Origin of the sequence: Streptomyces sp. NPDC007346, assembly GCF_040703535.1 — a bacterium.
In the GTDB taxonomy this organism is placed as follows: Bacteria; Actinomycetota; Actinomycetes; order Streptomycetales; family Streptomycetaceae; genus Streptomyces.
The window spans coordinates 1-57,003 of record NZ_JBEYKR010000024.1; the positions used below are offsets into that span (position 1 = coordinate 1).

A 57,003-nucleotide genomic window follows, 5' to 3' on the forward strand; every position below is an offset into this window, starting at 1 on the left:
GGGGTGCTTTGGGGGCGGGTGGGGTTGTGTAGGTTGTGGGGCGGCTTTGGTTGGTGGGGGGGGCGGGGGGGGCGGGGGGGAAACCTCCCGGCCGCACCGGCGTACGTTGGGGGCCTCGGGCCGCACCGATGCCGGCGTACGTTCGGGACCTCGGGCCGCACCGGCACCGGTTCCCGCCCCGGGGCGGGCGGTTCACACCTCGAGGGACGGGCGGTTCACGCCCCGGGGGCGGCGGGCGGTTCACACCTCGGGGCCGGCCACCACCCGTACCGGAAGCGGCGTCATCGCCCCCCGCAGGGCGGCGGCGAACTCCTCGAACTCGCCGCCCCGCGCCGACCCGGTCCGCATCGCCAGCGCCACCCGCCGGGTGGGGGCCGGGTGGGCGAAGTCCCCGGTGGCCAGGGCGTCGTTGCGCGCGGTCTCCACCGTCACGGCGGTGCGCGGCAGCAGGGTCACCCCGAGCCCGCCCGCCACCAGCTGGACGAGGGTGGAGAGCCCGGCGGCGGTCGTGGTGACCGGCGCCCCCTGCGTACGGCCCGCCTCCCGGCAGATGTCCAGGGCCTGGTCGCGCAGGCAGTGGCCCTCGTCCAGGAGGAGCAGCGGCAGCTCCCGCAGCGCCTCGCGCGGGATGTCGGCGCGGCCGCCGAGCCGGTGGTCCTGCTCCATGACCAGCACGAAGTCCTCGTCGAAGAGCGGGATCTCGCTCACCCCGGGGACCCCGAGCGGCACGGCGAGGAGCAGCAGGTCCAGGCGTCCGGCGGCGAGCCCCTCCAGCAGGGAGGAGGTCTGCTCCTCATGGACCTGGAGGTCGAGATCGGGGTAGCGCTCGTGGACCAGCCGGAGCACGGTGGGCAGCAGATACGGGGCCACGGTCGGGATCACGCCGAGCCGGAGCACCCCCGTGAACGGCGCCCGCGCGGCCTCCGCCTCCTCCATCAGCGCCGCGACCGCCTCCAGTACGACGGCGGTCCGCGCCGCGAGCCGCTCCCCCGCGGGCGAGAGCAGCACCTTGCGGGTCGTCCGCTCGATGAGCTGGACACCCAGTGCCTCCTCCAGGGTGGAGACGGCTCCGGAGAGTGCCGGCTGACTCATCCCGATTGCTGCCGCCGCGTCCCGGAAGTGCAGGTGTTCGGCCACGGCCGCGAAGGCGCGCAGCTGCGACAGACTGGGCTGTCTGGCGGACTGCTTGACGGGCTGTCTGGCCGACTTATCGGGACGTATGCCCTGTTTCCTCTGGCCCACTGATAGGCACCTCCGATCATCACGACCGAGTGTAGCTATTTCCCTGATCAATGCACTCTGTGCCATGGTGGATCTCGTCCAACCCTCAGGAAATCTCCCGAAAGGGAAATTTCCTACGCTGCAAGGAGAGCGCGTGCTCACTGTCGGTGACAAGTTCCCCGAGTTCGACCTGACTGCTTGTGTCTCGCTGGAGAGCGGCAAGGAGTTCGAGCAGATCAACCACAAGACCTACGAGGGCAAGTGGAAGATCGTCTTCGCGTGGCCCAAGGACTTCACCTTCGTGTGCCCCACCGAGATCGCCGCCTTCGGCAAGCTGAACGAGGAGTTCGCCGACCGGGACGCCCAGGTCCTCGGCTTCTCCGGTGACTCCGAGTTCGTGCACCACGCCTGGCGCAAGGACCACCCGGACCTGACCGACCTGCCCTTCCCGATGCTGGCCGACTCGAAGCACGAGCTCATGCGTGACCTCGGCATCGAGGGCGAGGACGGCTTCGCCCAGCGCGCCGTCTTCATCGTCGACCAGAACAACGAGATCCAGTTCACGATGGTGACCGCCGGTTCCGTGGGCCGTAACCCCAAGGAGGTCCTGCGGGTCCTCGACGCCCTGCAGACCGACGAGCTGTGCCCGTGCAACTGGACCAAGGGCGAGAACACCCTCGACCCGGTCGCCCTCCTCTCGGGCGAGTGAGCTGATACCCATGGCACTCGACGAACTCAAGTCCGCCGTACCGGACTTCGCCAAGGACCTGAAGCTGAACCTCGGCTCGGTCATCGGCAACAGCGACCTCCCCCAGCAGCAGCTGTGGGGCACCGTGCTGGCCTGCGCCATCGCCTCGCGTTCGCCGCGGGTGCTGCGCGAGCTGGAGCCCGAGGCGAAGGCCAACCTGTCGCCGGAGGCGTACACCGCGGCGAAGTCGGCGGCCGCCGTCATGGCGATGAACAACGTCTTCTACCGGACCCGTCACCTGCTGTCGGACCCGGAGTACGGCACGCTCCGCGCGGGCCTGCGGATGAACGTCATCGGCAACCCGGGTGTGGAGAAGGTCGACTTCGAGCTGTGGTCGCTCGCCGTCTCCGCGATCAACGGCTGCGGCCAGTGCCTGGACTCCCACGAGCAGGTGCTGCGCAAGGCCGGCGTGGACCGGGAGACCGTCCAGGAAGCCGTCAAGATCGCTTCGGTGATCCAGGCGGTCGGTGTGACCCTCGACGCCGAGGCCGTACTCGCCGAGTAGTCACCCCGCACCACCCCTGATACCGGGAAGAGCCCCGAGGACGACCGACCGTCCTCGGGGCTCTTCCTTTTCCCTGCGCTCCCGCGCCCTACGGCTGCTTCTCCGGCGGTTCGTCCTGCGGAGAACGTACGGCCGGTGCCGCGGGCTCGGTGCCCGGTTCGTCCGGGACCGCCTGCGGCGCGCCCGGCGGTGGTGTCGGGGCGACCGGCAGCGCGGTGGCCCCGTGCTGCCCGCCGGCCGGGCCGGGGGCCGCGTACGAACGCAGGTAGCCGATCACCGTGTTGACCACGGCGACCAGCGGTACGGCGACCACCGCGCCGCCGATGCCCGCGACCAGGCCGCCCGTCGCCACCGCGAGGACCACGGCCAGCGGATGGACCCGCACCGCGCGGCCGAGGATGAACGGCTGGAGGATGTGGCCCTCGATCTGCTGCACGGCCAGGACCACCAGCAGCGCCACCAGCGCGGTCCACACCCCCTCGGTGACCAGCGCGACGACCACCGCGAGCGCGCCGGAGACCACGGCGCCGATGAGCGGGATGAAGGCGAACAGGAAGATGAAGACGGCCAGGGGCACGGCGAGGGGCACATTGAGGAAGTAGAGGCCCAGGCCGATGAAGATGGCGTCGATCAGGGCGACGAGCACCGTGCCGCGCACATAGGCGGTCAGGGTGCGCCAGGCACGCGGCCCGGCGCCGGCCACCCCGGGCCGGGCCTGGGCGGGCACCAGCCTGAGCGTCCACTCCCAGATGCGCTTGCCGTCGTAGAGCAGGAAGAGCGTGGAGAACATCGCCAGCAGCAGCCCGGTGAGGAACTCCACCAGGAACGTGACGCCTTGGAGCCCGGCGGAGGTGATCTCCTCCGTGTTGGTGCCGATGGTGTCGTTGAGGTTCTTGGCGATGTCGTTGATCTGCGACTCGGTGACGTGGAAGGGGCTGTCCAGCAGCCAGCGCTTCAACTCGTCGATGCCGTCGCGGACCCGGTCGGAGAGCGTGTCGAGGTTCTCCATCACCTGCCACACCACGAACCAGCCGACCAGGCCGATGATGACGAACCCGAGCACCGCGGTCACGGCGGTGGCGAGCCCGTGCGGCAGCCCGAACCGTTTGAGCCGTACGACGGTCGGCTGGAGCATCGCCGTGATGAGCAGGGCGGCGGAGAAGGCCAGGACGACCAGCTGCACGGCGGTGATCACCTGCATCAGCACCCAGAGGGTGCCCGCCAGCACGAGCAGCCGCCAGCCCGCCTCGGCCGCGACGCGCATCCCCCACGGGATCGCCGCGACCGGATCGGGCTTGGCGGCGACGGAGGGGGCGTACGAGGGTGGCGCGGGCACCTGCCCGGGGTCCTGGGCCTCCTCGGACGCGGACGCCCCGCCGTCCCCGAGGGGGTCGTCGTCGGCGCGCGCCCGGCGCTCTTCCAGGCGTGCGCCCAGCTCTGTCAGTTCGGACCCGAAGCGGCCCAGCCAGCCCGGTAGTTTCGACATGACTCTTTCCCTTCCCCCTGTTTCACTCCCCAGCGCTGCCCTGGATCGCCGGATGCGACCGTACACGCGCGAAGCCCCCCACCGCGTGGGCGGTGGGGGGCTTCACGAGGCCGGGGGCCGAGTCCTGCCGGACTCTCTCCCGCGCCTCTAATACCAGTTGTTGGCCTGCCAGAAGGACCAGGCGCCGCACGGGGAGCCGTAGCGGCTGTCCATGTAGCTGAGGCCCCACTTGATCTGGGTGGCCGGGTTGGTCTGCCAGTCGGCGCCGGCGGAGGACATCTTGTGGCCCGGCAGGGCCTGCATGAGTCCGTACGCACCGGAGGACGGGTTGACCGCGCGGTAGTTCCAGGTCGACTCGTGGTTCACGATGTTGCTGAAGCACTGGAACTGGTCCGCGGGGACCATCTGGCGGGCCATCGCCTGCACCTGGGACACGGTGTACGAGCCCTGGGCGGAGAACGAGGAGGCGTCGCGGACGGAGGACCGGCTGGCGCGCTCGGCGGCTTCCTTCTTCTCCTTCTCCGCCTGCTCCGCGGCCTTGCGCTCGGCCTCGGCCCGCTCCTCGGCCGCCGCCTTCTTGGACTTGGCGTCCTTGGCTGCCTGGAGGCGGGCGGACTCCTCGGCCGACTTCTTCGCGGCGGCGTCGGCGGCGGATGCCTGGGCATCGGCCTGCTGCGTCAGCGAAGCGGTCTGAACCTGGGCCTGCTGGCCCGCGGGGATGTCTGCGAGCAGCGTGGTGTCGGCTGCGGCCGCCTCGAAGTTGTTGTCGTCGGCGGCAGGTGCGCCGCCCGCAGCAACGCCTACGACGGCGCCTACGGTGGTGACCGCGGTGGCAGATGCCACGGCGAACCCCCGGACCGAGATCCGGCTCACATGGTGTCCTTCCAGCATCGCCCGCTTAGGTGACCTCGCGGGCGCAATCGTGCCCCTGGCACTGGCCTCCCTACTGCGTGGGTCACGGGAGGCACGGGCCCGTTGGGCAACCCCCGTCGAGGGGCTGCCGCGTGGTGCTCGCGGGCGGCATACGGGCGTCTCGTGTTGAGTTGTGTGGTGCCTGGCACCTCTGGAGGTGCCCAAGTGCCGTATGCGGGGCCTGACGGAAGCAAGACTCTGCCGGACAGGGACGCCACAGGCAATTCTGTGTTGCGTGGGAAAGGTCACACCTCGTTCGGGCCACCGGTTTCCCGTAAATGACGGCGCAACACGGTGCCGCCCGGCTAAGCTCCTTGGCTCGCCGGGCGGCACCAACGGGACATGCGGGTCAGATGTGCCCTTCCTCCAGCATTTCGGTCACCAGTGCGGCGATCTGTGAACGCTCCGAACGCGTGAGCGTCACATGGGCGAAGAGCGGATGACCCTTCAGCTTCTCGACCACGGCGACCACTCCGTCGTACCGGCCGACCCGGAGGTTGTCCCGCTGGGCCACGTCATGGGTGAGCACCACACGTGAATTCGCCCCGATCCGGGACAACACGGTCAGCAGGACGTTGCGTTCGAGCGACTGCGCCTCGTCCACGATCACGAACGCGTCGTGCAGCGAGCGGCCGCGGATGTGGGTGAGCGGCAGGACCTCCAGCATCCCGCGTCCCAGCACCTCCTCGATGACCTCGCGTCCGGCGACCGCCGAGAGCGTGTCGAAGACCGCCTGCGCCCAGGGGCTCATCTTCTCGGCCTCGCTGCCGGGGAGATAGCCGAGCTCCTGGCCGCCCACCGCGTACAGCGGGCGGAAGACCATCACCTTCTTGTGCTGCTGGCGCTCCAGCACCGCCTCCAGGCCGGCGCAGAGGGCGAGGGCCGACTTGCCGGTGCCGGCCCGGCCGCCCAGCGAGACGATACCGACGTCCGCGTCGAGCAGCAGGTCGAGGGCGATCCGCTGCTCGGCGCTGCGGCCATGGATGCCGAAGGCCTCCCGGTCTCCCCGCACGAGCCGCACGTTGCCCTCGGCCGTCACCCGGCCGAGCGCCTTGCCGCGCTCGGACTGGAGGACCAGGCCGGTGTGGACGGGCAGCTCGGCGGCCTCGGGGACGTACAGCGTCTCCTCGGTGAAGAGCAGGTCGACCTGCTCCCCCGAGAGGGACAGCTCCGACATTCCGGTCCAGCCGGAGTCGGTGATGGCCAGCTCGGCGCGGTACTCCTCGGCGAGGAGGCCGACCGAGGAGGCCTTGATCCGCAGGGGCAGGTCCTTGGAGACGACCGTGACGTCGTACCCCTCCGCCTGGAGGTTGCGCGCGACCGCGAGAATCCGTGAGTCGTTGTCCCCCAGCCGGTAGCCGGCGGGCAGGACGCCGGGGTCGGAGTGGTTGAGTTCGACACGGAGCGTCCCGCCCAGATCCCCGAGCGGGATCGGGGCGTCCAGCCGGCCGTACCGGATCCGAAAGTCGTCCAGCAGGCGCAGGGCCTGCCGGGCGAAGTACCCGAGCTCCGGATGGTGCCGTTTGGCCTCCAGCTCCGTGACCACCACGATCGGCAGCACGACTTCGTGCTCGTCGAAGCGGGCCATGGCGCCGGGATCGGCCAGCAGGACGCTGGTGTCGAGAACATATGTGCGCCTGTCGGGCATGCGGCGCTTGCTGCTGGTCACCACGGAAGGACGTACCCCCTCGGACGAGGTCGGGGAGTGCGACGAACGGTCGCGGAGCTTCCCGAAGGGAGAGGACGGACCGGGATCGGGCCCCTGTGCGCGGGCCGGACCACGGCCTCCGCGTCGGCCGCAGGCTGTCTGCGTCTACGGTCCTTCGTGTGCAAAGGGCCTCCCGGGCGAGCGGACTGGGCGCCACTCACTTGGATGCGACATCCGCCTGGTTGGTGACCGGATGCCGACCTGTCAGGGGTATTCCCTGTTCGGCCCGAAGCCATGCCGCCGCATATGACACGGTGTGGAGAAGTCCCGGTGGACGCGCGGTGACTCCCCTATATACGCGTACGCCCGATGGCTCCCCCGGGAGAGGGGAGCCATCGGGCGACACGAGTAAGGGGAGGCCGGTGGGGGCGGCTCCGGTCAGGCGCCGTAGCGCCGGTGGCGGGCCGCGTAGTCGCGTAGCGCCCGCAGGAAGTCGACCTTGCGGAAGGCCGGCCAGAAGACCTCGCAGAAGTAGTACTCGGAGTGGGCGCTCTGCCAGAGCATGAAGCCCGACAGACGCTGCTCGCCGCTCGTCCGGATCACCAGGTCGGGGTCGGGCTGACCGCGGGTGTAGAGGTGCTCGGAGATCAGGTCGGTGGAGACGATCTCCGCCAGCTCCTCGAAGCTCGTGCCCCGCTCGGAGTGGTCCAGGAGCAGCGAGCGCACGGCGTCGGCGATCTCCTGGCGGCCGCCGTAGCCGACGGCGACATTGACGATTATCCCGTCGACATGGGACGTCTCCTGCTCGGCCTCCTTGAGCACCAGCTGCGTCTCGGCGGGCAGCAGGTCGAGCGTGCCGACGTGGTGGACGCGCCACCGCCCGTCGGCGGCGAGGTTGCGTACGGTGTTCTCGATGATGCCCAGGAGCGGCTTCAGCTCGTGCTCGGGCCGGTCGAAGTTGTCCGTGGAGAGCATCCAGAGGGTGACGACCTCGACATCGGTCTCGCTGCACCAGCCGAGCAGCTCGGAGATCTTGTCCGCGCCCGCCTGGTGGCCCTGCACCGCCGAGCCGCCGGACGCCTTCGCCCACCGGCGGTTGCCGTCGAGGATGACCCCGATGTGCTTCGGCACCTGGTCGTGGTCCAGGCGGCCTCCCACCCGGCGCGCGTAGAGCCTGTACACCAGGTCGCGGAAGTTCACTGAGTTCACCCTCTCGGTTCCGTACGGGCCCGGGGCCCGCCCTCCCCGTCGCCGGGGGTCCGGGGTCCACCCCCGCGGAGGAACGCCGCGCGGTCCGCACGGACCCGCGCGGGCATGAGCCGCGCCGCACATCGGCATTTCCTCGAAGCCGCCACATTACTGCGATCGGGTCACGGGGGCCCAACCCGGTCTGTCACAACTCCGTGATAAGGAGGGAAAATGACTGATTACCTCTCCCCCGACCTCTTCTACCGCGCTGCCGACTCGCGCTACGACTCCATGGAGTACCGCCGCACCGGGCGCAGCGGCCTCAAGCTGCCCGCCCTCTCGCTGGGCCTGTGGCACAACTTCGGCGACGACCGGACGCTGGAGTCCCAGCGGGCGATCCTGCGCCGCGCCTTCGACCTCGGAGTGACGCACTTCGACCTGGCCAACAACTACGGGCCCCCGCCCGGCTCGGCCGAGCTGAACTTCGGCAAGCTGTTCGCCCAGGATTTCACCGCACACCGGGATGAGCTGGTCATTTCCACCAAGGCCGGTTACCGGATGCACCCCGGCCCGTACGGGGAGTGGGGCTCCCGCAAGTACCTGCTGTCCTCGCTCGACGCCTCGCTGAAGCGGATGGGCCTCGACCACGTCGACATCTTCTACTCGCACCGCTTCGACCCGCACACTCCGCTGGAGGAGACGATGGGCGCCCTGGCGTCCGCGGTGCGGCAGGGCAAGGCGCTGTACGCGGGGGTCTCCTCGTACACCGCGGAGCAGACCGCCGAGGCGGCCGGGCTGCTGAGGGAGATGGGCGTCCCGGCCCTCATCCACCAGCCGTCCTACTCCATGATCAACCGGTGGATCGAGGACGACGGCCTGCTCGACACCCTGGAGGCGGCCGGAATGGGCTGCATCTCCTTCGTACCGCTCGCGCAGGGCCTGCTCACGAACAAGTACCTGAAGGGCATCCCGGAGGGCTCGCGCGCCACCCAGGGCAAGTCCCTCGACCCGGGCCTGCTCTCGGACGAGGTGCTGCGCCGGCTGGGCGGCCTGAACGACATCGCACAGGGGCGCGGCCAGTCGCTCGCCCAGCTGGCCATCGCGTGGGTTCTGCGCGACAGCCGTATGACGTCGGCGCTGATCGGCGCGTCGAGTGTGCGGCAGTTGGAGGAGAACGTGGCCGCGCTGGCCGGACCGGCTCTGACGGCCGAGGAGTTGAAGGAGATCGACGCCTTCGCCGTCGACACCGAGGGCACCAACATCTGGGCCGGGCGCGGCTGACGCCGACTCAACAGGGTTTGGGTACGGGGGCGCTGCGCCGCCCCGAAAAAAACGGGCCGGTCCGTGGGGGGGGATACGGACCGGCCCGAGGGGGGGTTTCCACCATAACCCTTCGTAAGTGCTGATGGGTGCCACGCCACTCCACAACTACTCTCCGGGTTCGCCGGACTCCGTAACGGGCAGGGAGAACGGCCCTCCGGACCGCGCTCACGGGCCCGGATTCGCCCCCGGCATCGAAGGGGCGCGGAGCGGCGCGGGCTTGACGGTGCGTGGGGCGGTGGGGAGGGGCGGTGCGGAGGGGCGCGGTTCGGAGTGGTTGTAGGGGGGCGTGGCTGTGGGGGTGTGGTGCGGTCGTCGCCGTGCCGTTGTTGCGGACAGAAGGTGACCTGATGGGGCTCTAGGTTCGTCGCATGACGTCCCGAGCCCGAGCGACCCGAGCCCGTACGACCGTGACCGTGAGCTGGCCCGAGGCGAACGCCCGGAGGGTGGCCCGTCAGCACCTGGACAGCCCGGCGCGTGGCGCCTCCCCCGCCGACGTGGTCGGCGCGATGCTCGGTGCGCACGCCCAGGTGCTGTCGGCGGCCGAGCTGTCGGTGGGGCTGCGCGGTCGGGGCCTGACCCGTACGGACGTGCGTACGGCGCTGTGGACCGGGCGGAGCCTGGTCAAGACGTTCGGGCCGCGCGGTACGGTCCACCTCCTGCCCGCGGTGGACCTGCCGTTGTGGACCGGCGCGCTCTCCGCCGTACCGACGGGCCCGAACCCCTTTCCCAAGGACGCCCGGATGAGCCCCGAGCAGGTGGAGGCGGTCGTGGCGGCGATCGGGGAGGCGCTGACCGGGGCGGAGCTCACGGTCGACGAGCTCTCCGACGAGGTCGTCGCCCGGACCGGTCCGTGGGCCGGGGACCTGGTGATGCCCGGCTTCCAGACGATGTGGCCGCGCTGGCGGCAGGTCCTGCACCTGGCGGGCCACCGGGGCGCCCTGGCCTACGCCCCGAACCGGGGCCGCCGGGCGACGTACACCAACCCCGGCTGCACCCCTCTGCCCGGCGCGGAGGCACAGGCGGCCCTGGTGGAGCGGTACCTGTACGCGTACGGCCCCGCCACCCCGGCCCACTTCGCCCGGTGGCTGGCGGCCCCGAAGCGATGGGCGGACAGGCTGTTCGCCTCGCTGGCCGCCTCCGGGGCGATCGAGGAAGTCGCGTTCGAGGAGGCCGGGGCCGCCTGGGTGGTGGCGGGCGACACCGACTTCCCGGCCGACCCGGTACGGGGAGTGCGCCTGCTCCCCTATTTCGACGCGTTCGCCATCGCCTCACAGCCCCGCGAGCGGCTCTTCCCCGGCCGGGCCTTCGAGCGGGCGCTCGGCGGCGGGCAGGCGGGGAACTACCCGGTGCTGCTGGTGGACGGCACGGTCGCGGGCGTCTGGCACCAGCGCCGCTCGGGGAAGCGGATCGCGGTGACGGTGGAGCCACTGGAGCCGCTGCCTGCGCCACGGCTGCGGGCGCTGGAGGACGAGGTGGAGCGGGTGGGCGCGGTCCTGGAGGGGAAGGCGGAGCTGACGGTGGGGGCGGTGTCGGTGGGGCCGCACGCGTAGGGGTTTTGGTGGCGCGGGGCGTGGGGCTCGGCGGGGGCCCGATGGAAGGGCGGTGGGGCCCAGTGGGAGAGCGGTGGAACTCGGCCCGGGGCCCGTGGGAGGGCCCGGCAGGGGCCCGGTGGCGGGGGCGGTCGCCTCTCAGTGCGGGTGGAAGTGGACCGCCACCGTCTCCCCCGCCACCACCACGAAGTCCCCTTCCTCGCACCGGATGACCGCTTCGTGGACCTCGCCGTTGCCGTCCCTGCGCTCCAGCGTGCCGACGACCGTCCACGCTCCCCCGTACGGCACCGGCGGCAGCTGGGTCAGCGGCGCGTGCTGCCACTGGTTCGCCGGCACGCACCACTCGGGCAGCAGCGGCCAGGTGCCGGGGGTGATCCGCAGCGTCCAGTCGGAGGCACAGGTCAGCAGGACGGACTGGCCCTCCGCGATCACGAACTCCACGGCCTCCGGCTCACCCGCACGCCCCTCGGGGCGGTAGAAGACCCCGTGCACGGCGGTGATCCGGGAACCCATGAGCCAGTCGGAGTTACCGCTCCGGGACCGTCCGGACGGCCGGCCGTACTCTCCCCTCTCCACCGTCATCGCCGCTCCCCCTCCGTCTCGCCGGGCCTGCTCCCGCCGAGTAGGACGGCGCCGCGCCCGATCGAGTTGCCTGCGGGGCAAGGCTGAACTGACTTCCGAGGCAGGCAGGTTGGCGCTTCCTGATACGTCACAGGGGCTTGCGGGCCTCGATCAGGAAGCGCGTGGTGTGGGCGAGGAACGGCCCCTCCTCCTCGATCTTCCGGTGCAGTGCGGCCAGTTGGGGCCGGTACTGCTCGACGGTGAACCCCGGCACCATCCAGATCACCTTGCGGAGAAAGTAGACCACCGCCCCGATGTCGAAGAACTCGGTACGCAGCCGCTCCCGTCGCAGGTCGAGCACATCCAGCCCCGCCGCCTCGGCGGCGGCGCGCGCGTCCTCGGGGTCGCGGCCACGGCGCACCTCGGGCGGCTGCGGACCGAGGAAGTATTCGACGAGCTCGAAGACGCTGGCCGGTCCGACCTGCTGCGAGAAGTACGTACCGCCGGGGGCGAGCACCCGCGCGATCTCCTCCCACCAGGTGGTCACCGGATGCCGGCTGACCACCAGGTCGAAGGCCGCGTCCCCGAAGGGCAGCGGCGGCTCGTCCGCGTCCGCGACGACGACAGCGCCGAGGGGGTGCAGGAGCGCGGTCGCGCGGGCGATGTTCGGCGGCCAGGACTCGGTGGCCACGGTGACCGGCGGCAGCTTCGGCGCGGCGGCGAGCACCTCGCCGCCGCCGGTCTGGATGTCGAGCGCGGCGCGGGCCCCGCCGAGCCGGTCGGCCATCGCGCGCGCGTAGCCCCAGGAGGGCCGCTGCTCGGTGGCCCGCCCCTCCAGCCAGGAGAAGTCCCACCCGTCGACGGAGACGGCGTCGGCCTCGGCGACGAGCGCCTCGAACCGGTCGCGGGAGGCCGCGGAGGCGAAGGCCGGGGAGCCAGTGGAGGCGGGCGGGGGCGGGGCGGGCTCGGACGGTGAAGGAGCGAACGGAGGGGGCTGTTCGGGCATACGGGAATCGTGTCAGGGCGGGGGCGGGTGGCGCGACCGGATTCCGGGGGACCGACCCCGTAGAACCTCGTACGGGGTCGGTACGAGGTCGGTACGAGGTCCGTACGGGGCGCGTCCGGGGCGCGTCCGGGGCGCGTCCGGGGCGCGTCCGGGGCGCGTCCGGGCTGCGTACCGCCCGCCCCGGCGGCTCAGGCCGCCAACGCCCCCAGGAGCACCCCGACCAGCGCCCCGGTGATCATGAACGGGCCGAACGGGATGCCGGTCTTGCGCCCCGCCCGGCGCAGGAGGACGAGCCCGAGCCCGTACACCGCGCCGAACAGGAACCCGGCGAACCCGCCCAGGAACAGCACCTCCCAGCCGTACCAGCCGAGGGCGACGCCCAGGGCGAGGGCCAGCTTCACATCGCCGAAGCCCATGCCGTTCGGGTTGATGAGGAAGAGCAGGAGGTAGAAGCCGCCGAGCACCAGCCCGCCGAGCAGCCCGGAGGTCCAGGAACCGGCGTGTCCGGGGAGCAGGGCGGCCCCGCCCAGCAGGAGGACGGCCGCAGCGGCGAGGGGCAGGGTGAGTGGGTCGGGCAGCCGGTGCACCCGGCGGTCGACGGTGGCGAGCAGGACGGCGACGGGCGCCAGCAGCAGCCACCCGCCGAGCTCGGGCCGGGCCCCCGTGGCGGCGGCGAGCGCGACGCAGGCGAGGACGGTGACCAGGGGCGCGAGGGCCCCGGGCCCGTACGGGACGGGGCGGCCCGTGCGGGAGGGGCGGGAGGGGTGGGTGGTTGGGGTGGTTGGGGTGGCCGGGGCTGCGGGGGCGGGTGGGGTAGCCGGGGAGGCCGGGGTGGCCGGGGTGGCCGGGGTGGCCGGGGTGGCCGGGGATTCGGCGGGGCTCGGAACGGGGGCGTCGGTGTCGTCTCCGTACGGTGCGGGGGCGTCGGCCTCGTCTCCGTACCGTACGAGGGGGTCGGCCTGGTCTCCCCGCCGTACGGTGGCCTGCTCGCGGGACCCGCAGGAGGTGCAGCGGGCCGGGCCGAACCAGCCGCCGAACGGGCCGGTGAACGCATGCCCGGCGGGGCAGGCGGCGCGCCACGGCTCCTCGGGTTCGACGGAGAACCGGTACGCGGCACGCGGGATCAGCAGTCCGGTGGCTCCACCCCAGACAGCGGCGACGACGAGCAGCGCGAGGTCCACACCACGACCCTAATCGGCCGCGCGAACAGGGTGCTTGGGCCCTGGGGCCCACTCCGGACCGTTCGGGGCCCATGCGCGGGCGCCGGGGGCTACGGTCGGTGCCCATGAGGACTTGGCGGGATGGCGACGGCACGCTGACGGTCGGCGGGGACGCGGGGGCCCGGGAGGTGCCGCTGCGGATAGCGGCCTCGTACCGGGCCCGCACCCGGGGGCTGCTGGGGCGGGACGGGATCGACGGAGCGTTGATGCTCACTCCGGCCGGGAGTGTGCACACCTTCCGGATGCGGTTCGCCATCGATGTGGCCTACCTGGACCGGAAGTTCACCGTGCTGGCGGTCCGCACGATGAAGCCCGGCCGCCTCGGCCTGCCCCGGCTGCGGTCCCGCCATGTGGTGGAGGCGGAGGCGGGGGCGATGGAACGGTGGGGGGTGCGGCCGGGCGTCCGGGTGGAGCCACGGGCGGCGGGCGCGCCGGGGGCGGCGGGCGCACCGGGGGCGGCGGGCGCACCGGGGGCGTGAGGGGCGGACTCCGGGGGTGAGGGGTGGTGGACCCGGGGCGTGAGAGGCGGATCCGGGGGGCACGAGAGGCGGATCCGGGGGCACGAGGGGCGGACCTGGGCCTCGGCCCGCTCCGGCGCACCCCCATCGGCGAACCCGATCCGCTTCGGCGCACCCCTACGGCGAACCCCATCCGCCCCGGCGCACCCCCAACGGCGACCCCAGCCCGCCCCGGCGCACCCCCTACGGCGGGCCCGCGCCGAGCAGGGTCCAGGCCCCGTAGGCCGCCGACGCGCAGGCGAGGACGGCGAGGACGGCAGCCGTGCGGCCCGTACTCCGCATCCGCACCAGTGCGGCGGCGGGCGGGAGGAGCAGCGGGAACGCGGGCATCATCAGGCGGGGCCGGGAGCCGAAGTACCCGGCGCCGATCAGCGAGACGACCACGATCGCGATGCCGTAGACGAGGACGGGCAGCGGCTGCCGCTGTCGTACGCAGAGCGCCACCAGCCCGCCGAGCAGCCCGAGGGCCGCGCAGAGCCCGAGGGCGGCGGGCAGCGGCAGCCCGGCGATGAAGGCGGCGAGTGCGCGACCGCCGTCGATGCTGTTGCCCCACTGGGCCTGGACGTCGAAGTACGCGAACGGGCCGCCTTCGCGCACGGCGACGAACACCACGTACGCAAGCCAGCCCAGCGGCGCGAGCGCCACCCCGGCGAGCATCCGGGCGTTGCGGCGGAGCACCGCTCCGGGGCCGCCCCCGGCACGGCACTCGCCGAACCCGCCCCCACATCGGTGCTCCGAACACTCCAGGGGCTCCTGGGGCTCCTGGGGCTCCTGGGGCTCCTGGGGCTCCCGACCCTCGCCGCACCTGCGGCCCTCCCGGTACTCCCGTACGAGGGTGACGGCGGCGGTGATCGCCAGGGCCGCGATGAGGGCGGCCGCCGAGGGCCGGGTGAGCCCCGCCAGTGCGCAGAGGGCACCCGCCACGAGCCAGCGGCCCCTGAGGACGGCGTACAGCGACCAGGCCGCCAGTGCGGTGAAGAGCGTCTCCGTGTACGCCATCGACTGGACGAACGCCGTCGGGTACACGCCCCACAGTGCGGCCAGCACCACCCCCGTACGCCGTCCGTACAGCCGGTCCCCGACGGCGAAGATGCCCCAGGCGGCGAGCAGCCCGGCCGACCAGGCGACCAGGAGCCCGGCGCCGCCGAGGGTGAGCGGGGTCGTCTCGGAGACGCCGCGTTCCAGGGCGGGGAGGAGGGGGAAGAAGGCCAGGTCGGAGTGGAGGGAGCCGTCGGGGAGGGTGGCGGTGTAGCCGTACCCGTCCTGGGCTATGCGCTGGTACCAGACAGAGTCCCAGCGCCCGCTGAGCCGGGTCAGGGGATCCTTGCCGGAGGCCCCGGCGGCCACCCACAGGACCACGAGCCCCAGAGCCCGGACGGCGGCGTAGACCGCGAGCGCGGGCGCGGCGGCGCGGAGCGCGGCGGCCGCCCGGGGGCCGAGGCCGCGAGGGTGCGGCGCCGGGGCGTCGGGGCGCCAGGCGCGGAGCTGTGAGTCGGACATACGGCCGATTATGTCCTCCGGCCCGGACAATCCCGACGCCGGCCGCGTCGCCCCCGAGAGGCCGGCCCCGTCAGCCGATCGCCGGCCGGAGGGGCGGGCGGGCGCCGAGGCCACGGCCGACGAGCGGGGCCACGGTGCGGATCAGCTTCAGCTGGGTGGAACGTAAGACACGCACGGTCGTCTCGTCGGACCAGCCGGTCGTGGTGGACCACTCGTAACCGGATCCGACCACATCACTGGCGAAGGCCACCTCGGTGGCGAGGAGCGCCCGCGCCCAGTCCATCGGCTCCAGCGCCTCCCGGGCGATCAGGGCGGCGCGGATCCGGAGCGAGCGGTAGTGGAGGTCCTCCGTACCGTCGAAGCCCATGGCCACGGCGAACTCCTCCGTGGAGCGCGCCGGGCCGCACCACTCGATCAGTCCCAGTTGCAGGAGCCGGGACTCCTCATCGGTCAGCGTCAGTTGCTCCGCGGTCTGCACGTCTGTCATCACCTTCTGGTCGCCTGCCCGCCCACGGAATGCCCTGGGAGGGCGCCGGAACGAACCTTGATCGGTTACGACGCCAGACGCTAACTCCCCTTATCCGTACGCGTCTTGGGCCCGGGGGCCCAAGCCCGGGGCACATGCCCGGCCCCCGGCGCCCCGCTTCCTCACAGACTGGGCACGGCGCTCCCGAACACCTTCCACGGCGACATGGTGACGGGCTCCAGCACCGCCAACTGCGGGTGGGCCGCGGCTATTTCCTCCCGTACGGCGACGGCGTCCGGCCAGGAATCGAGGGGCGCGGACCCCTCGATGACGAAGCCGTCCCAGTCGGCATCGGCCGTCTCACCACTCCGGTCGACGACGAAGCCGATGCAGAGTACGGACGCCCGGCCGACGGTCCGCCGGATGGCGCTCACCGCCCGCTCCCGCTCCACCGGGGGCAGCTCCCCCACGGAGAACTCGACGGCGACGACACCGCCGCGCGCTCGCCGTATGCGCACCAGGAGATCGGGGCCGCCATCCACCCACAACCGGAAGCCGACCTCCTGGAGTCTTTGCAGACCGGAAAGGGAGAGAAGCTGCTCCCGCGTCACAGGCGAACGAGCCCCGCACGAGGGGAGGTCCAGGCTGACGAGCACGGTACGCCCGGTCATGGGATGTGCCGAACGAACCCCCTCCGCCTCCAGATCGCCCAGGAGCGTCGCGGCGTCCACCCGGGTCCAGCCCAGGTGGTACGAGCGGAAGAATCCGGCACTCATCGACGCCTCACCCCATCACGAAACGAACTCGACACTTCGCGTACGCAAACACAAGAGTAGGCGACCATCGGCACGTCCGAGCGTACCGAGCGACAGTGGGTGCGGCGTGGGCCCACGGACCCACGGACGACCCAAAGAACGAAGCGGATGGGCCCGCCCCGTCAAAGCGGCGCGCCGGTGATACCCGGCCAAATCCGCATCGCGGCACAAGCCGGCCGGAACCCGGGGCGCGCACGGCGGGACAACCAGGCTTTCGACGGGCGCACTTGGGCCCGAGTTTGGGGCCCGGGGGCCCGCGCGATGGACGTACTCGCGCCGTACACTCACGGCCGACGGGCAGCACACGCGCCGTTCGGGCGCCGGGATACGGGTTCGGTGCCGGGTTCGGTATCGGTCCGGGGTCGGGTCGGGGTCGGTTCGAGTTCGGGTCCGGTCCGGGTCCGGCATCGGTCCGGGTTCGGGGTCGGGTTCGGTATCGGTCCGAGTTCGGGTTCGGGTTCGGTCCGCGGGTTGGGTATCAGGTTCGGAGAGAAGGTGCGCCGTGAACGGTGACGGGGGCGGAGGCAGGAGCGAGGGCGGGGGCCGGGGCCGGGGAGACCGGAGCCCGGACCACATACCGTCAGGACGCCGGGGTACGGGGGGCTCCGGCGTCCTGACAGGCAGCGAACCGGGCGGCCGGTTCCTGGCGCTGACCCGCAGTTGGGCGACCGGGGCACTGGTCTACATCGCCGCCGGATTCCTGACGAACCGGGTCCTGCTCGAACTGCTGGGCAGCCAGGAGCGGTTGGAGTCGTTCGGCTGGCGGCTGTCCCTGCTGCACATCCCCGCGCTCACCGTCACCCTCCTCACCGTCCTCGCCGCCGCCCGGATGCTCCCCGACGAGCACCGCGGTTCGCGCGCTCTCTACCTGCTCGCCGCACTGGCCGTCCCATGGGCCGGTCTGGCGTACGGCTTCGCGGTCTCGCGGGAGGCGGTGGGGATCGAGGGCGTCCTCATGCCGGTGGTGGCGCTGGCCGCGGGCGCGGCGTCGGGAGTCGCCGTCGACCGGTTGCTGGAGGAGCGCGCCACCCGGCCGGCTCCCCCGCCGACGTACTCGTACGACTGGCGTGACGGCGGCGCCACCGCGACGGAGTACCTGGGGGTCGTGGTCCTCGTCGTGACCCTGGTCGGCGCCATGGCGATGGCGGGGGTCGGGGGGCAGATCGGGGAGCGCGTCCGCTGCGCGATCAGCGCCCTGGCCGGTGGGGGCGGGTCGTGCGCCACGGGCGGTGGGGAGCCGCAGGCGCAGCCGAGGACGGACGCCGACTACGAGCCGAAGATGTGCCAGGTCTCATCCGTCTCCGACACGGCCGGCGGCAAGGTGAAGATCGGCTGGTTCGAGTGGGGAGAGGAGTACGGCTTCCGGCAGAAGGTCTCCCAGGCCAACTCCGACGTCAACGGGGACGGCGTGGTCGACGGCAACGACAAGGTCGTCTCCATGACGTTCACCGACGCGGCCTCCGCCGGTGTCACCGCGGGCACGCCCGGCGTGAAGCTCGGGAGCCTCGGCAAGGCGGACGTCGACATCGGCGGCGGCATCAGGATCACCAACGGTGACACCTGGATCTTCGCGAGCGAGGAGGAGGCTCAGAGGATGCGGGACGACATCGAGGAGATGAAGATGTGGGAGACCGCCACCAAGCACGGCGGCGGGTACGGCGGCAACTGGTACTCGGGCATGAAGTGGGCGGAGAAGAAGGAAGACGTCGAGCGGAAGATCGGCGACAAGAAGATGTCGTACTCGACGGTCGGCCTCAGCGCCTACGCGGACGGCGGCCTGTCGGTCAAGGGCGGCGACGAGGGCGAACTCGGCGCCAAGCTGGGCGGCAGGGCCAAGTTCTCGCCCGAGGCGACGATCACCAGGGACGACGTGAACGGCAACGAGTCGTACACGTACACCGCCAAGCTGGAACTCGAGGGCAAGCTCAGCGGAAACACGGGCCCGCTCAAGGGCACGCTGAGCGGCAAGCAGAGCCGCACCGGCGCCATCACCGTCACCCGCGACCAGAAGACCGGGAAGATCGTCCGCATCGACATGACGCAGACGGTGGAGAGCGGCTCGACGTCCGGCAGGGTCGAAGTGGGCGGCGACAACGGGGAGTCGGGCGCGGACAAGCGGGGCGGCAAGGGCAGCGTGTCGGACTCGTCGGGCGAGACCGGCATCGAGGTGGTGACGACCTCGATCGTCTTCGGCAAGGACACGGACGCGGAAACCGAGGCCGAGCGGGCCGTCGCCGAACAGTGGCTGGGCGGCTCGGGCGACAACACCGCCCCGTTCGCGTACCTCTTCGGCGACCAGGGCATGGAGACGCGCCCCACGGGCAACGACCCCTTCGAACAACTCATGTTCCAGGACGGGTTGTCCAGCACGATGCGCTACCACGGGGAGACGGACGCGCAGGACTTCGGCTTCGAGATCTCGCTCGGCATGAGCCTCGGGTTCTCGCTCTCGGGCGAGCAGAAGAAGGAGACCCTGAGTGACGCGCAGTTCCTCGGAGCGCCGCAGGGCGACAGCCGCACGTATCTTCCGTACAGCTACTGCGCGAACTGACGCCGCCGCACCGGTGATGGCACGACGGAGAAACGATGACCATGACGATGACGAGTAGGCACCGCGCGAGCAGGCCGGCGGCAGCGGCGGCAGCGGCGGCAGCGGCAGCCCTGGGCGCCTCCCTCCTCCTGACGCTGACCGGCTGCGGCAACGAGGGCGACGCCAAGGCCTCGGTGCCGGAGGGCTGGTCCACGCTGGACACCGGGAGCCTGAGCGTCGGCTACCCGAAAACCAAGGGGTACGCGGAACAGCCGGCGGCCGAGCGGAGCAGCAACAACGCGGCGGTGGCGCTCAAGGTGGAGAACGGCATCCGCACCGGCATGGTCTCCGTCCAGCTGAACTTCGCCACAGGCGTGAGCGACGCGAACGAGGCGGCAGCCGCCGCGGGCGCCGGAATCGGCCTGGGCTCCACCCGCAAGGCAACGCAGAACGTCCGCCTGACGGGCCCCTCGAAGGCCCGGGACGCCCGCCGCATCGACTACGACTTCACGGCCGACGGCAAGGAGAACACCCCGAACAAGGGCACCCCGATGACGGGGGTCCTGGTAGCGGGCGTGGACTCGGGCGGCGTGCCGTTCGTGGTGCGCCTGAACGCGGTGGAGGGCGAGGTGAGCGGGGAGGAACTGGACGCGTTCGTGGGGTCGATCACGGTGAAGTAGGGGGCGACGGGCGCCTCTGCCCCCCCAGCCGCCCTGCTAAGTGTTGGCCGCTACGGCTGCGCGGATGGAACGCCGCACGGCCCGGCCGGGCCTTCTGATGCACTTCACCCATCGAGTTCTCCGCCCTCTGCAAGGATGGGCAGGTGACGAGAGCGGCGAATGCTCAAGGACCGGCAAAGCCGCTCTAACGCCGCAGGTCAGGAAGAGTGGTCCCCGCGCAGGCGGGGGTGTTCCGTCTGGTGCGACTGGTGCAACGGCCTCGCGGGCGTGGTCCCCGCGCAGGCGGGGGTGTTCCGGTGTCGCGGCTGTAGACCGGGAAGCAGACGCCGTGTTCCCCGCGCAGGCGGGGGTGTTCCGCAGGTCAACGGGGCGCAGGCGGCCCTGGTCAAGTGGTCCCCGCGCAAGCGTGAGGGACAAGGGTGGCGTCGCTGGCGCATCGCCCTCCGCCTCCATGACGACACCGCCCGGTGGGTCCCGTCCTTTCTCCACGGATCCAGGGACCTGCGAACTCGCCCTCCTTCACCACGAACTGTGTCTCGTCCGGTGCACCGCCCCCGCCATCACGGATGGAACGACGGCGGGTGCGGGTGCACCGGACCTCTACGGCTGTGCGCCCGGAGGGGGCAGGGGTCAAGAACCCTCGCCACGCGGGAAGGAGACCTCCACGCGGCGGTTCTTCTTCCGGCCTTCTTCGTTGCTGTTGCTGGCGATCGGGTACTGCTCGCCGTAGCCCCGGATCTCGTACGTGATCGAGGGTCCGAGCTGCTTCGACAGGATCCCGTGCACGGCGTCAGCGCGCTGCTTGGAGAGCACGTCGCCGTGGGCGGAGGAGCCCAGGTTGTCGGTGAAGCCGAAGACGCGGACCTTCGTGCCGTTCTGCTTCTTGATCTCTTCGGCGATGGCGGCGATACGGGCGTGGGCCGCCGAGCTCAGCTTCGCGCTGTCCTTGCCGAAGAGGACTTCCGCCTGGAGCGCGAACTTGATGTCGGCGTTGCTGTCCTCACGGCGCTCCTCACCGCCGAGGTCTTCTACGACCTGGACGATGTCGAGGACCTTGGCGGGTCCCAGTGTGCCGCCGTCGGGCATCTTGAGGTCCGGGTCGTTGGGGTCGACCTCCACCGGTGGGACCGACTGGGCTTCGGTGCCCGGTGGAACGCTGGGGTCGTCGTCGGCCAAGGCGGGCGTCGCGCCGAACAGCGTGAGGCTCGCGACGACCAGGAGCGAGGCAGCCGACAGGCCCGTCGGCCTCATGCGGGTGCGTGTGTGCGTCATGTCGGCCGTCACCCGGAGATCTTGAGGGACGTCGTCGCAAAGGTCGGGAGGGTGAAGTCGACCTCGCTCGAGCTGGCCGGCGGGGCGGGGAACTGCATGAACACCGACGTGGTCTTGCCTGCCATGAGCGGCGGGATGCCTGTTGTGCACAGGCACCGGTTCTCCGTGTCCCGCAGAATGTAGTAGCGCTTCTTCCCGACCTTGTCGACCAGGGTGGCTCCCGCGACCGAGTTGGGGTTCGCCGCAAGCAGCGCCGTCTCGGATCCGGCCCAGGCCGTCGTGTTCGCCGACTGGGCTCCCTCGTTCTTGATCACGCCTTGTACGGTGACGAAGCCGCCGGAGTCACGCTTGACCTGATTGATCACCAGCGTCAGTCCGTCCAGACCTCGCGCCTCGGCCAACTTGGCATTCGGGTCCACGTCCTCCCCCGCAGCAGTGCCCACCTGCTGCTCGCCCTTGTCCTCGGCCGTCGGCGAACTGGCCGGCGCGGACGCCTCGGGCAATCTCTCGGCCTGGGGCTCCGCACCGCCATCGTCGCCGCATCCGGTCAGGCCGAGGGCGAAGGCCGCTGTGACGGCCACAGCCAGCGCGAACCGTCTCGTTGTTGTGGTACGCCGCATACTCATGGTCCGATTCCTCTACTCGTCATTCGCTGTCACTGGTCGACCAACCGCACATCGAAGAGAATCTTGCTCACCGTGGACCATGGCGGCGGGCTGCCCGGTGCGATTTCCACGACCTGCCCGTTCGAGCACGTGAAAATGAACAGATCCTGGACACCATCGCTGTTGAAGTCCACAGCCTTCCAGTCCGGGCAGCGGAACTCGATCAGGGCGGTGGCCTTGGCCTTGGCAAACATGTCCTTCGTACCAGGTACGACCGACGAGTCCACCGCCTTGCGCCCTTCGACCTCGACCGTGATCCGGTCACGCAGGTAGCCGTACACCGGGTAGCAGGCACGCCTGTCGGCTCGGTTGGCGGCGGCCAGCCTCTCTGCCTCGGCGCAGGGCGGCACGAACGGCGAGCCCAGGAAAAGTTCCAGCGTGTTGCCCGGGAGTGAGGCGATGAAGCCCGGACCCATCTCTGTGCGGGCACGTTGTGCGGCGGCCAGGGCGGCAGCGTCCGCGGCTCCCTGGGACCCGTTGCGCAAGGCCGATGCTTTGCCGACAGCGAAGAAGGCGAACGCAAGGAAGAGCAGGCCCGCCACCATCACCACATAGATGGGGAAAGCCTGCCCTGATTCCTTGCGCGAACGAGCGAAGATCACTGGGCCGTGATGGCGTTCACCAGGCCCTGAATGCGCGCCGAGATAGCGCCGCCGATGCCCGTGGCCACGATCGCGCCGATGATCGCCACAACCACCAGAATGATGCCCAGGTACTCGAACGCCGTCTGCCCCCGGTCCTTCGCCGCGTAACGCTTCTGGATGGTGCTGACGGCGGTGTTGGCCCAGCCGTTGACGCGGACGCCGGTCTTCAGGGTGAAGTTCGACATGGTGTTCCCCTCCTGGTTCGGCCGACCGGGTGCCGGCCGACTCGGGCGTTTCTGCGGTGCCGTCCCCGGTACCGGCTTCCTCCCGGCCGGTGCCGCTGGCGACGTGAGAAACATAGGAGGGAACCGCTGCGCGGTCAGAGGGTCCGTGGGCCCATTCCCGGGCCCAAAAGGTTTTCTGGGCCCCGCCTTCCGGTGTCCGGTCGGTCATGGGTGCCGTCCGGGGTCCCGGGGCGCCGTGCCGAGCCAGCGGGCTATCGCCTCGCTGCGGCTGGCGCTGTGGAGCTTGGTGAAGATGCGGTTGATGTGGTTCTTGACGGTCTTCTCGCTGATGAAGCAGGTGGCGGCGATCTGCTGATTACTCATTCCGGACGCAATCAGCTCCATGACCTCCACCTCCCTCGAACTCAGCCCGTACTGCTGCCTGTTGGGGCGTGAGACCGACCCCCCGGTTACAGAAGACTGTCCCACAGGAGGTTGCAGTTGCGAAAGGCCTTCCGAAGGTTCGCGCTCCCGTGGGGGCGTGTGGACGGGCGGCCTCGTGAGCGCCGCGCCCAGGCCGTCGGGCAAGGGGGCGCGGTCCGGGGCCGTGCCGTGGCGCATGTGGGCGAGCAGGGCGTCGGCGGCCGTGGCCGTGAAGTTGGCCCGGCCGTTCCTCGTGTCCCGTACCGCCTGCACCAGCTGGTCCGCCGTGAACTCGCCGTGCACCAGGTAGCCGCCCGCGCCCAGGCGCAGGGCCTCGTGCACGATCTCGCTCTCCCTGCTGTACGTCAGCATGAGTACGGGGGCGATGCCCACCAGGTGCGGCAGCGCCGAGATGCCGTCCACGCCGGGCATCCGGACGTCCAGCAGGACGACGTCCGGGCGGTGGTGGAGTGTCTTCTCGTACGCCTCCCGGCCGTCCGCCGCCTCCCCGACGACCTGGATGTCGGCCCGGCCCGAGAGCAGGACGCCCAGCCCCGCCCGCACCACGGGGTTGTCGTCGGCCACCACCACCCTGAGCTTGGCTGCGGCGGGCGCCGAGGGCAGGGCGGGGGGACCGATCGCGGGGTGCGGGGGGACTGGTTCGAAGTCGTCCGGCATGGTGCGACCTCCTCTCCGGGTCGGGGGGGTTACAGGTGGGGGGCGGCCACAGGCGTTGGTGTCGGGCCGGGGGGCGGGTGGGGCGTGAACGGAGGCGGTGGGGGCGGCGGGGGTGCCAGTGCCGCCAGCGGGAGTTCCACCCGTACCTCCGTCCCCCTCTCCGCCCTGCCCCTGCCGATCCGGATACGGGCCCCGATCGAGGCCGCGCGTTCCACCATGCCCACCAGGCCGAAGTGGCCCGCCAGACGCAGGCTCTCCAGGGTGGTCCCGGCGGGGAGGCCGCGGCCGTCGTCGTACACGCTCACGCGCAGCACGTCGCCCTTCACGCCGGCCAGGACGACCAGGTACGTGGGGGACGCGTGGCGGTGCGCGTTCTCCAGGGCCTCCGAGGCGACCGTGAGGAGTTGGCGGGCCACCGCTTGGGGGACGGGAGGGACCGGGGTGTCCTCCGCGAGGCGGCGGAACGTTGCCGTGATGGGGTGGCGGGCGGTGAAGTCGGCTGCCTGGGCGGACAGTTCGGCCACGATGTCCACGCCGCCCTCCAGGCCCTGTTCGCGGCGCAGATCCGTGAGCAGCTCCCTCGACTCGGCGGCGGCCCGCCGCGCGGCGCGGGCGACCAGTTCCGCCTGGCGCCGGACCGTGGGCGGGTCCAGGCGGTCGGCCGAGCACGCCAGGCCGTCGGCGGCCAGGGCCAGGCCGTGCAGGGTCTTGGCGACCGAGTCGTGCATCTCCCGGGCCAGGCGGGTGCGTTCGACCTCCACCGCCTCGTTCACCGCCAGCCGCGCCCGGGTCTCGGTCAGCGCCTGGGTGGCCGTCCCGAAACGCAGGAGCAGGTTCCGCAGAGTGACCCCCACCGCGCCGGCGATCACGCAGAAGCCGGGGAGGAGCGCGGTGGCGCCGCCCTCCTCCAGCTTCGGGACGCTCGCGTACACCCCGAAGACGATCACCACCTGGAGCGCCGCGAAGACCGCCGCCCCGCGCCAGCCCTGGACCAGGCCCGCCAGCAGCGGGGTGCAGACCGTGACGTACGCGAGGGTCGACTCGGGGGTCGCCGTGATCAGCAGGAGCGAGCCGAAGAACACGTCGACGGCGAGGAGCCAGGGGTGGCGCAGGAGGAACGGGCCGAACCGCTCCCAGTCGCGGAACAGGACGTACGAGCCCATGAAGGTGACGAGGATCGCCGAGCCGATGAACCAGGTGGGCAGGCCGGGGGCGGTGTGGTCGATGGCGTACGGGGTCGCTATCGCGATCATCGCCAGCCGGAAGCCGAAGACCTGCCGGCACATCGCCTGGAGGGCGTTGACCTGGATCGCGAAGGCCGGGGCCGCCGGGGTGCCGGTGTGGGCGCGGGTCAGGTCCGTCGGCAGGTCCGGGTCGGAGACGCTCAGTTGGTACGCCATGTGTCTGCCCTCACCTCCGGCTCAGTTCCCGCAGGGCGTCGCCGTAAGGCCTCGCAAGACCCGTGAGGCCCATGAGGCCCGTAAGACCTGTGAGGCCCGTGATTCCCGTGAGGCCCATGAAGGCTTGCGAGGGACCGTACGGCCTCGCGGCTCCCTTCCATCCCCTCGTCCCCACCCCTCCCGCCGTTCATGTCAGCCGCCCGTGAGGAACGAGAAGTCGACATCGGCCCCGTACACGAACCCCACCGTGAGGAGAACGAGCGTGCCGGGCAGCAGGAACGACGTCACCGCGAACGTCGCCTTCGGGACCGCCTTGGCCGCCTTGCGGCGGGCGTTCTGGGCGTCGGTGCGGCGCATGTCGTTGGCGATCTGGATGAGCGTCTCGACGATGGGCGCACCCAGTTCCTCGCCCTGCTGGAGCGTGGTGACGAACATCGCGACCTGCTCCGAGTCGTTGCGCCTGCGCAGCTCCTCGAAGGCCTGGCGGCGGCTGACGCCCATGTCCATCTGGCGCAGGGTGATGCGCAGTTCGTCGGACCAGGGGCCCTCGTACTTCTCCGCCACCCGGTCCAGCGCCTGCCGGAAGCCGAGTCCGGCGGAGACGACGACGGCGAGGACGTCGAGGAAGTCCGGCAGGGTGCGTTCGATGTGCTCGCGGCGCACCCGGATCGCCGACCAGATCCCCGCCTCCACCCAGAACAGGCCGAACGCGATCATGAGCAGGGCCAGGAACAGCTGGCCCTGGAGGAGCATCGAGAAGGCGCCCAGCAGGCCGAGTGCGCCGTAGACCGCGCGGCGGGCCGCGTAACGGTCGATGGTGAGGCCGCCCGGGTTTCCGGCCAGGTCGATCTGGCGGCGCTTCTTGTTGACCGCCTTGGGGCCCATCATCCGCAGCACCATCGGGGCCCAGCGGATGCCGAGCCGGTCGATGCCGGAGCCCACCGCGCCGGTGCGCGAGGAGCCGGATTCGAGCGCGATGGCGAGGTCGCCGGGGAGTTTGGCGTCGGCCCGGTACATCCGGATGCCGTGGATGGCCCCGTAGACGGCGAGGCCGACGATCAGGGCGAGCAGCAGGTCCATGTGCCGGTTCCTCTCGGTGGGTTCGGGGCGTCAGACGTCGATACGGGACAGGCGGCGGATGACCACGAACCCGATCGCGTACAGGGCGATGGCCACGACCACCGCGGCCTGGCCGATGAAGGCGCCGGTCATACGGTCCAGGGCGCCGGGCATGACCGCGTTCATCAGGAGCATCGCGCCGATGCCGAAGGCCGGTACGGCGTAGGCGGTGACGGTGACCTGGGAGAGCTGGGTCTTGACCTCGCGGCGGGTCTCCTTGCGCTCCTCCAGGGTCTCGGTGAGGTTGCGCAGCGAGCTGACGACCGTACCGCCCGCCCGGTTGGAGAGGACCAACGTCGTTACCAGGACGACGAGTTCGCGCGAGGGGAGTCGGTCCGTCAGCTCGCTCAGCGCCTCGTCCAGGGATTCGCCCACCGCCAGCCTCCGTGCCACCCTGGCCAGTTCCTCGCCCGCCGGGTCCTCCAGCTCCTCCGCGGCCATGGAGAGCGCGGTGCGCAGGGCCAGGCCCGCCTGGGTGGCGTTGGCCAGGATGCGGGAGAGTTCGGGGAGTTGGTTGATGAACCGCTCGGTGCGCTTCGTACGCTGCCAGTTGAGGAAGGCGTTGGTGCCCCAGAGGCCGATCAGGGCCGCGACCGGGCCGAAGAAGGCGGCGAGCATGGACGAGGCGATCATCCACAGCCCGGCCATGGCGAGGAGGGCGTAGACGAAGAACTCGCCGGGAGTGAGCTCCATGCCGGTCGCCGCGAGCTTCAGCTCCAGCTTCCGGCCGAGCGCGGTGGCCCGCAGGCGGCGGTCCAGGCCCTTGAAGCGGCGGTGGCGGCCCGGCTCGGGGACCTGGCCGACGTGGGAGAGCCGCTCGACGAGGGCGTCGCGGTCGGCCTTGCCGCCGGAGTAGGCGTACAGGCCCATCACGCCGAGCACGCAGGCGACCAGGGTGACGCCGACGGTGACCAGGGGGAGGTTGACGTTGTCCATGGCTCGGGTACCTAGTTGGCCTCTCGGGTGGCGAGCTGTTCGGCGCTCTCGGCGATGCCGAACGCCTGCGGGATGGGCTGGCTCGCCATGTAGAGACGGTCGGCGATCCTGCGGGGCAGCGGCAGGTACTGGAAGCGGCCGTGGATCCGGCCGTCGGAGGCCATCGGCTGCGCGTCGAACCGGGCCACCGTGACGATCCGGTACGGGTCGCGGCCGTGCGAGTCGAGCACCGCGATCTCGGTGACCTTCCTGGTGCCGTCGGCGTGCCGGGTGAGCTGGACGATCACGTCGACGGCGCTGTTGATCTGGTCGTGCAGCGCCTCGAAGGGGATCTCCACCTCGGACATCGAGGCGAGCGTCTGAAGGCGCATCAGCGCGTCCTCGGCGTTGTTGGCGTGGACGGTGGCGAGCGAGCCGTCGTGGCCGGTGGACATCGCCTGGAGCATGTCGAGGGATTCGCCGCCGCGGACCTCACCGACGACGATGCGGTCGGGGCGCATACGCAGGGAGTTGCGGACCAGGTCGCGGATGGTGATCTGGCCCTTGCCCTCGACGTTGGCCGGGCGGGACTCCAGCCGGATCACGTGGTTCTGCTGGAGCTGGAGTTCGGCGGAGTCCTCGATGGTGACGATGCGCTCGGTGTTCGGGATCAGTCCGGAGAGCGCGTTGAGGAGCGTCGTCTTGCCGGTGCCGGTGGCGCCCGAGACGATGATGTTGAGCTTGGCCTGGACGAGGCCGGCGAGCAGGATCAGCATCTGCTCGTCCAGCGAGCCGAAGCCGATCATCTCCTGGAGGGTGAAGGAGCGCGGGAAGCGGCGGATGGTGAGGGTGGCGCCGGTCAGCGACAGCGGCGGGATGATCACGTTGACACGTTCGCCGCTGGGCAGCCGTGCGTCGACCATCGGATTCGACTCGTCCACACGGCGGTTGACGGTCGACACGATGCGCTCGATGGTCTGCATCAGCTGTTCGTGGGAGCCGAAGCGCATGGGGAGCTGCTCGACCTTGCCGCTGCGCTCGACGAAGATCTGGTCCGGGCCGTTCACCATGATCTCGGTGATGGACGCGTCCTCCAGGAGCGGTTCCAGGATGCCGAGGCCCAGCGCCTCGTCCACGACGCGCCGGATCAGCTGCGAGCGCTCCACGGTGGAGAGGACCGGGCCCTCGCGGCTGATGATGTGGCCGAGTACGCGCTCCAGGCGGGCCCGCCGGTCGGCGGCGGCCAGCGAGGACATCTCCGCGAGGTCGATCTCCTCCAGCAGCTTGGCCCGGTAGGTGGCCACCAGGTGGCCGTCCTCCCGTGCACCGCCCTGCTCGTCCGGGGCGCTCATGCGTGCCCGCAGGCTCATCTGCGTAACTCTCCTCGGTGTCGCGGGTGTTGCTGGGTCCGGGGGCTGGGTGTGGTGGGGTGGGTCCGGTGGGGTGGATCCGGTGGGTGGGCGCGGTGGTCTGGTGCGGTCCGCCCGCCCGGTGCGCCGGTCACCGTCCGCCGGTCCGGTCGGCCCGCCCGGTGCGCCGGACCGGTCGGACGCCCTTCGCCGTCCGTGGGCTCCTGGGCTACTCGCGCGGCATCGTGGCGCTCCGCTTCGCCCACCAGCCGTCCAGGCCGGGGACCACCGAGGGGACCTTGACCTGGACCGTGGCGGTGATGTCCCGGCCGCCGCTCTGGCTGTACCGGAACCCGCCGTCGCTCAGCCAGCCGCTCACCGCGCTCCGGGCCGTCGACCCCGGGTCGCCGTGGGCGTCGTAGCTGGCCGCCGTACGGGCTCCGGCGCGGGCGGCGGTGCCCGCCTGGTTGGCGGCGTACGCGGCGAGGCCGAGCTGGATGGCCCCCATGGCGACCAGGAGCAGCAGCGGGAGGAAGCCCAGGTACTCCAGGGCCACCTGGCCGCGGTCCCGGCCCCTGACCCCGCCCCTGTTCCTGCCCCTGTTCCTGTCCCGGCGCTCCCGCTGAACCCTCGGTGACGCGTTCACGGTTGGCGTCATCACTCAGTCCTCCCTCGGCGACCCGGCTTCGCCGGTGATGGGGATGTCCAGGTCGAACAGGCCCGGCACCAGCACCGGGACCTTGAGCCGCACCTTCGCCTCGTACAGGTCCCCGCCCGCCCCGCAGCTGACCTGGGCCCCGCTCGACCAGGCGCCCGGCAGGTCCTTCATCGCGCCCGCCCGGCAGGCGGCCCCCGCCCCGTACTCCGCGCCGCTCCCCTTGCGCGCGCCCACGTCCGCCGCGTTGCCCGCGAGGCTGAAGGTGTAGCCGATCAGGGCGCACTCCCAGAGCACGAGCATGATCAGGATGATGAAGGGGGTCATGCCCAGGAACTCGATGGCGGTCTGCCCCCGGTCGTCCCTTCGGAGTCCCCCGAGCCTACGGAGCCCCCGAGGCGCCCGATGAGGCGCCCGAGGCGTCCCGTGCGGCCTCCGAGCCGTCCGGTGAGTCCCCCGAGGCACGGGTACCCGGTGAGTCCCCGGAGGCACAGGCACCTGGTCGCGGTCACGCAGGGCGGCCGTCCGCCCCCGTATGCCGCTGCGAGCCGTCCTTGTGGTGGTCGTCATCGCTCAACGTGTCCCCTCAGCGTCTGCGGGGCCGCCGCGCCGGCGGCGCGGGCGTCCGATGGAGCCCCGGTCGTTCTTGAAGGTGCCGCTGTTCCTCCTGGCCAGCGCGCCGCCCTTCCTCGGCGTCGCGCTCGCCTTGACGATGCCCAGCTCTCCGGCCAGGCCCCACAGGGCCTGCTTGACCGTGCTCTTGGCGTCCAGTTCGTGCAGGCGGCCGGAGTCGATGGACGCCTGGAGCTCCTTGAAGTTGGCGGGGACCGCCGCGGAGGCGACCCGGGTGCCGGTGATCTTCTGGATCAGGGGCGGCTGGATCTCGGTGTTGCGGGTGAAGCGGTTGACGAGGGTGACGGTCTCCTCGGCCTTGCGGATCTGGAGCCGTTCCCACATCCGTACGATGCGTTTCGCGCCGCGCACCGCGATCACGTCCGGGGTGGTCACCAGCAGGGCCGTGTCCGCCATCTCGATGGCCGCCGCGTTGGCCCCGTTCATCTGGCCGCCGCAGTCGATGACGACGATCTCGTACCGGGAGCGCAGGGCGCTGACGATCTGGCGGGCCGACCGGTCGGTGACCTCCTCGCCGCGCTCGCCCTCGCCGGGGGCCAGCAGCAGGGCCAGGCCCGTGGAGTGGGAGAAGACGGCGTCGGCGAGCACCCGGGGCGAGATGTCGGTGATCACGGCGAGGTCGACGAGCGAGCGCCGGAACTGCACGTCGAGGAACGAGGCGATGTCCCCGGTCTGGAGGTCCATGTCGACCAGCGCCACCGTGTGGCCGGACGCCTGGGCGGCCAGGGCGAGTTGGATGGCCGTGACGGTGGCGCCGACCCCGCCCTTGGCGCCCGTGACCGTGACGACCGTGCCGCCGGGGCCGGTGAACACGTCGCCCGCCGAGGAGAGGTGGCGGCGTACGCCGGTCGACCACTGGGCCGCCGCCTGGACCCGGTTGGCAAGTTCCTCGTACCCCACCGGCAGGGTGACCAGGCCCCGGGCGCCGGAGTCCATGGCGTCGGCGAAGAGGTGGGGGCCGGCGTCCGTGGTGATCATGACGACCCCGACGGAGGGGAACCGCAGGGACACCTCCCGGATCAGCTCCAGGGCCGGTACCGGGCCGATCCGCTCGTGCACCAGCACCACTTCGGGCAGCTCGTCGAGGGCCTCGCCCGCGAGGCGGGCCAGGGTGTCGATCAGCTGGGTGGAGTCGGCGACCGGGGCCGCCGGTTCGGCGTCGGGCAGCTGGCTGAGCAGGGTGGTGATGGAGCGGGCCGCGTCCAGGTCGCCCACGGCCGGGAGGATTCTGGTGGTCATCCGATCCTCACTTGTCCTTGTCGAGCGTGTAGGTCCGGTCCCCCGGACGGATGGTGCCGTCGCTGCCCGGGGCGACGAGTGCCAGACGTACGTGCTCCGCGAAGGACTCCGCGTAGGCGATGCGCTGGGCGTCCAGCGTGTTCAGGGCGAAGGTGATCGGCACGGCCTCGGTGGTCTGGCTGCGCCGGCCGTCGCCGCTGGGCTCCAGGGCGGTGAGCTTGCCGACCTCCAGCACCTTGGCGTTGGAGACGATGACCTTGGACTGGGCGGGCGCGCCCTTCTCCCGCTGCTCCCCGGCGAAGGTGGCGTAGATGTTGACCGTGGCGCCGGTGGTGATCTTGCCCGCGACGCCGGTGGCTGCGTCGATCATGATCGCGATCTCCTGCTCACCGGCGCGGAGTTCGGGCTTGCGCACCATCATGTCCGACTGGAGGAGCGAGCCCTTGCGGAGCTGGGTGACCGCGATCTTCGACTCGACCTCCCGCAGGTCGGTCACGGCGTTCTCCGAGAGCCAGCGCTTGGGCATCGAGATCTTCTCGAACTGGTCGCCGCTCAGTGCCGTGTAGGGGGCCACGTCGGACTTCAGCTGATAGGCGGTCACCTCGGGGCCCACCTTGGAGTTCACATCGCTGATCACCGAGAGCACGCCGGCGAAGGCACCGAAGGCACACAGGACCGACAGGAGAAGGAGTATCACGCCGCGGCGCTGGCGGGAGTTCATGGGCCGGACAACCTCGTTCGAATCGGATGCGTGGAGCAGCGGACGGAGAGCGATGCGCGGTGAGGCGGTACGGGCCGGAGGCCGGGCGCCTGGGCCGGGCGGGCCTAGGGGCCGGAGAGTTCGCCGGCTCCGAGTTGGAGGACACCGGTGGACACCCTGCGGTTCTCGGGGGCGGCGAGGGGTGCGGAACAGAATGCGCAGCGGTCACCGATGAGTTCCATTTCGCACCAGTGGCACTTCTCCCGGCGGACGGAGGCGACCAGCTGGTACAGCACGGAGATGTCCGGGAGGTGGGCGGCGAACTCCACCAGCTTTCCCGTACCCCACCAGCGCGGGGAGTCGGCGGGCAGGCCCGTTTCCTGTACGGCCTGGACCTTCCAGGCGGGCGCCAGGGTCTCCTGTACCCAGTCCGACTGCGACTGCCCTTTGGCGACGAGAAGATGCGTGCCGAATTCCGGTCCGGTCAGGGGTTGGGCGGCCGGTCCCACTTTGATGAGTTGCGGCTGGGGACCGGCGAGTACGGCGAACTGGGAGCCGGGGACCCAGGATCTGGCGTGGCTCTTGAGGCTGACCGGTACCCGGTCGAGTTTGGCGACCGAGTTGAGCAGGGCGCCCGCGTAGATGTAGTGCGACAGCAGCCGGGCGGCGGAGGCGACCACTCCGGGGCTGAAGTCGCAGATGGACAACTGCCGCAGCTGGCGCACCAGTACGGCGACGCCGAGGGGCGGCAGGTCCACCTTGACCAGGGCGATCCGGTCGCTCTCCAGGACCGACCGGATGGAGTGGAGCCGTCTCACGTGCTCGGGCCGGGTGCCGGACGGGTACAGGGCGATCACGTACCCGTGCTGTTCCAGCAGCAGATGCATGTCGCCGATCGCCAGCTCCAGGGCCTGGGCTTCGGGGGCCTGGAGCAGGGCCGCGGTCGGTGTCTGCTGATCGGTGGGCGGCAGCACCAGATCTGCACTCGTCACTGCTATTGCGGTCGGCACGCTCTTCCCCGTTCGGCTCCGGCCGTCGTCAAGACGTCGGCCGCAATCGCTCCTGCTCCGTGCTCCTGTCTCAGCACTTTAGCCACGTCTCACCAGGCAGAGAACAGTTATCGGGGACCAGTGCGTCATCATGCGAACACCGTTCGTACGGGGGTCGGGTGCTAAACAGGACGAAATCGATTGTGGTCAACTTCTGTACCACTGCGGAGCGTTACCGAACGCGCGATCCGGAATCCGGTCGCGCCTTCATTCCCGCACGTCACGGCGGGCGGCGGAGCGTTCCGGATCATTTCGGCGGGCCGTTCTCGTCACGGTACGAAGACCTTCGGCAAGATCACCCGTGTGGGTAGCGGGGTGCGGACGCGGAGCCGTCACCCGGCGAGAAAGTGCGCCCTGAGCCCTCGCGGAGCGCCTGCGGCCGGCGCCCGCCCGGCCGGACCCGCGGCAGCCCCCACGGCCGGCCTTCGGTCAGCCCCGCGCGCCCCCGGACGGGCGGTCACTCGACCTCTCCGGAGAGCCTTTCGCTGCCAAAGGTCTTGACAACTTGATTGGTCTGGACCAGTTTATCCGCCAGCGGTGGCCACCGCTTCTGCTCCACACCGCACGGCCTTCCTCATCCCCGCCGCCGTGCACCCCCGCCACGCACCACCAACTCCCCACGGAGGCTCACGTGCAACGCTCCGCAGGCAGCAGAAGACGCAGAAGGAACAACTCCCGGCCGTTCCTCGGCGGCGCCATGGCCGTCATCGCGGCCGGCGCCCTGACCGTCACCGGACTCGTCTCGCCCGCCCAGGCGGCCGACGTCAACAACGCCAAGAACGCGGGCTTCGAGTCGGGGCTCGCCAACTGGGCCTGTTCCGCCAACAGCGGCGCCACCGTCTCCACCCCCGTGCGCACCGGCACGTCCGCGCTGAAGGCCACCCCGTCCGGCCAGGACAACGCCAAGTGCTCGCAGACCGTGGCCGTGCAGCCCAACTCGACGTACTCGCTGAGCTCCTGGGTGCAGGGCGGTTACGCCTACCTCGGCGTGAGCGGCACCGGAACGACCGACGTCTCCACCTGGTCGCCGGGCTCCACCGCCTGGACCAAGCTGTCCACCAGCTTCAAGACCGGCGCCAACACCACCTCGGTGACCGTCTACACCCACGGCTGGTACGGGCAGTCCGCCTACTTCGCCGACGACATCGAGGTGACGGGACCCGACGGCGGTGGCGGCGGCGAGCAGCCCGGCCCGGTCATCCCGGGGGCCCCCGCCGGCCTCGCCGCGGGCGCCACGACGACCTCCTCCGTCGCCCTGTCCTGGAACGCGGTCTCGGGCGCCACGGGCTACAAGGTCTACCGGGACGGTGTGCAGGCCACCACCTCCACCGGGACCTCGGCGACCATCACGGGGCTGGCCGCCGACACGGCGTACCAGTTCTCGGTGAGCGCCACCAACGCGGCCGGCGAGTCGGTCAAGTCGGCTGCCATCAGCGCCCGTACGGCGAAGCAGGGGACGGGCCCCGGCCCCGGCACCTCCGTGCCCAAGCACGCGGTGACCGGCTACTGGCAGAACTTCAACAACGGCGCGGCCGTCCAGAAGCTCACCGACGTGCCGGCCGACTACGACATCATCGCGGTCTCCTTCGCGGACGCCACGCCGACGCCGGGCGCGGTCACCTTCAACCTGGACACGGCCGGGCTGAACGGCTACACCGACGCCCAGTTCCGGGCGGACATCAAGACCAAGCAGGCTCAGGGCAAGAACGTCATCATCTCGATCGGTGGCGAACTGGGCACCGTCCGGGTCGACAACGACGCCTCCGCCACCGCGTTCGCCAACTCGGTGTACGCGCTGATGCAGGACTACGGCTTCAACGGGGTCGACATCGACCTGGAGAACGGCCTCAACGCCACCTACATGACGAAGGCGCTGCGCCAGCTGTCGGCGAAGGCGGGCCCCGGGCTCGTCCTCACGATGGCCCCGCAGACCATCGACATGCAGTCGACGTCGGGTGAATACTTCAAGACGGCGCTCAACGTCAAGGACATCCTGACCGTCGTCAACATGCAGTACTACAACAGCGGTTCGATGCTCGGCTGCGACGGCAAGGTCTACTCCCAGGGCTCGGTGGACTTCCTCACCGCGCTCGCCTGCATCCAGCTGGAGGGCGGTCTCGACCCGTCCCAGGTCGGCATCGGTGTCCCGGCCTCCACCCGGGGCGCGGGCAGCGGTTACGTCTCCCCGTCGATCGTGAACGCCGCCCTGGACTGCCTGACCAAGGGCACCAACTGCGGTTCGTTCAAGCCCTCGAAGACCTACCCGTCGCTCCGTGGCGCGATGACCTGGTCGACCAACTGGGACGCGACGGCCGGGTTCGCCTGGTCGAAGGCGGTCGGCCCGCACGTCCGCAGCCTGCCGTAACCCGTAGCCCATAACCCGTATCGCACAACGCGATCCTCCGAACCCGCAGCGCCGCCGCTCCCCCGGCGGCGCTGCGGCGTTCCCGGGCCGTCCCGGATCACCAGGGCAGTTCGCGTACCTGCTGCACACAGAGCACGACGAACAGCAGCCCCGCCACGGCCAGCATCCCGTTGCTGAGCCAGCCGTTGCGCCACTGGCTGGGCGTACGGGAGGAGTTGAGCAGCCACAGCAGGGTCAGGGCGAGGAACGGCATGAAGAACGCGCCGAGCACGCCGTACGCGATGACCAGGCCGAACGGCTCGTCCAGCCAGAGCAGGGCCATCGGCGGGAAGGTCAGCCAGAGGAGGTAGGCGCGAAACGGCAGCGAGCGCTGCTGACGGTCGACGACGGCCGGGCCCGCGTGCTCCTCCTCCGGGTCCACCGGGGCCCGGAACCGCTCCACGAAGTCGGCGAACATCAGGCTCACCCCGTGCCAGACGCCGATCAGCGACGAGAACGACGTGGCGAAGAAGCCGACCAGGAAGAGCGTGGCGGTCGCCGAACCGAAGCGGTCCTCCAGCACCTTGCCCAGGTCGATCAGCCCGCGGTCACCCGAGGTGAGGGCGATCTGCGAGGCGTGCAGCAGCTCGGCCCCGACGATCAGCATCGCCACGACGAAGATCCCGGTGGTGATGTAGGCGACCCGGTTGTCGAGCCGCATCACCTTCATCCAGGAGGAGTTGCTCCATCCCTTGGCGTTGACCCAGTAGCCGTACGCCGCCATGGTGATCGTGCCGCCGACACCGCCGATCAGCCCGAGGGTGTAGAGCAGCGAACCGTCCGGCAGTACGGGGACGAGCCCGGCGAACGAGGCGCCGATATCGGGGACGACCCGGGCGGCCACGTACACGACCACCACGAACATGATGCCGACCAGGACCGTCATGACCTTCTCGAAGACGGCGTACCGGTTGAACCAGACGAAGGCCAGCCCGGTCAGCCCGGTCAGGATCGCCCAGAACTTCAGCCCCGGCCCGTCCGGGAAGAGCGCCACGATGGGCAGGGCGCTGGAGGACATGGCCGTCGCGCCGTAGAGGAAGCCCCAGACGACGACGTACACCGCGAAGTAGACGGTCGTCCACGCGCCGAGGCTGCGCCAGCCGTCGAAGAGCGTGCGCCCGGTCGCCAGGTGCCAGCGCCCGGCCGCCTCGGCGAGCGAGATCTTGACGAGGCACCCGATCACCGCCGCCCACATCAGGGTGTACCCGAACTTGCTGCCCGCGACGAGCGTCGCGACCAGGTCGCCGGCCCCGACCCCGGTCGCCGCGACGACGATGCCGGGGCCGATGTACTTCCAGCTGGACGTGCGTGGTCGGGAGGCCGGCTCCCCTGTCCCTGTGGTTGCTCTTGTCTCAGCCATGCCGATCAAGGAAGCGCAATCGGCGGGGCGGCACAAGGGGGCGTGCGCGGAATCGGGGGCGTCCCGGCCGACGGGGTGGCTGCCTCTGGATCCGCTCGCGGCAACACCGTGCCGCGACTTCGGGTAGCCTTAGTCCAGCAGTTAGTCCAGCAGTTAGTCCACCCCTACTCCCTCTGGTGAGGCAGCCGTGGAAGCAGCCCGGCAGTACAACGTGCACGAGGCCAAGACGCACTTCTCCCGGATCCTGGAGCAGGTCGCCACCGGCGAGGAGGTCGTCATCAGCAAGGCGGGCGAGCCGGTCGCCAAGGTGGTGCCCCTGCGTCCGAAGGTCAGAAGGACCGGGCGGGGTTCGCTGGCGGGGCGCATCCGCATAGCCGGCGACTTCGACGAGCTGCCCGACGATCTCGCCGACGCCTTCGGGGTGCGCTGATGCGCCTGCTGCTCGACACCCACGTGATCCTCTGGTGGCTCGGGGACTCCGACGAGCTCTCCGACCAGGTCAAGGACCTCCTCGACACGGAGCCCTCGGTGCACCTCAGCGCGGTCTCCGCGTGGGAGATCGCCATCAAGCAGTCCCTGGGGAAGCTGGAGGGCCCGGACGACCTGGCGGAGCGCGTACGAGACAGCCAGTTCACCGCGCTGCCGATCACCGCCGGACACGGGGTCCGGGCGGACAGGCTGCCCGCCCTGCATCGCGACCCCTTCGACCGGATACTGATCGCCCAGGCCCAGATCGAGGGCATGACCGTCGTCACCCGCGACACGTGGATCCCGCAGTACAACGTCCAGGTCATGGCTGTCTGAACGGGCCGGCGGGTGTACGGAGCCGCCCAAGGGCTCCGCACACCCGCCGGGGGACGCGTCGAAGGTGCCTAGATCACCAGGCTGAGCAGCGCGGCCACGGCGAACCCGGCGACCGACAGGACCGTCTCCAGCACCGTCCAGGACTTCAAGGTGTCGCGTTCCGAGATGCCGAAGTATTTCGACACCATCCAGAAGCCGCCGTCGTTCACGTGCGAGGCGAAGATCGAGCCGGCCGAGATCGCCATGATGATCAGCGCCAGATGCGCCTGGGACAGGTCCTGGCCCTCGACCAGCGGGACCACGATCCCGGCCGTGGTGACGATCGCGACGGTGGCCGAGCCCTGGGCGACGCGCAGGACGACCGAGATCAGCCAGGCGAGGAGGATGACCGGCAGGCCCACGTCGTTGAAGGTGTCGGCGAGCGCGTCCGCGATGCCGCTGCCCTTGAGCACGGCGCCGAAGATGCCGCCCGCGCCGACCACCAGCAGGATGTTGCCGACGGGCTTCAGCGAGGACGTGGAGACCGATTCCAGGGACGTGCGGGACCAGCCGCGGCGGATGCCCAGCAGGTAGTACGCGAGGAACAGGGCGATCGTCAGGGCCACGAACGGGTTGCCGAAGAACTCCACGACCGAGCGGAGAGTCGAAGGGTCCAGCGCGATCGAGGAGAACGTCGCGGCGAGGATCAGGACCAGCGGGGTCCCGATGATGGCGAGCACCGTGAGGAGCGGGACCGGCTTCTCGTGCGGGGTGACCCCGGCCGCCCGCTGCTCGGCGGCGACGGCCTCCTTGGCCTCGGCGGCGGCCTCCACCATGTCCTGCGGTACGTCGACGAAGATCCGCTTCCCGATCCACGCGGCGTACGCCCAGGCGGCGAGGACGGACGGGATGCCGACGACGACGCCCATCAGGATGACCCAGCCCAGCGACACGTTGAAGAGTCCGGCGGCCGCCACCGGGCCGGGGTGCGGGGGCAGGAACGCGTGGGTCATCGACAGACCCGCCAGCAACGGCATCGCGTAAAGCAGGATCGATTTTCCGGAGCGCTTGGCGGCGGCGTAGACGATCGGCGCGAGGACGAAGATGCCGACGTCGAAGAAGACCGGGATACCGAAGATCAGGCCGGTCAGGCCCATCGCGAGCGGGGCGCGCTTCTCACCGAAGAGGTTCAGCAGCCGGGCGCTCAACACCTCGGCCCCGCCCGAGACTTCGAGGATCGCGCCGAGCATGGTGCCGAGCCCGATGATGATCGCGACGTGGCCGAGGATGCCGCCCATGCCGGATTCGATGACCGAGACGACCGCGGATTTCTGCACGGTGCCGAAGAGTTCGGTGACCGAGAGCCCGGCTCCGAGGCCGACGGCTATGGAGACCGCGAGCAGGGCGACGAACGGCTGGAGTCTGACCTTGATGATCAGGAAGAGGAGGAGCGCGATACCGAGGGCGGCGACGGTCAGCAGACCGGCGGTGCCGTCGATCAGGAGGAGCAGACCACCGGTGTGCGGTGGCGTCTCGACCGGCGGTGGGGTGGCGGCGAGAAACAAGGGGACTCCGATGGTGCTGGAGGAGGGTAGGGAGGAGCGCGGCACGGCGCCCCGGGGTGGCGGGGCGCCGTGCCGTACGGCGAGTTGGGGAGTTGCTGCCGTGGGTGAAGCTGAACCAAGGCGATCAGGCCGGTCGGCGAGCGTGAGCGGTCAGGCGGTCAGGTCGGCCGGTCGAGCCGGAGCAGTCAGCGGGCCGGAGCGTCAAGCGGGCCGCAGCGGCCGGTGAGCCCGAACGGTCAGGCGGGCCGCAGCGGCCGATGGGCCCGAACGGCCCGAGCGGCCCGAGCCTGCCGAACAGTCAGCGGGCCCGAGCGGTCAGTGAACCCGAACCGTCGGCGAGCCCGAGCGGTCAGCGAACCCGAGCGGTCAGCTGAGTACCGCGAGCGCGTCGATCTCGATCAGCAGCCCCTTGGGCAGGCCGACGTAGACCGTCGTACGGGCCGAGGGCGCCTCCTTGAGGTTCTGCTCGGCGAAGTACGCGTTGTAGATCTCGTTCATCTCCGCGAAGTGGTCCACGTCCGTGAGGTAGACGCGCATCATCATCACGTCGTCCCAGCTCGCGCCGCCCTCCTCCAGGATCGCCTTGACGTTGGCGAAGGTCTGGAGGGTCTGCTCGCGCAGGGTGGGGCCGGCGGGCGTCGGGGCCTGGCCCTCGACCGCCGGGAGGAAGCCGACCTGGCCGGCGACCTGGAGGATGTTCCCCTTCTTCACGCCGTGCGAGAACTTCGCCGGCGGCGTGGTGTGGGTGGAGGGGGTGAGCGCGGTCTTCTCGGTCATGGCTGATCAGGCTTTCTTGGGTCGGTTGGTGCCGGAGTATTCCCGGCTGACGGTCTCGGCGGTGCGCCGGACCAGCGGGAGGAGGGTGAGGAGTTCCTCGGCCGTGACGACCACGTTCGGCGCGGAGACCGACATGGCCGCGACGACCCGCCCGTCCGCGCCGCGGATGGGGGCGCCGATGCAGTTGATGGACTCCTCGTGGCCACCGAGGTCGGTGGCCCAGCCCTGTTCGCGGACGACGGCCAGCTCCTTGAGGAAGGCGGCCGCGTTGGGCGTCGAACGGGACGTGTACATGGGGTAGTCGAGCTTCTCGGCGATGGCGCGCCGCTCGGGCTCGGTGAGGTCGGCGAGCAGCAGCTTGGCCACGGCCGCGACGGTGATCGCGACGGGCTTGCCGATCCGCGAGTACATCCGGACCGGGTACCGGCTCTCGACCTTGTCGATGTAGAGGACTTCCTGCTCCTCGTAGACCGCCAGGTGCACGGTGTGCCCGCACCGGTCGTTCAGCTCGACCAGGTGGGGGTGGGCGATCTCGCGTACGTCGAGGTTCTCGACGGCCTCCTGGGCGAGCGCGAAGAGGCGGGCGCCGAGGCGGTAGCGCTGGTCCTGCTGGCGGTAGACGAGCCCGTGCTCGTGGAGCGTACGCAGCAGGCGCAGCGCCGTGGACTTGTGGACGCCCAGCCGCTCGGCGACCTGGCCGAGGTCGGCGGGTCCCTGGGCGAGCAGCGGCAGGATGCTGAGCGCCCGGTCGACGGTCTGGCTCATGGCGTACGTACCTCCTCGTGGGCCCGGTCGGCCGCGGTCCAGCCGGGGCCGAGACGAAGTCTCCCCCAGGCGCCGTCGTCGAGGGCGACGAGGCGGTCCGCGTGGTCGCGGGCGGGCGGGTCGGTGAGGTCGCCGGGGACGGTGAGGACGGCGGCGGCCATCAGGTGCCCGTGCCGGACCCGGTCCCGTACGGGGAGCCCGCGCAGGGTGGCGGAGAGGAACCCGGCGGCGAACGCGTCCCCGGCGCCGACGGCGGCCACGACGTCCACGCGAAGGGCGGGGACGACGGTGACGGTGTCGGCGGCCGGTGCCGGGGTGACGGTGTCAGCACCCTCGGCCGGCACGACGGTGACGGTGTCGGCGGCCGGTGCCGGGGTGACGGTGTCAGCACCCTCGGCCGGCACGACGGTGACGGTGTCAGCGGCCGGTGCCGGGGTGACCGCGTCAGCACCCTCGGCCGGCACGACGGTGACCGCGTCAGCACCCCGGCCCGGGGCACCCGGCCCGGCCGCGTAGACCGTCGCTCCCGCGCTCCCCCGCTTCACGACCACCACGGACGGTTCCGGCAGCGCCGCCCGGATCGCCTCCGCGCCGACGATCCCCCACGCCTCCTCCGCCTCGTCCTCGCCGACGAACACCAGGTCGCAGCGGCGGGCCAGCTCCAGCAGCACGGAAGCGTCGCCGTCCCGCCACAGCCGGGGCCGGTGGTTCACGTCGAAGGAGACGAGCGGGCGGTCCGCCCGGGGGGCCGTCAGCTCCCGCAGCAGCGCCAGGCAGTCCGCCGACAGCGCCGCCGTGATCCCGGAGAGGTGCAGAATCCGTCCGGCGAAGAGCTCCTCGTACGGCACGTTGGACGGGGACATCGCGGACGCCGCCGACCCCGCCCGGTAGTACGCCACCTCGTGGGCCCCGGTCCCGCGATCCGTCGCCGTACGGAAGTAGATGCCGGTGGGGCGGGCGGGGTCGCGGCGGACGGCCGAGGTGTCGACCCCGTACCCCGCGATCGTCTCGACCAGGTGGTCGCCGAAGCCGTCCGCACCGACCCGTCCCACCCAGGCCGCCCGGTGCCCGGCGGCGGCGAGCGCGCAGGCCACGTTGGACTCGGCGCCTCCGATCCCGCGCCCGAAGGACGGCACGTCGGCGAGGCGGCCGGGCCGCGAGGGCAGGAACGTCACCATGGACTCACCGAGACAGACGACCTCGGTGGTGGTGTCGGCGTGGACCGTCCCTGCTGCGGGTCCGGGGGCGGGTCCGGGCACTGAAGGCTCCTCGCTGATCGGCGTGCGGGCCGGTGGTCACCATTGACCGGGCATCGGCTCGGATGTTAGACAGCCCTGAGCGATATGCGCAATGGGTGTTGCACATGGTGCAACGAACTTCGAGGAGCTTCCCTTGGCAGCCGACAGCCCCACCGGCCACTCCGCGCCCCACCCCGCGTCCCGGCCCGCGCCCGAGGCCGCCGCCCGTGCCGGAAAGCAGGCCGCCGGCCTCGCCGAGGAGCGCGTCGACCACCGCTTCAAGGCGCTCCCGCCCGACGCGGAGGGCCTGACCGTCGGCGCCCTGGCCGCCGAGCGCCGCAACCTCTTCACCGGCGGGTTCACCACCCCCGTCCTGGCGCTGTCCGCCGAGTCGGTCGAGCACAACCTCGCCCTGCTGGAGACGTACGCCGAGCGCCACGGCCTCACGTTCGCCCCGCACGGCAAGACCTCGATGTCCCCGCAGCTCTTCGCGGACCAGCTGAAGCGCGGCGCCTGGGGCATCACGGCCGCCGTGCCGCACCAGGCCCGGGTCTACCGCGCGTACGGGATCGGGCGGATCTTCCTCGCCAACGAGCTGGTCGACCCGGTGGCGCTGCGCTGGCTGGCCGGTGAGATGAGCGCCGACCCGGAGTTCCGCTTCATCTGTTACGTCGACTCCGTGCGCGGGGTCGAGCTGATGGACCAGGCCCTGAGCGCGGCGGGCGCCACCCGCCCCCTCGACGTGGTCGTGGAGCTGGGAGCGGGCGAGGGCGCGCGCACCGGCGCCCGTACCGAGGCCGACTGCGCCGCGGTGGCCGACGCGGTGGCGGCGGCCGGGTCGCTGCGCCTGGTGGGCGTGGCCGGGTACGAGGGCGAGGTGCCGGACGCGGACCCCGAGCGGGTACGGGAGTGGCTGCGGCGGCTCGTCGCGCTGGCGGCCGGCTTCGACGGCGCCGGGCGGTTCGCCGGAGCCGACGGGATCGTCATCAGCGCGGGCGGCAGCGCCTGGTTCGACGCGGTCGCGGACGTCTTCGCGGAGATCGGTGAACTCAGCCTGCCCGTACTGAAGTTGCTGCGCTCGGGTGCATACGTCTCGCACGACGACGGGCACTACAAGCACCTCACCCCGTTCAACCGCGTCCCCGAGGAGGGCGCCCTGGAGCCCGCTTTCCGCCTCTGGGCGCAGGTCGTCTCCCGGCCCTCCGGCGAGCAGGCGTTCCTGAACGCGGGCAAGCGGGACGCGGCGTACGACCTCGATCTGCCCGAGGCCCAGGTCGTCCGCTCCGCCCGGGACGGCTCGGTGCGCCCCGCCGCCGGGATCACGGTCACCGGCCTCTCCGACCAGCACACCTGGGTGCGTACGGAGGCGGGGGCCGAGCTGGAGGTCGGTGACTGGGTCGGCATGGGCCTCTCGCACCCCTGCACCAGCTTCGACAAGTGGCAGCTGATCCCGCTGGTCGAGGCGGACGGCACGGTCGGCGACTACATCCGCACGTTCTTCTGAGCGGCCCTCGTGAGCCCCACCGCCGCTTCCGCCCCCTGAAAGGCCACCCATGGACCTGGTCCTGCGCGACGCGCTCGTCGTCGACGGCACCGGCGAGCCCGCCCACCGCGCCGATGTGGCGGTCGACGGCGGCCGGATCGCCGAGATCCACCGCGAGGGCTCCCCCGGCCCCCGCCCCACCGCCACCCGCACCGTGGACGCGGAGGGCCTCGCCCTCGCCCCCGGCTTCATCGACATGCACGCCCACAGCGACCTGGCGCTGCTGCGCGACCCGGACCACAGCGCGAAGGCGGCGCAGGGCGTCACCCTCGAAGTGCTGGGCCAGGACGGCCTGTCGTACGCCCCCGTCGACGACCGCACACGGGCCGAGGTGCGGCGCTCCATCACCGGCTGGAACGGCGACGGCTCCGACATCGACTTCGACTGGCGCACGGTCGGCGGCTACCTGGACCGTCTGGACCGCAACTTCGGCGGCCAGGGCATCGCCGTCAACGCCGCCTATCTCATCCCGCAGGGCACGGTCCGGATGTACGCGGTCGGCTGGGACGACCGCCCGGCCACCGGCGCCGAACTGGCCCGGATGAAGGAGCTGGTGGACCAGGGGATGCGCGAGGGCGCGGTCGGCATGTCGTCCGGGCTGACCTACACCCCCGGGATGTACGCGGACGACGCCGAACTCACCGATCTCTGCCGGGTGGTGGCGCGCCACGGCGGCTACTACTGCCCGCACCACCGCAGTTACGGGGCCGGGGCCCTGGAGGCGTACGAGGAGATGGTCCAGCTCACCCGCAACGCCGGCTGTGCCCTCCATCTCGCCCACGCCACCATGAACTTCGGCGTGAACAAGGGCAGGGCACCGGACCTCCTCGCCCTCCTCGACGGGGCGCTCGCCGCCGGGGCCGACATCTCGCTCGACACCTACCCGTACACCCCGGGCTGTACAACCCTGGTGGCCATGCTGCCGAGTTGGGCGAGCGAGGGTGGCCCGGAGTCGGTCCTCGCCCGGCTCGCGGACGAGGAGAGCGCGCAGAAGATACGCCACCACCTGGAGGTGCTGGGCTCGGACGGCTGCCACGGGGTGCCGATCGAGTGGGACACCATCGAGATCTCCGGCGTCAGCGCGCCGCATCTGGCCGAGTACGTGGGCCGTACGGTGGCCCGCTCGGCCGGGCTGCGGGGCGAGGAGCCGTGGGTGACCGCGCGGCGGCTGCTCACCGAGGACCGGCTCGGGACGACGATCCTCCAGCACGTGGGCCACGAGGAGAACGTCCAGCAGATCATGCGCCACCCGGTGCACACGGGCGGCAGCGACGGCATCCTCCAGGGCGACAAGCCGCACCCGAGGGCGTACGGCACGTTCCCGCAGTATCTGGGGCGGTACGTACGGGAGTTGGGCATCCTCTCGCTGGAGGAGTGCGTGGCCCACCTGACCTCGCGCCCGGCCGCCCGGCTGCGGCTGGCGGACCGGGGCCTGGTGCGCGAGGGATACCGCGCGGACCTGGTGCTCTTCGACCCGGAGACGGTGACGGCGGGTTCCACGTTCGAGGAGCCGCGCACGCTGCCGGTGGGCATCCCGCACGTGCTGATCGACGGCCGGTTCGTCATCGAGGACGGCAGGCGTACGTCGGTGCTGGCGGGCCGGGCGGTCCGGGGCACGGGGGCCGCAGCGGCCTGACCTCCCCTGCCTGACCCCCAAGGCCCGCCCCTGGTGCGTGTGCGGCGGAGCGGCTGACGGCGGACTCCTACGCGGAGTCGGCCGCCCGCTCCGCCGCCCAGGCCAGGTCCTCCTCGGTCGGGGCGTCGTCCTGGGTGAGCGCCCGCCGCCAGTAGCCGCTGAACTCGACGGACCCCTTGGGCAGTCGGCGCTCCTCCACCAGGTGGCGGCGGAGCGCCCGGACGGCGGAGGCCTCACCCGCCACCCAGGCCGCGTCCACCCCGTCGAGCGCCGCCCCGGCGCCCCGTACCGCCTCCAGCAGGGAGCCGCCCCGGTCCCGGTGGATCCACCGCACCTCGGCCCCTCCGGCGGCGGCCGGCAGCTCCAACTCCTCCCCCGCGTCCGCCACCTCGGCGTACACGACGGCCCTGGTCGCCGCCGGCAGCGCCTCCAGCACCGTGGCGATGGCCGGGAGCGCCGTCTCGTCCCCGGCGAGCAGCATCGACGCCACCTCCGGCAGCGGCCGGGCGTAGAGGGAGGACGGGCCGACCATGCCGAGCACGTCACCGGGGCGGGCGTCCGCACCCCAGCGCGAGGCGGGCCCGCCCTCACCGTGCAGCACGAAGTCCACGGTCATCTCACGGGCGCCCCGGTCGTAGGCGCGGACGGTGAAGCCGCGCATCCAGGGCCTTCGCGCCTCCGGGATCGCGAGGAACGCCTCGTACCAGCGCATGCCGTGGACGTCCTCGGCGTCCTGCTCCGGCAGCAGCCCCTCCGCCACGCTCCGCCCCTCGCGCGGCAGGCACAGCTTCATCTGCTGGTCGGGGCGGTCCTCCAGGAGGCGGGGCAGCGCCTCCCCGGTGAAGGTGATGCGAGCGGTGCGGGGCGTGATCCGTTCGACCCCGGTGACCCGCACATAGCTGACCGGCATGGCCTGACCCATGAGTCCGAGCCCCTCTCCCTGATACCTTTACGAGGTAAAGAATTACCTGGCCGAAGTTACTTTATGGCGTAAGGAGTCGCAAGTGGTGGTCTTTGCCGGGCAGGGTGACGCCCGCCGCTCCCTCTCCCTGCTCTGGCGCGCGGAGGTCGCCGCCCCGCCGCGCGGCGGGCCCGGACCCAGGCCCCGGCTGAGCGTGGACGCCATCGTGGCGGCGGCCGTCGCGGTGGCGGACGAGGAGGGCATGGCGGCCCTGTCGATGCGCGCGGTCGGCGAGCGGCTCGGGCGGACCGCGATGGCGCTCTACACCCACGTCCCCGGCAAGAGCGAGCTGCTGGACCTGATGTACGACGCCGTGCACGCCGAACTCCCTTCCTCCTACCCGGAGTCGGAGGACTGGCGGGTGCCGCTCACCGCGTGGGCGGGGGAGGTCCTGGAGTTCTACGTACGCCACCCCTGGGTGCTCCAGGTCTCGCAGGCCCGGCCGGTGCTGGGCCCGCACGAGTACGCGAACCTGGACACGCTCGTCCGGCTGCTCGGGGCGACCGGGCTCGCGGCGCGGACGGTGCGGCGGCTGGTGGGGACGCTGTTCCCGCTGGTGCAGGGCTCGGCGCGGGCGGTGGCGGACGCGCGGAGGGCCGCGACGGCGACCGGGAGCTCCGACGAGGAGTGGTGGGCGGCCCGCTCGGCGGCCTTGACGGAGCTGGTCCCGGACTTCGCCGAACGCTTCCCGGCGGTGATCCGGATGGAGCGGGAAGGGGCCCCGGAGCCGCACCCGGGCGGGGGCGTGAGCGAGGGGGCGGAAGCGGACACGGAAGCGGACCCGGGTGCCGACGGGGGCGACGAGGCGGCGCGTCCCGGCCCGGAGGCGATGCCGTATCCGGAGCGGGAGGCGCGCGAGACGTTCCGGGTGGGGCTCGGGGTCCTGCTGGACGGGATCGGCGCGGCGGTGGCGGCGCGGCGGGGTGCGTGAGCGCGGCGGGGCGCGTGAGCGTGCCGGGTGTGCGTGAGCGCGTGAGCGCGGCGGGTGCGTGAGCGCACAGGCGCGGCGGGCGCGTGAGCGCGCCGGGTGGTGAGCGCGTGAGCGCGCCGGGCGGTCCTGAGGTCAGGGCCGCCCGGCGCGGCTACGAGGCGGGTGCGGGTACGGCTACGGCTTGGGCAGCCCGCAGCCCTCCCGGTCCAGGTCGATCTTGCTGCCGGCGCCGATGCACGGGACCATGTTGTACGTCTGCTGGGCGTAGTTGATGCCCTCGCGGACGGTCACGTTGCCGTTCTCGTCGACCTCGCACGGGTTGTTGTCCGTGCACCGCTGACCGTTCTCGTTACCGGTGTTGTTGACGGCGACCACCTTCCCGGTGGCGTCGTCAATCACCGGCGAACCCGACGTACCGCCGATCGTCTGGCACTCGGGGGTGTAGCGGACCGAGTCCTTCCAGGTCCACCGGCCCTCCTTGAGCTGGTGGACGAAGCCGTCGATGTCACAGCTGTAGGTGCGCTTCCAGTAGCCGGAGGCGACGGTGATGGCGGTGCCCGCCGCCGGGTGCGCGGTCTCCAGCTCCAGCGCCCGGATGCCGTAGGTGTTCTCGATCTGCTCGTAGGTGGAGGTGAGTTCGTAGAGCGAGAGGTCGGTGTCGGTCATGGTGCCGTACGCGATCTTGCTCGCCCTCAGCGTGCCGACGCCGCTGCCCGAGGCGTTGAGCAGGGTGAAGGTCCGCGTGGACGGCCGGTCGACGAGCACCTCGCCGGGGCCCGGGAAGCCGGTCTCCAGGCAGTGGCCGTTGGAGAGCACGAGGGCGGGGTCGGTGGGTGCGGAGTCGGGCGAACGGACCACAGAGCCCGAACAGTTGCTGAGCGCGACCGTCCCGGCGAAGGTCACGGCCTTCACGGTGGGGGCGGACGCGTCCTTGAGCGCGGTCGCCTTCAGCGCGGTTGCCGTCGGTGCGGCGGATATCGCCTTCGGTGCGGTTTCGGCCGACACCCCGCTCGTATCCGCGACCGGACCGGCCGCGACGGCGGGCGCGGCGCCCGCTCCCAGGAGCAGGGCAGCAAGAAACGCACCGACGAGAGGCTTGTTCATGTGGGGGGTCCCCTCCAGTGATGCCAAGGACCGGAGATCTTCCGGCTTTTGACATGCGCATGGTGGCGCAGATGTCAGGTCATCACAAGGGGTCGTTTCCGGTCGTGGCCACCGGAGCCCCCGCGCCGGGGCGGACGTGCTCGCGTCCCCACTCCCCCAACGGGCCCAGGGCCTCGTTCAGCGAGACCCCCCGGGGCGTGAGCGAATACTCCACCCGGGGCGGCACTTCGGCGTACTCCTCGCGGTGCACGATGCCGTCGTCCTCCAGCTCCTTGAGGTGGGAGCTGAGCACCTTCTCGGTCACCCCCGGCAGGCCCCTCCTCAACTCCCCGAAGCGGCACGGTTTCTCGTTCAGCGCCCACAGGATGAGCACCTTCCACTTGCCGCCGATCACGTCCATCGCCGCGTCGATCCCGCAGACGTAAGCCCCCGGTCTCCGTACGGACCTCATCGCCCACCCCTTCCCCACCTGGTCACTCACCACCGGGTAACCACCCACTCGTAAGTGCGTACTTGATCGTTCCCGGCCCCCTCGACCAGCCTAATCCGCATGTCCGACAACACGCCTTCACCGGCCGCGCCCACCTCTTCCACCTCTTCCCCCTCGTCCGCCCCTGCCGCCTCTCCCACTTCTTCCACCTCTCCCGCCCCTCTCACCCTGCTCGGCCTCGGCGCCATGGGCACCGCACTCGCCCGTACCTGGCTCGCCGCCGGGCACCCCCTGACCGTCTGGAACCGCAACCCCGGCCGGAGCGCCGAACTCGCCCTCCAGGGCGCGCGGGTGGCCGACACGGCGGCGGAGGCGGTGGCCGCCGGCCCCCTCGTCGTCACCTGCCTGCTCGACGACGCCTCCGTCCGCGAGGCGCTGGCCGACGCCGACCTCACCGGCAAGGACCTGGTCGACCTCACCACCTCCACCCCGGCCGAGTCCCGCTCCCGCGCCGCCTGGGCGGCCGGGCGCGGCGCCCGCTTCCTGGACGGCGGGGTCATGGCCGTGCCCCCGATGATCGACGCGCCGGACTCCGGCGGCTATGTCCTCTACAGCGGCCCGCGCGCCCTCTTCGACGAGCACCGCGAGGTGCTGGCCGTGCCCGCCGCCACCCGGTACGTCGGCGAGGAGTACGGCCTCGCCGCCCTGTACGACGTGGCGCTGCTGAGCGCGATGACCGCCATGTTCGCCGGGGCCCGGCACGCGTTCGCCCTGGTGGAGGGGGCGGGGGCCGACCCGAAGGAGTTCGGCGGGCTGGTGGCCGGCTGGCTCGCGGCGATGGCCCCGTCGACGGCGGCGTACGGCGACCACGCCCCGGCCGGGAACACGACGAGCCCGGCCGTGGTGGAGGCCGGGGACGCGGCGCTGCTGCGCACGGCGCGGGAGCAGGGCGTGGACACGGCCCTGCTGATCGCTTCGGCCGGATCGGTGACCGGAATCTGACAGCCCGGGGCACGTCCCGGCGCGGAGCCGGGGCACGTCCCGGCGCGGAGCCGAGGCACGTCCCGAGGCAGAGCCGAGGCACGTCCCGAGGCAGAGCCGGGGCACGTCCCCGGACGGAACCAGCGCACTTTCCGGCGCGGAACCCGCGCACGCCCCGGGGCGTGCGCCGGGAACGGGACCTGCCCGGCCCGGCCCATCACCCGTTCGGGCTCGGCCCGAAGTCCCGGTCCACCCGGCCCGGCCCGCTTGGTCCCGCAGCCTGAGGCGTGGCCCGGCCCCGGCTGCGTACGGTCGGGGTATGACACTCGACCTCGACTCCTACTTCGCCAGGATCGGCTGGTCCGGGGAGCGCCGCCCCACGGTGGAGGTGCTGCGGTCCCTGCACCGCGCGCACTCCCTGGGCATCCCGTTCGAGAACCTGGACGCGGTGCTCGGCTCCGCGCCCTCCCTGGACCTGGCCGACCTGGAGGCCAAGCTCGTCCACGGCGGGCGGGGCGGCTACTGCTACGAGCACAACACCCTCTTCGCCGCCGCCCTGCGGCAGCTGGGATTCACCGTGACCCTGCTGGCCGCCCGCGTGGCCCTGGGCGCGGCGCCGGGTGACATCCGGCCGCGCAGCCACATACTGCTGCGGGTGAACGTGCCGGATGTGGTGACCCCGTATCTGGCCGATGTCGGGTTCGGGGCCAACGGCGCGCTCCTGGAGCCGATCGAGCTGGTGGCGGGGGCGGAGCTGCACGACGCTCCCCGGCACCACCGGCTCGTCACGGTGGCGCACGACGGGCCGCTGGAGATGTGGGAGCTTCAGACGGAGAAGAGCGGGAGCTGGGAGGCCCAGTACACCTTGACGGTGGAGCCGTTCGAGCCCACGGACTTCGAGATGATCAACTGGTTCGTCGCGACGAGCCCGCACTCGCCGCTCCAGCAGTCGGTGTACGTGCAGCGCACCCTGCCCGACTCCTCCCATCTGGCGCTCGTCGGGCTCGACCTGATCGAGACGGCGGAGGACGGCACGGTCAAGGAGCGGCTGCTGTCCGGCGCCGACGAGGCCCTCCAGGTGCTGGAGGACAGCTTCGGCATCCGTGTCCCCGAGGGTGTCGAGCTGCCGGTGTGAACCAGCCGCGTGGCGCATCTCACCCGGTCGGGCGGCTCACGCACCATTCCAAGCCGTGACGCCGCCCGGACCGGCCCTTCCCACGGTCCGGGGCCGGGGCCGCCTTGTCGATGGAAGCCGGAGCGCGGCGGCGGGCGGGCCCGGAGGTCGCGAGGACGGCGCAATCTCCGCGCACCCCGCGAAACGCGGCCGTAAGCTCGCGGACATGCAGGTCATCCAGTCCACCAAGCTCGCCAATGTCTGTTACGAGATCCGGGGCCCCGTGCTGGAGGAGGCGATGCGGCTCGAAGCGGCCGGTCAGCGCATCCTCAAGCTCAACACGGGCAACCCGGCAGCGTTCGGGTTCGAGTGCCCGCCGGAGATCCTCGAGGACATCCTGCGCAACCTCTCGGGCGCGCACGGCTACGGGGACGCGAAGGGCCTGCTCTCGGCGCGGCGAGCGGTGGTGCAGCACTACCAGACCAAGGGGATCGACCTCGACGTCGAGGACGTCTACCTGGGCAACGGCGTCTCCGAGCTGATCCAGATGTCGATGCAGGCGCTGCTCGACGACGGCGACGAGGTGCTCGTACCGGCCCCGGACTACCCCCTGTGGACGGCCTCGGTCTCGCTGGCCGGCGGTACGGCCGTGCACTACCGGTGCGACGAGCAGGCCGACTGGATGCCGGACCTGGCGGACATCGAGCGGAGGATCACCGACCGCACCAAGGCCCTGGTGATCATCAACCCGAACAATCCGACCGGTGCGGTGTACGACGACGAGATGCTGCGCGGTCTCACCGAGATCGCCCGGCGCCACAACCTGATCGTCTGCTCCGACGAGATCTACGACCGGATCCTGTACGACGGTGCGACCCACACCCCGACGGCGGCGCTGGCCCCCGATCTGATGGTGCTGACCTTCAACGGGCTCTCCAAGAACTACCGGGTGGCCGGCTTCCGCTCCGGCTGGCTGGCGGTCTGCGGCCCGAAGGCGCACGCCACCTCGTACATCGAGGGGCTCACGATTCTGGCCAACATGCGGCTCTGCGCCAACATGCCCTCCCAGCACGCGGTGGCCACCGCGCTCGGCGGGCGGCAGTCGATCGAGGACCTGGTGCTGCCGGGGGGCCGGATCCTGGAGCAGCGGGACGTGGCGTACGACCTGCTGACCTCGATCCCGGGGGTGACCTGTGTCAAGCCGAAGGGGGCGCTGTACCTCTTCCCCCGGCTCGACCCCAAGGTCTACAAGATCAAGGACGACCGGCAGATGGTGCTTGACCTGCTGCGGGCCGAGAAGATCATGGTCGTGCAGGGGACGGGGTTCAACTGGCCGGAACCCGACCACTTCCGCATCGTGACGCTGCCGGCCACGGAGGAGCTGACCGACGCCATGACCCGTATCGGCTCGTTCCTGGACGGCTACGGACAGCCGTAGGCATCGTTCCGGACAGCCGAGGACACGGCTACGACAGCCGCGGGACACGGTCACGGGCAGCCGCGGGACGCGGTTGCCCGTCGGCCGCAGGGCACAGTTCGCGCCAGCCGCAGGACGGCCACACCCCGGATCATGCATAAACTTAGACTCAATCCAATGTAGGGTGGACACCCAGCATCATCGGGAGGCCATCCATGTACGAGCCGATCCGCACCAAATCCGTCCACACCCCGACCGGCGACGCGGACTTTCCGCACCGCAGCCGCGGGGAGGAGCTGGACATCCAGCTCGCGGGGCACCTCGCCGCGCTCCTCGCGGTCACCGACGAACTCGGCCTCGGCCCGGCGGGCGACCGCATCGCCGAACAGGTGGCGCGCCTGCGCGGCGCCCCGCCCGCCCGGCACGCCGCCCTGACCGACACCGCCCCGACGTCCCTGCACCGCCGCGCCCACGCCCTGGCGGGCCGCGCGCTGGTGGTGGCCGCGTCCCGCGCCGACACCACCGCCGCCATCCTCTCCGCGCAGCGGATGGACGCCCACAGCGAGGCCCTCGCCTCCACCGCCGACGCCGCCCCCTCCGAGCGACTGGTCGGCGCCCACTGACGGCCCCGGTCCGCGTGCCGACTCGGCGCACGGACCGGGTGCCACGGCCCGTCCTCACCGGCGGCGGCCGTTGCGTACCGGCCTTCCCCACCGGCGGCGACCGTTGCGTACTGGGATGGCCCCTTCATCTGCCGTCCACCCAACTCCCCCTGGAATGTGGGCTTCCGCGAGCACGCTGCGTATGTGAGACGCATCGTGGGAATCGTCCTGGCGGTCCTGTTGATCGGCGGCGTGGCAGCGGCCGTCGTAGCAGGCCGCGACAGCGACGGCAGCAGCGGCACGGCAGCGACGACCGTGCGGGGAGTGGTCGGGTCGGAGAAGGCCGAGTTCTTCGCCGACCCCGACACCGGGAAGGCCCTCGCCGCCCGGGGGCTCACCGTCAGGGCCGAGACGTCCGGCTCCTGGGCGATGGACCAACTCCCCCTTGAGGGGCAGGACTTCGCCTTCCCCGGCTCGAAGGCCCCGGCCGATGAGCTCGGCCGCAGGTCCGACGTCGTGGGCGGTCCGCTGCGGCCCTTCTACTCGCCGCTCGTCGTCGTCGCCCACCGCAACGCGGCCGAGGTCCTCGCCGCCAACGGGCTGGTCCGGCTGAAGGCGAACGGCGCCTCGAAGTTCGCCACCCGGGGCACGCTGCTGATGGGCCCCTACCTGAAGGCGGCGGGGGCCGACCGGACCTGGCAGCAGCTCGAAGGGGCCTCCGGACAGCCCGAGTTGAGCGGCACGCTCTTCATCACGAGCACCGACCCCGTCTCGTCCAACTCCGGCGCCCTCTACCTCGCCGCCGCCTCCTACGTCGCCGACGGCGGGCGGGTCGCGGCGGACGGCGCCGCCGTGGACCGTACGGCCGGCCTGATGCGCAAGCTCGTCCAGGTCCAGGGCGCCCAGCAGACCAGCAGCGACGCCCCCTTCCGGGACTTCATCAGCGGGGTCGGCAACCCGCTCGTGCTGGTCTACGAGTCGCAGGTCGCCTCCCTCCTGACCCACAGCCGGCGGCAGGAGATCGGGGACCTCGTCGTCCTCTACCCGGACACCACGGTCTCCAGCGACCACACCCTCGTCCCCCTGACCGAGGCGGGGCGGCGGCTGGGCGAGCTGCTCTCCACCGATTCCCGGCTGCGGGAGCTGGCCGTACGCCACGGCTTCCGGCCGCAGGGCGCCGCGGCCGAGTTCACCGCCGCCACGGCGGACCACACCGACTACATCGACCAGCGGCTGACCGGCGTACGCCAGGCACCCGTGCCCACCGCCGAGGTGCTGCGCACGATGGCCCGGCGGGCCCGCGGCTGATGGAGCCCGTATCCGCGTCCCCGCCGGCCCTCCCGCCCGTAGCCGCGCCCGTGCCCCGGCCCCGACCGGCTCTCCCGGTCACGCCCATTCCCGTGCCCCGGCCCCGACCGGCCCGCCCGGTCACGCCCATACGCCTGCCCCTACCGGCCTTCCCGGCCGTAGGCGCGCCCGTGCCCCGGCCAGCCTGCCCGGCCGCGGCCGCCTCGGCGCCTCCGTCGGCGCCCGCGGGCGGGACGGCCTCCTCGTTCCCTGCGTCCTCCCCGCCCGCAGGCAGGACGGCCCTCCCGTTCCCGGCGTCCTCCGTGTCCTCCATATCCTCCGTGTCCCCCGAGGCACCCGCAGCAGCCCAGGAGAGCTCAGCCATGCCCCAGGACCCCAGACGCCGGTACGCCGGACCGCAGGACACCGGCCACCAGAAGACCGGCCCCCAGGACTCCGTACCCCGGCACGCGCCCCCGCCGCAGGACGCCGTACCCCGGCACGCGCCCCCGCCGCACGCCCCACCGCACGCCGCGCCCCTCACCCCGCCGGCCGATGTGCCGACCACCCCGCTCGTGCTCACCCCGCCCGAGCCCGTCGCCCCCGTCCGTACCGAGCAGGCCTCCGGTCTCGTCCCGGTCGAGGACGCGGTGCGGGAGGAGATGGTCCGGCGCGCCGAGGAGTACGTGGGCTCCCTCGCCGGACTCGACGCCCGCTCCCCGGAGTTCACCGCCCGGATCGGCGAGATCGCCTCGCTCGGACAGGGCGACATCCGCTCCGCCGCCCAGCAGTCCAACCGGATGCTGGACCGCACCGTCCGCTCCCTGGCCTCCGGCGAGGGCGACGCACCCTCCCGGGTCGGCGCCTCGCTGGTCGAGCTGCGGCGCACGGTCCAGGACCTCGACCCGGGCGACACCTCCGGGCGCGGGGCCCGCCGGCTGCTGGCCAGGCTGCCCGGGGCGAACCGGCTCCGCGACCATGTGGCGAAGTACGCCTCCGCGCAGGGCACGTTGCACCGGATCGTCGGCTCGCTCCGCAGCGGCCAGGACGAACTGCGCCGCGACAACGCCGCGTTGCACACCGAACGCACCCGGCTCTGGGAGTCGATGGGCAGACTCCAGGAGTACGCGGTCCTCACCGAGGCCCTGGACGGTGTCGTGGCCCGCCGGATCGCGGAGACCGAGCCCACCGACCCGGTCCAGGCCGACGCGCTCCGGGCCGACGTCCTCTTCCCCGTCCGGCAGAAACACCAGGACCTGCTGACCCAGCTCGCCGTCTGCGCCCAGGGGTACCTGGCGATGGACGTCGTACGGCGCAACAACGAGGAGCTGATCAAGGGCGTCGACCGGGCCGCGACCACCACACTCTCGGCGCTGCGGATCGCCGTGACGCTCGCCTCGGCGCTGGAGAACCAGCGGCTGGTGACCGAGCAGGTGCAGGTGCTGCGCTCCACCACGGAGGAGCTGATCCGGGGCAACGCGGAGATGCTGGCCACCCAGAGCGGCGAGATCCAGCGCATCGCCGCCGACCCGGCGGTGGGCGCGGAGACGCTGCGTACCGCGTTCCAGCAGATCTACCGGACGCTGGACGCCATCGACACGTACAAGGTGCGGGCGACGGAGTCGATGGCCGCCACCGTCGAGTCGCTGACCGCCGAACTCCAGGAAGCGGGCGCACGGTTGGAGCGCAGCCGCACGGCCGGCGCGCTGGACGGCGGCCTCGGATGAGCCGCCTCCCGCAGACCGGGGCGGGCCGCGGGCTCCCGCGCGCCCTCACGTCCCTGCTCGCCACCGCCGCCCTTCTCCTCCCGGTCGCCGCCTGCACGACGCAGCCGGCCGGTTCCGGCCAGGGGGCCGACGACGACAAGCCCCGCACCGGCACGGTCCGGGTCCTCGCCTCCAGTGAACTCGCCGACATGAAGCCCATGTTGGAGGAGGCACGGAAGGCGACCGGGATCACCGTACGGCCCACCTGGACCGGCACCCTGGACGCCGTCGAGCGGCTGGCGTCGGGGAAGGCGGACGGGGCGTACGACGCGGTGTGGCTGTCGTCCAACGACTATCTGCGCCTGGACCCGGAGGCCGCCCGCCGCGTCACCTCCGAGACCCCGCTCATGGCCTCGCCGGTCGCCCTCGGGGTACGGCCCACGACGGTGGAGCGGCTCGGCTGGGACCCGGAGCAGGTGAGCTGGGCCCAGGTCCACCAGGCGGTGGCGGCCGGGAAGCTCACGTACGGGATGACCGACCCCAAGCGCTCCAACTCCGGCTTCTCCGCCCTCATTTCGGTGGCCTCCGGGCTCTCCGGCGCCCAGGCCGCACTGACCGACGCCGATGTCCGCGCGGCGCGCCCGAAACTGAAGGAGTTCTTCGCGGGGCAGCGGCTGACCTCCGGCTCCTCGGGCTGGCTGGCCTCCGCGTACGCCCGGCGCTCCACCGTGGACGCGCTGGTCAACTACGAGTCGGTGCTGCTCTCCCTCAACCGGGACAGCGGAACCGGGCTGACGGTGATCCGCCCCCGCGACGGGGTGGTGACCGCCGACTACCCGCTCTCCACCCTGGCCGCCGCCACGCCCGACGCCAAGGACGCGGTACGGGCCCTCACCGAGCACCTCCGCTCCCCCGCCGCACAGCGCGCGATGACCGAGCAGACCCTGCGCCGCCCGGTCGTCGCCTCCGCGCGCCCGGCCGACCCGCTCTCCCCGGAGGCCCGCCGCGAACTGCCCTTCCCCGGTTCGCGATCGGTCGCCGACGGGCTGCTCTCCGCCTACGAGCACCAGCTCAGGCGCCCTTCGCGCACGGTGTACGTCCTGGACACGTCGGGGTCGATGAAGGGGAAGCGGCTGGAGCAGCTGAAGTCCGCCCTGACCGGGCTGACCGGCGACTTCCGGCAGCGCGAGGAGGTCACGCTGCTGCCGTTCGGCACCACCGTGAAGCAGGTCCGCACCCACACCGTCGATCCGGCCGACCCGGAGGCCGGGCCCGCCGCGATCCGGGCGGACGCCGCCGCGCTGACGGCGCGGGGCGAGACCGCGATCTACTCGTCGCTCTCCGCCGCCTACGACCATCTCGGCCCGGACACCGAGTCCGCGTTCACCTCCATCGTGCTGATGACGGACGGCGAGAACACCTCGGGCCGCTCGGCGGCCGACTTCACCGCGTTCTACCGGTCCCTGCCGCCCGCCCGGCAGGTCACCCCGGTCTTCCCGATCGTGTTCGGCGACTCCGACCGCTCCGAGCTGGAGCGGATCGCCGCCCTGACCGGCGGCCGGCTCTTCGACGGGACGAAGGAGCACGGCCCCGGCTCGCTGGAGGGGGCGTTCGAGG

53 protein-coding genes and 1 CRISPR repeat array (1 of these 54 only partly in view) are annotated in these 57,003 nt (G+C 71.7%); of the genes, 20 read left to right on the forward strand and 33 right to left on the reverse strand.

From position 1 onward, the window contains the following. Positions 1–240: 240 nt before the first annotated feature. Positions 241–1,242 carry a hydrogen peroxide-inducible genes activator gene (locus AB0917_RS09890; RefSeq protein WP_366818999.1) on the reverse strand — a complete coding sequence of 334 codons (1,002 nt, stop codon included), beginning with the start codon at positions 1,240–1,242 and terminating at the stop codon, positions 241–243. 133 nt (positions 1,243–1,375) lie between these two features. Here AB0917_RS09890 and AB0917_RS09895 point away from each other — a divergent pair, with 133 nt between their 5' ends. Both AB0917_RS09895 and AB0917_RS09900 read left to right on the forward strand, forming a co-directional pair. Continuing rightward, positions 1,376–1,930: a peroxiredoxin gene (locus tag AB0917_RS09895; RefSeq protein WP_007452441.1), complete on the forward strand. Its 555-nt coding sequence runs from the start codon at positions 1,376–1,378 to the stop codon at positions 1,928–1,930. Positions 1,931–1,940: 10 nt separating this feature from the next. After that, complete coding sequence (locus AB0917_RS09900; RefSeq protein ID WP_366819000.1) at positions 1,941–2,474, forward strand: alkyl hydroperoxide reductase; 534 nt, start codon at positions 1,941–1,943, stop codon at positions 2,472–2,474. An 88-nt stretch (positions 2,475–2,562) separates the two neighbouring features. Here the strand turns inward: AB0917_RS09900 and AB0917_RS09905 are convergent, their stop codons facing one another. The 4 genes from AB0917_RS09905 to AB0917_RS09920 all read right to left on the reverse strand — a co-directional run bounded on the left by AB0917_RS09905 (position 2,563) and on the right by AB0917_RS09920 (position 7,720). Further along, positions 2,563–3,960, reverse strand: a complete 1,398-nt coding sequence (locus tag AB0917_RS09905) for an AI-2E family transporter (protein WP_366819001.1) — start codon at positions 3,958–3,960, stop codon at positions 2,563–2,565. A gap of 147 nt (positions 3,961–4,107) precedes the next feature. After that, complete coding sequence (locus tag AB0917_RS09910) at positions 4,108–4,833, reverse strand: transglycosylase SLT domain-containing protein (protein ID WP_366819002.1); 726 nt, start codon at positions 4,831–4,833, stop codon at positions 4,108–4,110. Between the two features lie 388 nt (positions 4,834–5,221). After that, a complete protein-coding gene (locus AB0917_RS09915) occupies positions 5,222–6,544 on the reverse strand; it encodes a PhoH family protein (protein ID WP_366819003.1) in 1,323 nt (440 codons plus the stop codon). Positions 6,545–6,958: 414 nt separating this feature from the next. Continuing rightward, a complete protein-coding gene (locus AB0917_RS09920; protein ID WP_366819048.1) occupies positions 6,959–7,720 on the reverse strand; it encodes an isoprenyl transferase in 762 nt (253 codons plus the stop codon). A 219-nt stretch (positions 7,721–7,939) separates the two neighbouring features. Between AB0917_RS09920 and mgrA the strand changes: the two genes are divergently transcribed. Both mgrA and AB0917_RS09930 read left to right on the forward strand, forming a co-directional pair. Then, positions 7,940–8,989 carry an L-glyceraldehyde 3-phosphate reductase gene (mgrA, locus tag AB0917_RS09925; protein ID WP_366819004.1) on the forward strand — a complete coding sequence of 350 codons (1,050 nt, stop codon included), beginning with the start codon at positions 7,940–7,942 and terminating at the stop codon, positions 8,987–8,989. Positions 8,990–9,399: 410 nt separating this feature from the next. Then, positions 9,400–10,581, forward strand: a complete 1,182-nt coding sequence (locus tag AB0917_RS09930) for a winged helix DNA-binding domain-containing protein (protein WP_366819005.1) — start codon at positions 9,400–9,402, stop codon at positions 10,579–10,581. Positions 10,582–10,719: 138 nt separating this feature from the next. Here the strand turns inward: AB0917_RS09930 and AB0917_RS09935 are convergent, their stop codons facing one another. The 3 genes from AB0917_RS09935 to AB0917_RS09945 all read right to left on the reverse strand — a co-directional run bounded on the left by AB0917_RS09935 (position 10,720) and on the right by AB0917_RS09945 (position 13,329). Then, positions 10,720–11,163: a hypothetical protein gene (locus AB0917_RS09935; protein ID WP_366819006.1), complete on the reverse strand. Its 444-nt coding sequence runs from the start codon at positions 11,161–11,163 to the stop codon at positions 10,720–10,722. A 127-nt stretch (positions 11,164–11,290) separates the two neighbouring features. After that, positions 11,291–12,148 (reverse strand): class I SAM-dependent methyltransferase, encoded by an 858-nt coding sequence (locus tag AB0917_RS09940; RefSeq protein WP_366819007.1) that lies wholly within the window; start codon positions 12,146–12,148, stop codon positions 11,291–11,293. A gap of 188 nt (positions 12,149–12,336) precedes the next feature. Further along, positions 12,337–13,329, reverse strand: a complete 993-nt coding sequence (locus tag AB0917_RS09945; protein WP_366819008.1) for an A24 family peptidase — start codon at positions 13,327–13,329, stop codon at positions 12,337–12,339. 104 nt (positions 13,330–13,433) lie between these two features. On the opposite strand from AB0917_RS09945, the gene AB0917_RS09950 reads away from it, so the two are divergent. After that, the gene (locus tag AB0917_RS09950) at positions 13,434–13,847 is read left to right on the forward strand and encodes a DUF192 domain-containing protein (RefSeq protein ID WP_366819009.1); all 414 of its coding nucleotides are present in this window, start codon (positions 13,434–13,436) and stop codon (positions 13,845–13,847) included. 222 nt (positions 13,848–14,069) lie between these two features. Here AB0917_RS09950 and AB0917_RS09955 read toward each other — a convergent pair whose 3' ends face one another. The 3 genes from AB0917_RS09955 to AB0917_RS09965 all read right to left on the reverse strand — a co-directional run bounded on the left by AB0917_RS09955 (position 14,070) and on the right by AB0917_RS09965 (position 16,628). Next, complete coding sequence (locus AB0917_RS09955) at positions 14,070–15,386, reverse strand: hypothetical protein (protein WP_366819010.1); 1,317 nt, start codon at positions 15,384–15,386, stop codon at positions 14,070–14,072. A 70-nt stretch (positions 15,387–15,456) separates the two neighbouring features. Continuing rightward, positions 15,457–15,873, reverse strand: coding sequence for a hypothetical protein (locus AB0917_RS09960; protein WP_366819011.1), 417 nt, complete (start codon positions 15,871–15,873; stop codon positions 15,457–15,459). 161 nt (positions 15,874–16,034) lie between these two features. Continuing rightward, complete coding sequence (locus tag AB0917_RS09965; RefSeq protein ID WP_366819012.1) at positions 16,035–16,628, reverse strand: hypothetical protein; 594 nt, start codon at positions 16,626–16,628, stop codon at positions 16,035–16,037. A gap of 541 nt (positions 16,629–17,169) precedes the next feature. Between AB0917_RS09965 and AB0917_RS09970 the strand changes: the two genes are divergently transcribed. Both AB0917_RS09970 and AB0917_RS09975 read left to right on the forward strand, forming a co-directional pair. Next, on the forward strand, positions 17,170–19,218 hold the full coding sequence (locus tag AB0917_RS09970; RefSeq protein WP_366819013.1) for a hypothetical protein: 2,049 nt from the start codon (positions 17,170–17,172) through the stop codon (positions 19,216–19,218). Between the two features lie 41 nt (positions 19,219–19,259). Then, a complete protein-coding gene (locus tag AB0917_RS09975; protein ID WP_366819049.1) occupies positions 19,260–19,877 on the forward strand; it encodes a hypothetical protein in 618 nt (205 codons plus the stop codon). Positions 19,878–20,083: 206 nt separating this feature from the next. Continuing rightward, positions 20,084–20,295: direct repeats of the CRISPR family, unit length 29 nt; unit sequence GTGGTCCCCGCGCAGGCGGGGGTGTTCCG. Between the two features lie 212 nt (positions 20,296–20,507). On the opposite strand, the gene AB0917_RS09980 is transcribed toward AB0917_RS09975, so the two are convergent. The 14 genes from AB0917_RS09980 to AB0917_RS10045 all read right to left on the reverse strand — a co-directional run bounded on the left by AB0917_RS09980 (position 20,508) and on the right by AB0917_RS10045 (position 32,725). Continuing rightward, a complete protein-coding gene (locus AB0917_RS09980) occupies positions 20,508–21,149 on the reverse strand; it encodes an OmpA family protein (RefSeq protein WP_366819014.1) in 642 nt (213 codons plus the stop codon). An 8-nt stretch (positions 21,150–21,157) separates the two neighbouring features. Next, a complete protein-coding gene (locus AB0917_RS09985; RefSeq protein WP_366819015.1) occupies positions 21,158–21,775 on the reverse strand; it encodes a hypothetical protein in 618 nt (205 codons plus the stop codon). 29 nt (positions 21,776–21,804) lie between these two features. Then, positions 21,805–22,416 carry a pilus assembly protein TadG-related protein gene (locus tag AB0917_RS09990; protein WP_366819016.1) on the reverse strand — a complete coding sequence of 204 codons (612 nt, stop codon included), beginning with the start codon at positions 22,414–22,416 and terminating at the stop codon, positions 21,805–21,807. Continuing rightward, positions 22,413–22,643, reverse strand: a complete 231-nt coding sequence (locus AB0917_RS09995; protein WP_366819017.1) for a hypothetical protein — start codon at positions 22,641–22,643, stop codon at positions 22,413–22,415. Before AB0917_RS09995 ends, AB0917_RS09990 begins: the two co-directional genes overlap by 4 nt. Before the next feature lie 204 nt (positions 22,644–22,847). Beyond that, positions 22,848–23,723: a response regulator transcription factor gene (locus AB0917_RS10000; RefSeq protein WP_366819018.1), complete on the reverse strand. Its 876-nt coding sequence runs from the start codon at positions 23,721–23,723 to the stop codon at positions 22,848–22,850. Between the two features lie 29 nt (positions 23,724–23,752). Continuing rightward, complete coding sequence (locus AB0917_RS10005) at positions 23,753–25,123, reverse strand: histidine kinase (RefSeq protein ID WP_366819019.1); 1,371 nt, start codon at positions 25,121–25,123, stop codon at positions 23,753–23,755. A gap of 192 nt (positions 25,124–25,315) precedes the next feature. Continuing rightward, entirely contained in the window at positions 25,316–26,203 is an 888-nt protein-coding gene (locus tag AB0917_RS10010) for a DUF5936 domain-containing protein (RefSeq protein WP_366819020.1), read from the reverse strand. A gap of 30 nt (positions 26,204–26,233) precedes the next feature. Beyond that, positions 26,234–27,178, reverse strand: coding sequence for a type II secretion system F family protein (locus tag AB0917_RS10015; RefSeq protein ID WP_366819021.1), 945 nt, complete (start codon positions 27,176–27,178; stop codon positions 26,234–26,236). An 11-nt stretch (positions 27,179–27,189) separates the two neighbouring features. After that, positions 27,190–28,527, reverse strand: a complete 1,338-nt coding sequence (locus AB0917_RS10020) for a CpaF family protein (protein ID WP_366819022.1) — start codon at positions 28,525–28,527, stop codon at positions 27,190–27,192. Between the two features lie 208 nt (positions 28,528–28,735). After that, the gene (locus AB0917_RS10025; RefSeq protein ID WP_366819023.1) at positions 28,736–29,062 is read right to left on the reverse strand and encodes a TadE/TadG family type IV pilus assembly protein; all 327 of its coding nucleotides are present in this window, start codon (positions 29,060–29,062) and stop codon (positions 28,736–28,738) included. 105 nt (positions 29,063–29,167) lie between these two features. Next, the gene (locus tag AB0917_RS10030; protein ID WP_366819050.1) at positions 29,168–29,503 is read right to left on the reverse strand and encodes a septum formation initiator; all 336 of its coding nucleotides are present in this window, start codon (positions 29,501–29,503) and stop codon (positions 29,168–29,170) included. A gap of 231 nt (positions 29,504–29,734) precedes the next feature. Continuing rightward, positions 29,735–31,033: an AAA family ATPase gene (locus AB0917_RS10035; protein ID WP_366819024.1), complete on the reverse strand. Its 1,299-nt coding sequence runs from the start codon at positions 31,031–31,033 to the stop codon at positions 29,735–29,737. 7 nt (positions 31,034–31,040) lie between these two features. Then, complete coding sequence (gene cpaB, locus AB0917_RS10040) at positions 31,041–31,754, reverse strand: Flp pilus assembly protein CpaB (protein WP_366819025.1); 714 nt, start codon at positions 31,752–31,754, stop codon at positions 31,041–31,043. Positions 31,755–31,858: 104 nt separating this feature from the next. Then, positions 31,859–32,725, reverse strand: coding sequence for a hypothetical protein (locus tag AB0917_RS10045; protein WP_366819026.1), 867 nt, complete (start codon positions 32,723–32,725; stop codon positions 31,859–31,861). A gap of 688 nt (positions 32,726–33,413) precedes the next feature. On the opposite strand from AB0917_RS10045, the gene AB0917_RS10050 reads away from it, so the two are divergent. After that, positions 33,414–35,147 (forward strand): glycoside hydrolase family 18 protein, encoded by a 1,734-nt coding sequence (locus AB0917_RS10050; RefSeq protein ID WP_366819027.1) that lies wholly within the window; start codon positions 33,414–33,416, stop codon positions 35,145–35,147. 97 nt (positions 35,148–35,244) lie between these two features. Here the strand turns inward: AB0917_RS10050 and AB0917_RS10055 are convergent, their stop codons facing one another. Next, positions 35,245–36,546, reverse strand: coding sequence for an Nramp family divalent metal transporter (locus tag AB0917_RS10055; RefSeq protein WP_366819028.1), 1,302 nt, complete (start codon positions 36,544–36,546; stop codon positions 35,245–35,247). A gap of 187 nt (positions 36,547–36,733) precedes the next feature. Between AB0917_RS10055 and AB0917_RS10060 the strand changes: the two genes are divergently transcribed. Both AB0917_RS10060 and AB0917_RS10065 read left to right on the forward strand, forming a co-directional pair. Then, positions 36,734–36,976, forward strand: a complete 243-nt coding sequence (locus AB0917_RS10060; RefSeq protein WP_366819029.1) for a type II toxin-antitoxin system prevent-host-death family antitoxin — start codon at positions 36,734–36,736, stop codon at positions 36,974–36,976. Next, positions 36,976–37,350 (forward strand): type II toxin-antitoxin system VapC family toxin, encoded by a 375-nt coding sequence (locus tag AB0917_RS10065; protein ID WP_366819030.1) that lies wholly within the window; start codon positions 36,976–36,978, stop codon positions 37,348–37,350. Before AB0917_RS10060 ends, AB0917_RS10065 begins: the two co-directional genes overlap by 1 nt. A gap of 68 nt (positions 37,351–37,418) precedes the next feature. Here AB0917_RS10065 and AB0917_RS10070 read toward each other — a convergent pair whose 3' ends face one another. From AB0917_RS10070 to AB0917_RS10085, 4 genes are all read right to left on the reverse strand, one after another. Then, positions 37,419–38,894: a gluconate:H+ symporter gene (locus AB0917_RS10070; protein WP_366819031.1), complete on the reverse strand. Its 1,476-nt coding sequence runs from the start codon at positions 38,892–38,894 to the stop codon at positions 37,419–37,421. A gap of 366 nt (positions 38,895–39,260) precedes the next feature. After that, on the reverse strand, positions 39,261–39,671 hold the full coding sequence (locus AB0917_RS10075) for a RidA family protein (RefSeq protein WP_006127176.1): 411 nt from the start codon (positions 39,669–39,671) through the stop codon (positions 39,261–39,263). A 6-nt stretch (positions 39,672–39,677) separates the two neighbouring features. Continuing rightward, entirely contained in the window at positions 39,678–40,436 is a 759-nt protein-coding gene (locus AB0917_RS10080; protein ID WP_366819032.1) for an IclR family transcriptional regulator, read from the reverse strand. Then, positions 40,433–41,695: a PfkB family carbohydrate kinase gene (locus AB0917_RS10085; protein ID WP_366819033.1), complete on the reverse strand. Its 1,263-nt coding sequence runs from the start codon at positions 41,693–41,695 to the stop codon at positions 40,433–40,435. The genes AB0917_RS10080 and AB0917_RS10085 overlap by 4 nt, the downstream gene beginning before the upstream one ends. A 91-nt stretch (positions 41,696–41,786) precedes the next feature. Between AB0917_RS10085 and AB0917_RS10090 the strand changes: the two genes are divergently transcribed. Together AB0917_RS10090 and AB0917_RS10095 are read left to right on the forward strand one after the other, a co-directional pair. Next, positions 41,787–43,178, forward strand: coding sequence for an alanine racemase (locus tag AB0917_RS10090; protein WP_366819034.1), 1,392 nt, complete (start codon positions 41,787–41,789; stop codon positions 43,176–43,178). Positions 43,179–43,227: 49 nt separating this feature from the next. Then, entirely contained in the window at positions 43,228–44,853 is a 1,626-nt protein-coding gene (locus tag AB0917_RS10095) for a D-aminoacylase (protein ID WP_366819035.1), read from the forward strand. 67 nt (positions 44,854–44,920) lie between these two features. Here the strand turns inward: AB0917_RS10095 and AB0917_RS10100 are convergent, their stop codons facing one another. Further along, the gene (locus AB0917_RS10100) at positions 44,921–45,775 is read right to left on the reverse strand and encodes a siderophore-interacting protein (protein ID WP_366819036.1); all 855 of its coding nucleotides are present in this window, start codon (positions 45,773–45,775) and stop codon (positions 44,921–44,923) included. An 82-nt stretch (positions 45,776–45,857) separates the two neighbouring features. On the opposite strand from AB0917_RS10100, the gene AB0917_RS10105 reads away from it, so the two are divergent. After that, positions 45,858–46,745 (forward strand): TetR/AcrR family transcriptional regulator C-terminal domain-containing protein, encoded by an 888-nt coding sequence (locus AB0917_RS10105; protein WP_366819037.1) that lies wholly within the window; start codon positions 45,858–45,860, stop codon positions 46,743–46,745. A 174-nt stretch (positions 46,746–46,919) separates the two neighbouring features. Here AB0917_RS10105 and AB0917_RS10110 read toward each other — a convergent pair whose 3' ends face one another. Then, positions 46,920–47,849 (reverse strand): serine protease, encoded by a 930-nt coding sequence (locus tag AB0917_RS10110; protein WP_366819038.1) that lies wholly within the window; start codon positions 47,847–47,849, stop codon positions 46,920–46,922. 82 nt (positions 47,850–47,931) lie between these two features. Further along, a complete protein-coding gene (locus AB0917_RS10115) occupies positions 47,932–48,300 on the reverse strand; it encodes a helix-turn-helix domain-containing protein (RefSeq protein WP_366819039.1) in 369 nt (122 codons plus the stop codon). Positions 48,301–48,525: 225 nt separating this feature from the next. Here AB0917_RS10115 and AB0917_RS10120 point away from each other — a divergent pair, with 225 nt between their 5' ends. From AB0917_RS10120 to AB0917_RS10150, 7 genes are all read left to right on the forward strand, one after another. Then, on the forward strand, positions 48,526–49,281 hold the full coding sequence (locus AB0917_RS10120) for an NAD(P)-binding domain-containing protein (protein WP_366819051.1): 756 nt from the start codon (positions 48,526–48,528) through the stop codon (positions 49,279–49,281). 298 nt (positions 49,282–49,579) lie between these two features. Then, positions 49,580–50,395 (forward strand): arylamine N-acetyltransferase, encoded by an 816-nt coding sequence (locus tag AB0917_RS10125; protein ID WP_366819040.1) that lies wholly within the window; start codon positions 49,580–49,582, stop codon positions 50,393–50,395. Positions 50,396–50,600: 205 nt separating this feature from the next. After that, positions 50,601–51,812: a pyridoxal phosphate-dependent aminotransferase gene (locus tag AB0917_RS10130; protein ID WP_366819041.1), complete on the forward strand. Its 1,212-nt coding sequence runs from the start codon at positions 50,601–50,603 to the stop codon at positions 51,810–51,812. A gap of 194 nt (positions 51,813–52,006) precedes the next feature. Then, positions 52,007–52,414 (forward strand): hypothetical protein, encoded by a 408-nt coding sequence (locus AB0917_RS10135; protein WP_366819042.1) that lies wholly within the window; start codon positions 52,007–52,009, stop codon positions 52,412–52,414. Positions 52,415–52,570: 156 nt separating this feature from the next. Then, positions 52,571–53,701: a hypothetical protein gene (locus tag AB0917_RS10140; protein ID WP_366819043.1), complete on the forward strand. Its 1,131-nt coding sequence runs from the start codon at positions 52,571–52,573 to the stop codon at positions 53,699–53,701. A gap of 362 nt (positions 53,702–54,063) precedes the next feature. Beyond that, positions 54,064–55,407, forward strand: a complete 1,344-nt coding sequence (locus AB0917_RS10145) for a toxic anion resistance protein (protein WP_366819044.1) — start codon at positions 54,064–54,066, stop codon at positions 55,405–55,407. Further along, positions 55,404–57,003: the 5' portion of a substrate-binding and VWA domain-containing protein gene (locus tag AB0917_RS10150; RefSeq protein ID WP_366819045.1), read on the forward strand. The gene runs 20 nt beyond the window's last position; the window shows 1,600 of its 1,620 coding nt (coding positions 1–1,600); its start codon is at positions 55,404–55,406; its stop codon lies beyond the right edge, outside the window. The genes AB0917_RS10145 and AB0917_RS10150 overlap by 4 nt, the downstream gene beginning before the upstream one ends.

Coding starts and splice junctions, on each gene's coding strand:
- AB0917_RS09955 (WP_366819010.1), bottom strand. CDS start 15,386: ATGTCCGACTCACAGCTCCGCGCCTGGCGCCCCGACGCCCCGGCGCCG.
- AB0917_RS09935 (WP_366819006.1), bottom strand. CDS start 11,163: ATGACGGTGGAGAGGGGAGAGTACGGCCGGCCGTCCGGACGGTCCCGG.
- AB0917_RS09930 (WP_366819005.1), top strand. CDS start 9,400: ATGACGTCCCGAGCCCGAGCGACCCGAGCCCGTACGACCGTGACCGTG.
- AB0917_RS09965 (WP_366819012.1), bottom strand. CDS start 16,628: ATGAGTGCCGGATTCTTCCGCTCGTACCACCTGGGCTGGACCCGGGTG.
- AB0917_RS09900 (WP_366819000.1), top strand. CDS start 1,941: ATGGCACTCGACGAACTCAAGTCCGCCGTACCGGACTTCGCCAAGGAC.
- AB0917_RS10020 (WP_366819022.1), bottom strand. CDS start 28,527: ATGAGCCTGCGGGCACGCATGAGCGCCCCGGACGAGCAGGGCGGTGCA.
- AB0917_RS10055 (WP_366819028.1), bottom strand. CDS start 36,546: ATGGCTGAGACAAGAGCAACCACAGGGACAGGGGAGCCGGCCTCCCGA.
- AB0917_RS10015 (WP_366819021.1), bottom strand. CDS start 27,178: ATGGACAACGTCAACCTCCCCCTGGTCACCGTCGGCGTCACCCTGGTC.
- AB0917_RS10000 (WP_366819018.1), bottom strand. CDS start 23,723: ATGCCGGACGACTTCGAACCAGTCCCCCCGCACCCCGCGATCGGTCCC.
- AB0917_RS10115 (WP_366819039.1), bottom strand. CDS start 48,300: ATGAGGTCCGTACGGAGACCGGGGGCTTACGTCTGCGGGATCGACGCG.
- AB0917_RS10100 (WP_366819036.1), bottom strand. CDS start 45,775: ATGGGTCAGGCCATGCCGGTCAGCTATGTGCGGGTCACCGGGGTCGAA.
- AB0917_RS10035 (WP_366819024.1), bottom strand. CDS start 31,033: ATGACCACCAGAATCCTCCCGGCCGTGGGCGACCTGGACGCGGCCCGC.
- AB0917_RS09975 (WP_366819049.1), top strand. CDS start 19,260: ATGACGATGACGAGTAGGCACCGCGCGAGCAGGCCGGCGGCAGCGGCG.
- AB0917_RS10135 (WP_366819042.1), top strand. CDS start 52,007: ATGTACGAGCCGATCCGCACCAAATCCGTCCACACCCCGACCGGCGAC.
- AB0917_RS09985 (WP_366819015.1), bottom strand. CDS start 21,775: ATGAGTATGCGGCGTACCACAACAACGAGACGGTTCGCGCTGGCTGTG.
- AB0917_RS09905 (WP_366819001.1), bottom strand. CDS start 3,960: ATGTCGAAACTACCGGGCTGGCTGGGCCGCTTCGGGTCCGAACTGACA.
- AB0917_RS10075 (WP_006127176.1), bottom strand. CDS start 39,671: ATGACCGAGAAGACCGCGCTCACCCCCTCCACCCACACCACGCCGCCG.
- AB0917_RS10090 (WP_366819034.1), top strand. CDS start 41,787: ATGGGTGTTGCACATGGTGCAACGAACTTCGAGGAGCTTCCCTTGGCA.
- cpaB (WP_366819025.1), bottom strand. CDS start 31,754: ATGAACTCCCGCCAGCGCCGCGGCGTGATACTCCTTCTCCTGTCGGTC.
- AB0917_RS10120 (WP_366819051.1), top strand. CDS start 48,526: ATGGGCACCGCACTCGCCCGTACCTGGCTCGCCGCCGGGCACCCCCTG.
- AB0917_RS09950 (WP_366819009.1), top strand. CDS start 13,434: ATGAGGACTTGGCGGGATGGCGACGGCACGCTGACGGTCGGCGGGGAC.
- AB0917_RS10125 (WP_366819040.1), top strand. CDS start 49,580: ATGACACTCGACCTCGACTCCTACTTCGCCAGGATCGGCTGGTCCGGG.
- AB0917_RS10145 (WP_366819044.1), top strand. CDS start 54,064: ATGCCCCAGGACCCCAGACGCCGGTACGCCGGACCGCAGGACACCGGC.
- AB0917_RS09940 (WP_366819007.1), bottom strand. CDS start 12,148: ATGCCCGAACAGCCCCCTCCGTTCGCTCCTTCACCGTCCGAGCCCGCC.
- AB0917_RS10130 (WP_366819041.1), top strand. CDS start 50,601: ATGCAGGTCATCCAGTCCACCAAGCTCGCCAATGTCTGTTACGAGATC.
- AB0917_RS10065 (WP_366819030.1), top strand. CDS start 36,976: ATGCGCCTGCTGCTCGACACCCACGTGATCCTCTGGTGGCTCGGGGAC.
- AB0917_RS10010 (WP_366819020.1), bottom strand. CDS start 26,203: ATGGACCTGCTGCTCGCCCTGATCGTCGGCCTCGCCGTCTACGGGGCC.
- AB0917_RS09980 (WP_366819014.1), bottom strand. CDS start 21,149: ATGACGCACACACGCACCCGCATGAGGCCGACGGGCCTGTCGGCTGCC.
- AB0917_RS10095 (WP_366819035.1), top strand. CDS start 43,228: ATGGACCTGGTCCTGCGCGACGCGCTCGTCGTCGACGGCACCGGCGAG.
- AB0917_RS09960 (WP_366819011.1), bottom strand. CDS start 15,873: ATGACAGACGTGCAGACCGCGGAGCAACTGACGCTGACCGATGAGGAG.
- AB0917_RS10110 (WP_366819038.1), bottom strand. CDS start 47,849: ATGAACAAGCCTCTCGTCGGTGCGTTTCTTGCTGCCCTGCTCCTGGGA.
- AB0917_RS10080 (WP_366819032.1), bottom strand. CDS start 40,436: ATGAGCCAGACCGTCGACCGGGCGCTCAGCATCCTGCCGCTGCTCGCC.
- AB0917_RS09995 (WP_366819017.1), bottom strand. CDS start 22,643: ATGTCGAACTTCACCCTGAAGACCGGCGTCCGCGTCAACGGCTGGGCC.
- AB0917_RS10005 (WP_366819019.1), bottom strand. CDS start 25,123: ATGGCGTACCAACTGAGCGTCTCCGACCCGGACCTGCCGACGGACCTG.
- mgrA (WP_366819004.1), top strand. CDS start 7,940: ATGACTGATTACCTCTCCCCCGACCTCTTCTACCGCGCTGCCGACTCG.